The sequence below is a fragment of the Streptomyces sp. NPDC045022 genome (assembly GCF_056432605.1).
In genome coordinates, this window is sequence record NZ_JBWKIR010000002.1 from 1 (window position 1) to 55,809 (window position 55,809).

Consider the following 55,809-nt stretch of genomic DNA (forward strand, 5'->3'; position numbering starts at 1 on the left):
GGACGATGCACCACCGCCCGCTGAAAACCGGTGCGCTCCTCATCGAAACCCTCCTGCCCCGGAACGAACACCTCGCCCCCGACCCGCTGGGCAAGTTCGGCCAAGCTCGTCATGTGCAACACCCTTAGAATCAACGTTTATGGAACTGCGCCAGTTCGAGTACTTCGTCGCCGTAGCGGAGGAGGCGAGCTTCACGAAGGCCGCGGCTCGCGTTCATGTGGCCCAGCCCGGGGTGAGCGCACAGATCCGCAAGCTGGAGCGGGAGTTCGGGCATGAGCTGCTCGACCGCAACGGGCGTACGGTGCGGCTGACGGACGTGGGAGCGGCGGTGCTCCCCTACGCTCGGGCGGCGCTCGCAGCGGTGGAGGGCGCCCGGCTCGCGGTGGACGACCTCGCCGGCCTGACGCGCGGTCAGGTCACCGTCGGTACGGTGGCGTCGTTCGCGTCGCTGGGTCTGCCCGAACTGTTCGCACGGTTCCACCAGCGGCACCCGGGTGTCGACATGGCGCTGTCGGAGGGCACCTCCGACCAGTTGGCCGAGGCGATACGGGCCGGACGGATGGACGCTGCCGTGATCGGCCTGGCCGTCGAACCGCCTGTGGACCTGGAGATCCAGGTCATCGCCGACGAGCCCGTCGTGGCGGCGGTGGGGCCCGGCCACAGCCTGGCCGGGCGCCGGGAGGTGTCGGTCGAGGAGATCCGGGACCACACCTTGATCTCCCTGCCGCCGGGCACCGGGGTGCGCAGCTGTGTCGAGGCGGCCTGGGCGGCCGCGGGCGCCAAGCCGCGGATCGCCTTCGAGGCCGCCGACCCGCAACTGCTCGCCCAACTCGCCGCCTGCGGGCTGGGGCTGGCGTTTCTTCCGCAGCCGTTCGCCCGGGCCCGCCGGCTGCGCACCGTGACGGTCGACAGCCCCCATATGCGGGGGCGGCTGGCGCTCGCCTGGCGCGCCGAGGGCCCGGTCAGTCCGGCGGCGCGGGCGTTCATCGGTCACGCCCGCGCGTCTCTCGCCGACCTCGGGACCGGCTCCTCCGGCACGGTGCCCGTCTCCTGACCGGTCATCGGACCGCCGACGTGGGCGGAAGGAACTCCCGGCGCTGGAAGGGGTGTCCGGCCAGCCGGGTCCTTCTGCGGTCCCGTCCGCCGTGCAGCGCCGCCCAGTCCAGCTCCGTCCCCTCCAGCCACAGGTGGCCGAGCGCCGTCAGCAGCACCCGGGCCTCGGGGGTGTCGTCCGCCGGGTGCGGCAGGGTCTGGAACACCGGGTGGTCCTCAGCGACGGCCGGGTGCCGGCGGGCGAGGGAGGTCAGTGTCAGGCCCGGACCGACCTCCAGGAGTACGGCCCGGTCGAGGCGGCCGAGGGTGACCAGGGCGTCGGAGAACCGTACGGCACGGCGCATGTGCGCACGCCAGTAGGCGGGGGTGGCGATCTCCTCGCCCGCCCAGGTGCCGGTGCTGTCCGAGACGAGGGGGATCCGCGGGGTGCGCGGCCGCAGCGCGGAGACGTACGCCTCGAAGCTGTCCAGGGCCGGCTCCACCAGGGCGGAATGACCGGCGGTCGCGATCTTCAGGAGCTTCACCTCGGCCTCGGGCCTCGGGAAGTCCCGGACGAACCGCTCCACCAGCTCGGTCGGCCCGGACACGGCCACCTGCTCGGGTCCGTTGACGGCGCCGATGTCGAGGCCGTCGGCCAGCAGGGGCAGGACGTCCGCCTCGGCAAGCCCCACCGCGGCCATGGAGCCGGACGGCAGGCCCTGCAGCAGCCGGCCTCGCTCCAGCACCAGGGCGAGGGCGTCGCGGAAGCCGAACACTCCGGCCACACAGGCCGCCGCGTACGCGCCGAGACTGTGGCCGACGACCGCCGCAGGCCGCACCCCCCACCGGATCAGCGCCCGGGCCAGCGCGTACTCGACCGTGAAAACCGCCGGCTGGCCGACGGCGATGGTCGACAGAGCCTCCTGGGCGCGGGTGGCCTCGCCCGCGTCGGCCGGGTCGAGAACGCTGCGCAGATCGATGCCAAGTGCCTCGCGGGACAGCTCGGCGCAGGCGTCCACGTCGGCGCGGAACTCCGGGTCGGTGCGGTACAGGGCGCGGGCCATGCCTACGTGCTGGCCGCCCTGGCCCGGGAAGGTGAAGACGACGGGGCGGGGCTGGTCGGGTGCGTGTCCGCCGGGGGCCTTGCGACGGCTGTCGCCGCCCAGGGCGGCAGCGGCCTCGTCGGTCGTCCGTGCCACCGTGAACCGCCGGTGCTGCTCCGCGGTGCGCCCCGACTGCAGCGTCCAGGCCAGGTCCGGCAGCGGGGCGGTGGTGTGGGCGAGCGTCTCGCCGAGATCCGTGGTCAGCCGGTCGAGTGCGGTCGCGGACCGCGCCGACACGGGGAGCAGCTGCCAGCTCGGTTCGGGCTCCGGGCGCGCCGTCGCGGGCGGCTCCTCGATGACGACGTGGGCCCGCAGGCCGAACGGGCCGCCGACGTCCACTCCCGCCCGGCGGGGCCGTTGCGGAGTCCGCCAGTCCCCGCTGTCACCCGGCAGCGTCCCGCAGGCCACCCCCACGACGGCCGTCAGCAGGGCGGCCACGCCCGGGGTGGTGTCGGTGACGGCGGCTCCGCCCGGGGCGTCGGCGGTGACCGGGACAACCGTGCCGGCCGCGACTCCGGCCACCGCGCGGGCCCGCCGCGCCGACCGGCCGGTACCGTCGTCGCGGCCGACGGCCGTACCCCGCACCACCGCGTGGATGCGGTCGCCCGCGGCGAGGGCGACGTCCAGCGGCCTGAGCACGAGCACTCCGCAGCCGCCGGTGGGCACCGGGCCCGCGGCGCCGCCGTCCTCGGCGAGGGGACGGACCGTGACGGCTCCGGCGACGGCGATGTCGCAGTCACCGGCCAGCAGCCCCTGCGCCGCGTGGTGGACGGCGAGCGGCAGGGTGGCCCCCGCGCCCTGCACGGTCACCGACGGGCCGGTGAGACCGAGCTTGTAGGCAGGCCGGGCGGCGAGGAAGTCCGGGCCGGTCGCGATGCGGATCTGCCAGTCGTCGGCGTTCGGCAACCGCCGGATCTCGCGGCGCAGCCCCGCCGCGTACGCCGTGGTGCTCGCGCCCGCGTAGACGCCGATGACCGCGTCCGCGCGGGCGGGGTCCACGGCCGCGTCCTGGAGGGCATGGGTGACGCACTCCAGGAGGACGCGGGCCTGGGGGTCGGTGATCAGCGCCTCACCGGGCGAGAGGCCGAAGTAGGTGTGGTCGAAGGCGTACGCGTCCGCCAGGACCGGGTCCGGCTCGTCACCTCGCAGGAGTTGCCGCCGGTAGGCGTCGATATCGGGCGCGCCGGGGAGGCGTGCCGCCATGCCGATGACGGCGACCCCACCGTCCTCGGCCGGAACGGTCCCGTCCATGCCGTGCTCCTTCCTGGTCACCTCGGTCATGGCGGCCTCAGGCCACCGGAACGGCGGGACGGGTGAGGGACCGCCCACCGTGCACCGGACGCAGCGCACCGGCGACGAGTTCGTGCGGCTGCCCCAGGGGTACGGCGCTGACCTCGTCGAGCCGCGTGAGCAGTGCCTCGTCGAGGGTGAGGCTCAGGGTGGAGAGGTAGCCCTCCAGTTGGTCGACGCTGCGCGGGCCGATGAGCGGGACGAGTGCGGTCGGTGAGTGCGCGGCCCGGGTACGCAGCCAGGTCATGGACACCTGGGCGGGCGTGAGGCCGGTCTCCGTCGCGACGGCCAGCACGGTGTCGACGATCCGGGTGCGCTGCTCGCTGTCCTCGGTGCGGATGCCGCGCCCTTCCCAGTCGGTGAGCCTGCCCACGGACCCGGTGCGGTACTTGCCGGTGAGCAGCCCGCCGCCCAGCGGGGCGAAGAGCGCGACGCCCAGCCCCAGCGCCTCGGCCATGGGAAGCAGTTCCCGGTCGGCGCTGCGTTCGGCGAGGCTGTACTCGAACTGCACACCCACCAGCGGGTTCCAGCCCCGCAGCTCCGCGATGGTCACGGCCCGGGAGACCCGCCAGGCGGGGAAGTTGCACAGTCCCGCGTACAGGATCTTGCCGGACCGGACGAGGTCGTCCAGGGCGGCGAGGATCTCCTCGACGGGCGTGAGACCGTCGGGCAGGTGGGCCCAGTACAGATCGAGGTAGTCGGTGCCGAGCCGCTTGAGGCTGGCCTCGACCGAACGGACGACGTTCTTGCGGCTGTTGCCCGTGGTGGAGGGGTGCGGACGGCCGGCACCGAGGGAGAACTTGCTGGTGAGGACGTAGTTGTCGCGTTCCGCGCCAAGGAGTTCACGGAGGAACTGCTCGGCGGTGCCCAGTTGGTAGCTGTCGGAGGTGTCGATCAGCGTGCCCCCGGCCTCGCTGAACCGCTCGAAGATCTTGCGGGCCTCGTCCCGGTTCGCGCCACCGCCCCACAGGGTGCCGAAGTTGGCGGTGCCGAGGGCGAACTCGGACACCCGCAGGCCGCTGGTGCGGCCGAAGGTCGTACTGCGCATGGTGTCTCCTGTCATCGGTCCGCGGTCATCGCCCGGTGGACGATGCGCAGCAGCTCCTGCCGGGGGCTCGGGTCGCGGAAGTAGAAGTGACCGCCGGGCAGGGTGTGGTGCTCGAAGGGGCCACGGGTGTGGGCCGCCCAGCCGCGCAGGTCACCGGCCTCCTCGTCGCCGATGAAAGCGGTCAGCGGCAGGTCCAGCGGCCGTCCGGGTACGAAGTCGTACGTCTCCGCGATCTCCATGTCGGCCCTGAAGTAGCGCAGGACCAGCTCGCGCAGGTCCGCGTCCTCGTGGACCACGGAGGGCAGCGAGCCCCAGCGGCGTTCGATCTCGGTGAGCAGTTCGGCGGAGGACAGCCCGTGCACCGGCCGGGCCGCGTGGACCGGCGGAGGCTGGATGGACGAGACGAAGATCCGGTCCGGCAGCGGGCGGCCGGTGTCCCTCAGTGTGCGGGCCACCTCGTGGGCCACGAGTCCGCCGAGGCTGTGTCCGAAGAAGGCGGCGGGGCCGGCCCCGAAATCGGCCTGGTCGACCAGGGCCTCGACCAGTTCGGACATCCGGGTGAAGGGCGGCTCGTCCTGCCGGGGCACCCGGCCGGGCATCTTCACCCCCCACACCCGGACCCCGGGAAGCTGGTCGGACCAGCGCAGGAACTCCCCCGCCGAGCCTCCGGCGTGGGGGAAGCAGTAGAGGTCGGCGAAGGCGTCCGGTCTCGGGTCGCGGCAGACCAGCCATCGGCTGTCGACGGGTGCGGTGGCCGCGGCGCCGGGCGCCGAGGTGTCGGCCATGATCACTCCTTGGGCGGTTGACGGCGGATGGTCCGGCGCTCGTCGAGAAGCTCGGCGAAGTCGGCGGCGGCCGGGGCCGAGAACAGGTCCTTCACCTTGACGTCGACCGGCAGCAGTCCGCGGACCTCCGCGAGCACGCGGGCGGCGATCAGCGAGTCGCCGCCGAGCGCGAAGAAGCTTTCGTCGGGGTCGACCGTCCGTAGGCCGAGCGCCTGGGCGAAGAGCCGCAGGACGAGGTCGAGGCTGTCGCCCGCGGCATCCGTACCCGGGTCCGGGCTCGGCGCGGTCCCCGCGGAGGCCGCCCCCGGGTCCGGGCTCGGCGCGGTCTGCGGAACGCTTGCCGGCGCGGTGTGACCGTCCGGTACGCCGACGGAGGCCACGGTGACGGCGGCCCCGGCTTCCGGGGCGGGCCGTGCGACGGGTTCGACGAGATACGGAAGGCGCTCGAACGGGTAACCGGGGAGCGGCAGTCGGGCCCGGCGCACACCGTCGTGCACCGCGCTCCAGTCGACCCGCAGCCCCTCGGTCCAGAGCTGTCCGAGACCCATGAGCACCGCGTCAAGGGTGGCGCCGGGTGTGGCAGCGGGGGGCGGCACCGTGAAGAGGGCGTGGCCGGTGTCCCCGGCCAGGGCGGCGCACGGGGCCTCGGCGTCCGGCTGCCCGGTCCATTCGGCGGCGCAGCCGGCGGGGTCGGGCGTCGTCCCGGCGTCGTACCGGAGGCCGGTCCGGCCGAACAGCAGGGGGACGCGGGCCGGTTCGAGCGCGATGCCCGGCAGGGCTTGTGCCAGCGTCCGTGCGGGGTCCGTGGAGCGGGCCGCGGCCGTGACGAGCCCGACCGCGTCGGACAGCGTCACGACCCCGGCGGCCGTGGCCGCGACGAGTGCGCCGGGGCCGGTGCCGGAGACGACGGAGGGCTCCCCCGTCCAGTGCCGCCAGAGGGTCTGGAGGGCGTGTTCGCGGGCGAAGACGGCCAGATCACGCACCGCGGGATCGTCCGGCCAGCGGGATGCCCCGGCTTCGAGGGCGGCGCGCACGGCGTCGCCCAGGTCGCCGGCGGTGTCCAGGCAGGAGTCGAACGCCTCGGTGAAGACCCGCTCCGAGGGGAGGAGCCAGCCCGGTCCGGGCGGGCCGGACGCGCCGGGGCAGAACAGCGCGGCGGTGCGGGGGGCGGCTCGCTCCGGCTCCCGTTCACCGTCCCGCGCGGACAGGGCGTCCGCCGCCTCCTGGGCGCTCTCGGCGACCACGCAGGCGCGGTGGGGCAGTTCCCGGCGGCCGGTCTGCAGGGTCCAGGCGACATCGGCGAGCGGCAGACCGGGGTGGGCCCGCAGATGTGCGGCCAGGTTGCGGGCGGCGGTGTCCAGGGCCGTCGCGGTCTGTGCGGAGAGCACCAGGAGCTGGGCCGGCCGGGCAGGACCGGTGGCGAGGGGGGCGGGCGGCTCCTCCAGGACGGCATGGGTGTTGATCCCGCCGATGCCGAAGGCGCTCACGCCCGCGCGGCGGACGGCTCCCCTGGGGTGCCAGGGTTCGAGCGCGGTGGCGACCCGGAAGGGGCCGGAGGCGAAGTCGATCTGGGGGTTGGGCCGGGCGAAGTGGAGGCTGGGCGGGATGGTGGCCTGCTCGAGGGCCAGCACGGTCTTGATGAGTCCGGCGGCTCCCGCGGCGGCGTCGGTGTGACCGATGTTGCTCTTCACCGACCCGATGGCGCAGTAGGCGCGGTCGTCGCAGTCCTCGCGGAACGCCTCGGTGAGGGCCTTGATCTCGATGGGGTCGCCGAGCGGTGTGGCGGTGCCGTGGGTCTCCACGTAGGTGATGGTTCCGGCGTCGGTGCCGCCCACGAGCTGGGCCGTGCGGATGGCTGCCGCCTGTCCCTCGACGCTGGGGGCGGTGAACCCCACCCGGGCCGAACCGTCGTTGGTGACGGCGGAGCCCCGCAGCACCGCGTGGACGCGGTCGCCGTCGGCGAGCGCGTCGGCCAGGCGCTTGAGGACGACGACGCCGACGCCGTTGGCGGCGACGGTGCCGTCTCCGGCGGCGTCGAAGGGGCGGCATACCCCGTCGCGGGCCAGGATGCCGTCCTCCGTGTATCCGGCGTCCTTGGGCGGGGCGTGCACGGCCACTCCCCCGGCGAGCGCGAGGTCGCACTCGCCGGAGAGCAGGTCATGGGCGGCCAGGTGCACGGCGGCGAGCGCGGTCGCACAGGCCGCCTGCACCGCCACCGCCGGGCCGCGCAGTCCCAGCCGCTCGGCGGTGCGGGCCGTGAGGAAGTCCGGGGCGGTGCCGAGCAGGATGTCCTCCTCGGTGACGTCCGGCAGCTTCTCCCGCTGGGCGCGCAGGGTCTCGGCGTACGCGGTCTCCGTGCAGCCGCCGTAGACGCCGATGGCGCCCGGATGGCGGTCGGGGTCCTGGCCGGCGTGTTCCAGCGCCGTCAGGGCGCATTCGAGGAACACACGCTGCTGGGGGTCGATGAGCCGGGCTTCCTCGGCCGAGTAGCCGAAGTAGCCGGCGTCGAACCACTCGGGCCGCTCCAGCAGTCCCCGGGCGGGGACGAAGAGGGGGCCGCCGTGGTCGCCGGTACCGTCCGCGGACGGGCGTAAGGGGCGGGCCGGCTCGCGGGTGAGGGTGTCCCGGCCCTCGGTGAGGTTGCGCCAGTAGGCGTCGATGTCCCCGGCGCCGGGGAAGCGTCCCGCCATCCCGATGACCGCGATGTGCTCGCCGGTGCCGGGCGCGGCCTGTCCGGGGTCCCGATCGTGTTCGCGGTCCTCACGCATCGGTGCCTCCGGCGCTCTCCTGTTCGCCGCGGACGCGACGGGCGCCGAGCCGGGAGCGGCCGGCGGCCCGGGCGGCGGGTGCGCGCCGGCCCGCGCGGGATCCCGCGTCCGCCCGGCCGTCGAGGTGGCGGGCGAGGCTGCCGGTCGTCGGGTGGGTGAACAGGTCGACGAGTGGTACGTCGGTGCCGAGCCGTTCGGCGACCTGGTCGCGGACCATGTGCAGCAGGAGGGAGTGGCCGCCGAGGTCAAAGAAGTTGTCCTGGGGTCCCACTCGGGGCAGTTCGAGGATGTCGCACCAGATCTCGGCCAGGACGTCCTGGGTACGCCGTTCCGGTGCCGGGCGTTGTGCGGGCATCTCCACTCCAATTCGTCCCGTGAGGGTTCGAGGCGGGCGGCTCCTCGATCGTCCAAGGCCCCGGATCAGATGTCCAATAGCTGACTTCCCTGGAAGTCAGAACTGCTGGTTATGGATAGGGGTATGACGAAGGCGCCGAAGCCGGGAGGTACCGGACTCCGGCGCCCTGGCGGGGCCCGGTCAGCCGCGCAGCACGGTCTTGCTGCGCATCAGGAAGTCCGCCAGATACCCGTCGTGGGGCATCCCGGTGTCCGTCCAGTGCGTGGGGTGGCCGTCCAGGTGCAGATTGCTGATGGTGGGTTCGTCGCACAAGGCGTCGATGAGCGCCTCGTCCTTCGTGACCGCGCTCAGCACCAGCGTGTCCCTGAGCGGCGCGACCCCGTCCGCGCGGCTCCAGGGCGCGACCCAGACGCACGGGAAGGGCACTTCGGTGCCGGCCTCGGGAGCGTCGGGACGGTCGAGTTCGAAGACCGCGGGACGCAGTACGGCACTCCCGTCGCCCAGTTCGTCGACGACGCCGTCGCCACCGAGCCAGGCCCGGGCGCCCGTCGCCCGGCCGAGGACATGGCTCTGCAGCGCCCTGGCGGTGCGGACGGGCTGCACGGGCAGCCGGGCCTTGTCGTCTTCGGGCGGCAGGCTGGGCAGCTGGGCGAGTCGTTCGGCGAGTGCTTCGGCCAAGGGCGCCGGGTCGCCCTCCACGAAGACGCCCGTGGCGTTGACGCAGCCCGTGCCGGCGTGGTGGGCGACGGAGTCCGCGATCATGTCGAGGTGGCTGCGCCAGTCCACGTCCGCGGTCAGCAGGACCTTGCTCCGGCCGGGAGTCAGCGGCAGCACCTTCCGGGCCCCGGCGTGTTCACGGATGATCTCGTCGCTGCCGTACGCCAGATCGGCCGCCCGCAGCATGGCCTCCGCGGACTCGTGCTCGGTGGGCAGCAGCGCCACATGGTCGTCCCCGAAACCGGCCGCCCGCAAGGCGAGGACCAGCCGGTGCGGGGTGAACGGCTCACGGCGTGACGGCCGGACGGCGACCCGGAAGCCGAGCGCGAGGGCTTCGGGCCACAGGGAGTGGGTGCCGGGGTGGTTGCCGGCCGCGTGGACCGAGAGCACCTCGCCGCGCCGCGTCCACACGGCCCGGCCGGTCCGGGTCAGCGGGTCGCGCCAGTCGCCGACGGCGCCCGCCGGCCGGGCGAACTGCAGACCGCGGTGGAGGTGCGCGGTGCGCCGCGCGAGGGTGCGGGTGGCGGCCCGGACCACGGCGAGGGGGAGGCCGGCGACCCGGCTCACCGCCTGCTCGTACGCCTCCGGGGTGAGCCGGCCCAGCTCGGCGGTGGCGAACAGCTGACCGGCCCGGGCGATCGCGGCCACCCGTTCGTCGAGGGGCAGCGGGGTGGCGGCGCGCAGGGCGTTCATCGTACGGCCGACGAACACCTTGGGCGCCAGGCCCAGTTCGGCGACCGGCCGCCCGGCCACATCGGGGACGGGCTGCCGGTTGCGGGCCCGGTAGGCGCCGGACGGGCCGAGCACGTCGAGGGGAACGAGCGGAGCGGTCATCAGTAGACACCCTCGATCACGGTCTCGTCGTCGAACCGGGCCACCGGGGCTATGTCGGCGACCGAGTCCCCGGCGTGGCCGTCCGGGGCCTCGACGCGGGTGGCGAGGTCGCGCTCCAGGTTGTTGGGCAGCAGCAGGCCCTTGCTGACGTGGTGCATGACGACCTGGCCGCGCTGCCCGTAGGGGACCTGCTCACCGGTCGCCGGGTCGACCACGGAGAAGGTGATGTACGGCGAGAAGGTGTCGAACACACAGGGGTCGTCGTCCCCGAGTCCGTACCGCTGGCCGGCGATGCCCAGGATCATCGTGCTGCCGTAGTGGCCGTAGAGGGGGATGCCGGGGAAGATCTCGGTGCGGTACAGATGGCGGCTGTCGGCGTCCATCTGGGTGCCGCCCCAGCGGATGGCCCGCACCTTCTCGGCCACCAGGTCGACCAGTTCGTCCCGGCGGGCCAGCCGCTCCAGCAGCGGCGGGGTGATCGTCAGCACGCCGATGTCCTGGGTACGCAGGATGAAGGCGGCCTGGTCGATGAGGTGTTCGGCGTAGTCGTCGGCGAGGTCACCGCGGCCGGAGGCGATCAGCTTCTTCACCCAGCGGGGGTCCAGGTCGATGGTGAAGCCGAGGCTGCCGTGGGTGGTGGCGGACTCCTGGAAGATCCGGCCCACGATGTGCGGGCCGGTGGGGGTGAGTCCGAGCCACTGGGCGCCCCGGGGGAAGCCGTGGGTGTCCAGGTTGGCGTTGCTCCAGGCCACCATGCGGTCCAGCCAGTCGCGCGGGCAGAGGAGCCGCTTGGGCGCTCCGGTGGTGCCGCCGCTCTCGAACGTGCCGACGATGTCGGCGTGTTCGCCGTACCCGCGGGGGACGAGGTCCAGGACCGGCACGTCCCGCAGCTCGTTCACGATGTTCGGGAAGAGCGCGAGGTCGGCATGGGTCTTGATGTCCCGGCGGGGGTCGAAGTCGAGGCTTCGGGCACGCCGGAGCCAGTACGGCGAGCCGGTCTCCGGGCTGAAGTGCCACTCCATCGCGGCGCGGACGAACTCGTCGGGGTCCGGCGTGACGTCGATGGGCGGATCCAGGACGGGGTGGGCGGCTGACGGCACAGGTCCTCCTTGGACGGCGAGAGCAGCGGGGGTCAGCAAGGGGTGCAGAAGGTCCGCCGGAACCAGAGCAGTGGAGTGCCGGGTCGTCCGGTCTCCACTTCGGCGAGGGCCCCGAGCAGCAGGTCGTGGTCGCCCGCCCGCACCACGTCGTGGCGCAGACAGCGGTACGCGGCGTGGGCGTCGGGGAGGACTGGCAGAGCGGTCCCCGGCCACCGGGCGAACTCCTGGCCGGCGAACCGGTCCGCACCGTGCCGGGCGAAGGTGCGGGCCAGGGCGCGATGGCGGTCGTCGAGGACGTTCACCACGAACTCGCGGGCGGACACGAACGCCTCATGGCAGCTGGAGGTGTGGGACAGCCCGACCAGCAGGAGCGGCGGGTCGAGTGAGACGGAGACCACGGAGCCGGCGGTGAAACCCCAGCGGCGGCCCTCGTCGTCGGTGGTGGTGACGATGGTGAGCGCGGCCGGGAGCAGGGCCATGGCGTCGCGGAAGTCCTCCGCCCCGGCCAGTGGGGTGGTGGGGACGGGGATGTTCATCGGGTGCCCTCCTGCGCTGTGGGTGCCGTGGTCGTGGGCGCGGTGCGGGCGCCGAAGCGGCCGGGCGCGAGGAAGCCGAGCGGGAGCCGCGGGGCACGGCCTGTGACCAGGTCGGCGAGTGCCTCGCCGATGCCCGAGGCGTGCTTGAAGCCGTGGGCGTTGCAGCCGCCCCCGATGACGAAACGCGCCTCGTCGTCGAGCGCTCCTACGGCGAACTGGCCGTCGGGGGTGCGGGTGAAGAACGACACGGCGACCCGGTCGGGCAGTTCCGCGAGGCCCGGCAACCGCCCCCGCAGCGTCCTGGCGACCTCGGCCCAGTCCTCGGCCCGGACCGACCGGTCGGCGTCGTCGTCCGGATCGATGGGGCGGGCTCCCGGGCCGTACCCCTCGAGGCCGAGCTTCACCTCGTGGCCGCCCTCGCGGCCGTTGCCCCACAGCACGGGGCCCGCCTCGGTCTCGCGCATGAAGACGGGGAAACGCTCCAGGTCGAAGGCACCGTCGTCGTCGACCGGGCGGAACCAGGTCAACGGCATGCGCAAGGTCTGCAGCGGCAGCCCCTCGACCAGGGCCGGAAGCCAGGACCCCACGGTGATCACCACCCGGCGGACGCGGTAGGCGCGTTCGGTGGTCCGCACCTCGACACCCTCGCCGGCGGGCTCCACCGCGGTGACCCGGCTGTCGGTGAACACCCGCGCCCCGGCCTTCGTGGCGAGGGCGGTGGCGGCCCGGATCGCCGCCTCCGGCCGCAGCAGACCGGCCGAGGGCTCCCACACCACGAGATGGTCGGCCGGCACTCCGGTGTGCCGGGGGAACCGTTCCCTCAGCTGCGCACCACTCAGTACCCGCACCTCGATGCCGTGGTCTGCGGCCGCCCGCAGGGTCCCGCCGACGACGAGGCCCTGCTCGGGTCCCATCAGCAGGCCGCCGCCGGCGAGGAACAGCTCGTCACCCGACTCGTCCGTCAGCCGGCCCCAGAGTTCCAGTGATCTCCGGGCGAGCGGTACCAGGCCGGGGTGTTCCAGGCAGGTGATCCGGAACATCCGGGAGCCTCCGAAGGAGGACCCGAAGGCGTGGCCGGGACGGTGCCGTTCGAATCCGAGGACATCGACACCCCGGGTGGCCAGTTGCCACAGGGTCGCGGCTCCCCACGCCCCCAGGCCGACGACGGCCACGTCAGCGTCCCACCGGCTCATGCGTGCCCCTCTCGCTCGCGCTCCGCTGTGGCCGGACCGGGTGGAACGGCTGCCCCCACCAGACCATGCGGCAGGTGGGGGGCACCTGAGTGGTCGGTACTCAATTCACCGCGGAGACAGGTCGGTTGGCCGACCGGATGCCTGTGACGGGCCGGGGTGCGCGGTCTCCCGGCCGGAGCCGATTGAGTAGCGCTCACTCAGGCGCGCGCGCCCGGTGCCGTGGTCCCCTCGGTGGCAGGACACGGTGCGCCGGGCAGGAGGCGGACGTGAGACCGCGAAGGGGGAATCCATGCTCTTCAGGATGCTGGGCATACCCGAGGTGTACGACGAGACGCAGCATCGGGGCGTCCGGCTGACGAGCTCCAAGCAGGGCACGCTGCTGGGGGCCCTGCTGGCCCGGCCGGGCACGCCCGTGCCGGTGGACCGGCTCGTGCACGAGGTGTGGGGGGACCACCCCCCGGGCAAGGCGGGCAACGCCCTGCAGGCCCATGTCTCCCGGTTGCGGCAGACCCTGGCCCTGGTGCAGCCGGAGCAGGGCAACCGGTCCCGGCTCCAGACACACCGGTCGGGCTATGTACTGCGAGCGCGGGAGCGGGAGACGGACTGCGGATGGTTCCGGCTGACCGTGGCCCGCGCGCTGCGGGTGGCCGAGCGGGAGCCGCAGGCCGCGTACGGGCAGTTGCGGCAGGCGCTCGAGCTGTGGCGCGGAGACGTACTGGAGGGCAGCGTGCGCGGCCCCATCTGTGCCGCGATGGCGCGGGAGCTGGAGCGCGTACGGCTGGACGCCCTGGAGACCATGTTCGACGTGGCGTTGCGGACCGGCCGGCACGCCCAGGTGCTCGCGGAACTGCGGGAAGCGGCCCGGGCGCATCCGGAACGCGCACGTTTCCGCGCCCAGTTGGCGCTGACACCGGGGCAGAAGTCCCCGGCCGCCGGGCCGGTGCCCGTCCCGGGCCACGGCCCGGTGGCCGGGAGCACGGAGCCGCGCACGGCTCACGCCCCGGGTGCGGCCCGCCATGACCGGTACGCCCGCCCGGCGGCACAGGCCGGGCGGGCCGACGAACTGGACCGGCTGCGGGGCCTGGTGCAGTTGCTGGCCTCGGAGCAGCGTTCGCTGCGGGTCAGGGTGGAGCGGCTGTCGGCGCTGGTCGCGCACGAGGGGCCCGGCGCCCCCTAGGAAACGGCCGTCCGGACCGGTTCCGCGTGGGCGGTGCCCTCAGCGCGTCGGTCATGCCGTCTCGGGAAACGCCGGCATGACCTCGGCGGCGAAAAGTTCCATTGCCGAGACGGCTGTGTCGTAGGCGAGCCCGCCGGGGTTGAACTGAAGACTGAAGGAAAGGTCCTCCCCGAATCGCTCGCGGGTCGCGCTGATCTGCCCGCTGACGTCGTCCGGGTCACCGGCGAACACCTTGTCGGCGGCGAGAGACGCCGCGAAGTCGTAATTCTTCGCCTTTTCCAGGAACTTGTCGTAACCGGGGTAGTCGGCGCTCTTTCCGGTGGCGAGCGGAGCGACGGCGGCGGCCATGTGCTCGATGTAGTTGCGCTCGTAGAACTCGCCCTGGGCGCGCGCCTCGCCGGCGTCGGGCGAAAGGTAGCAGGTGAACTTGATCTGGATGCGCCGGGTGGCCGGGTCGTGGCCCGCGGCGTCCCAGGCACCGCGGTAGGCGTCGAGCATCGAGGCGAGTTGTTCGGCCGAGGTGACCGACGGCACGACCTGCAGATGGTGGCCGGCGGTCCCGGCCGCCGCGCAGGAGTCGGCGCTGGTGGCCGAGGCGATGAAGATCGGCGGGTGCGGCCGCTGGTAGGGCCGGGGCAGCAGGGTGACCGGCCCGAACCGGTGGAAACGTCCCTCCCACACCAGGTCCTCCGTGGTCCACAGCCGGCGGCACGCGTCGACACCTTCGGCGAACCGGGCCCGGCTCTCGTCCATGGGAACCCCGAAGGCCGCGAACTCGGTGGGCAGGAAGGCCCGTCCGAACCCGACGTCGAGCCGGCCGTGCGAGATGTGGTCGAGCATGGCGAGCTTTCCGGCCAGTTTCACCGGGTGGGTGAAGGCCGGGACGACGGCGCCGGTGGCGAGCCGGATGCGTGTGGTGCGGGCGGCGGCCGCGGTGAGCAGGGTCACCGGGTCCGGGCTGTATCCGCCGTACGGGGTGAAGTAGTGCTCGACCGTCTGCGCCTGGGTGAATCCGAGAGACTCCGCGCATTCGATGAGCCGCAGTGTCTCGTCGTAGTAATCGGTCGCGGTTTTCACCGCCGGATCAACCACCGGGAAGAAGTTGACACCGAATTCCGTCATCGCGGGCCCTCCTGAGTACCGGCGTTCGCGTGGCGCATCAAGAAGAAGTGAGTCCGGTGCCGGCCGTCAAGAAAAGCGGGCGGTGCGATGTCAGCTCGTCAGCGGCGGGTCAGGAAACGCCGTCCGCCATTGCCGGAATCATGTCGGGGCTGTTTGTCTGCGGGTCATGCGCTGTCGCGGGGGATGCGGCAGCCGACCCCGACCGAACGCCGGAGGACGTCATGCGCGGAACCTATGCCGTGCCGTACGCGAGCCGTGGCAGCATCCTCGGTGGCGCCGAACGCGAGGCGATCGGACAGCTGATCGCCTCCGAGGACCCGCTGTCCATGGGATCCTTCCGGGACCGTTTCGAGCAGCGGTTCCGGGAACACACGGGCGTACGTCACGCTCTGTCGGTCACCAGCGGCACGGTGGCGCTGGAACTCGCCATCCACCTGCTGGACCTGAAGGAGGGTGACGAGGTCGTCGTCACCCCGCAGACGTTCCAGGCCACCGCACAGCCGTTGCTGGGACTGCCGGCCACGGTGCGCTTCTGCGATGTCGACCCGGACTCGCTGAACGTCGACCCCACCGCTCTGAAGTCCTTGCTCAACGACCGTACGCGGGCGGTCCTGCTGGTCCACTACGGCGGCTGGACCGCGGAGATGGACGAGATCCTGGCACTGACCCGGGAGCGCGGCATCGTGGTGATCGAGGACTGCGCGCACGCGCTCGGCGCGGTCTACGACGGACGCCGTCCCGGATCCCTGGGCGACATCGGCTGCTTCAGTTTCCACTCGTCGAAGAACATCACCACCCTCGGTGAGGGGGGCATGATCACGCTCGACCGGGATGACTGGGCGGAGCGGATCGACCGGCTGCGCTCCAACGAGGTCGACGGCGACTTCGCCGCGGCGGCGCCGGGCGGTCTCCAGCTCGGCCGGGAGCTGCTGCCGTGGATGAAGTACGCGTCGTCCGCGTACGAGAAGGTGTGCTCGGGCGTCCGCCGGCCGGGCACGAACGCCACCCTCTCGGAGGCGGCGGCAGCCGTGGGCCTGGCCCAGATGGACCGGCTGGAGGAGCTGGTGGCCCGCCGCCGGTGGATCGCCGCCGGCCTCAACGAGGCCATCGGGAGCCACCCGCACACCCGCGTCCAGCGGCCCCGGCCCGGCGTGGAGCACGCGCAGCACCTGTACACCTTCTTCGTGGAGGGGCCGCCCGAGATGCGCGAGGCGGTGATCCGCGGCCTCGACGAGCGCGGTGTGGAGGTCCAGCTGCGCTATCTGCCGCTGCACCTGATGCCGGAGTGGCGCGAGCGCGGGCACGGCATCGGTGAGTGCCCGGTGGCGGAAGAACTCTGGTTCGGCCGGCACGTCAACCTGCCCTGCCATCCGGGGCTCTCCGACGAGCAGGTGGACCACCTGGTGTCGGCGCTCGAAGCGTCCTTGCGCACCGCAGTGAAGGGACTGTCATGCCTCTCATCGAAGTGACCATCTACGAGGACCGTCTCGACGAGACGACCCAGGGCGAGCTGGTCGCCCGCCTGACCGACGCGGCGGTGGCCGTGTTCGGCGACGGCATCCGTGAGCACACCTGGGTGGTGTTGCAGGGGGTGCCCCGGCAGCGGTGGGGCATCGCCGGAAAGACCGGCGCGTGACCGCCGCGACGCGGGGCGGTCCGGACACACCGAGCGGCGAAAGGGCCGGGCGATGAAATTCGAGGACACCTATCTCGCGGGAGTGGGCACCTACGTGCCACCCACCCTCACGACCGAGTTCGCGGTCAAGGAGGGCTGGTACACGGAGGAGGCACGAAAGGCGTCGGGTCTGGAGTCGGTGGCTGTCGAGGACGCCCTGCCGGCGGTCGACATGGCCGTACTCGCGGCGCGTACGGCCGTCGAGCGGTCCGGGCACTCGCCGGACGACTTCCGCGGTCTGCTGCACAGCAGTACCTACTACCAGGGGCCGGACGGCTGGTCACCGGCCCACTACGTGCTGCGCAACACGCTGGACCGGCCGGTCTCCGCCTTCCATGTACAGCACGGCTGCCTGGGGCTGCTGGCCGCCCTGGAGTCGGCGGCGCTCCGGCTCGCGGCGGGGGGTGAGCGGGATGCGGCGATGCTGCTGACGGCGGCGGACAACTTCAGCACGCCCGTGGTGGGCCGCTGGACGTCCTCGTCGATGTTCGTCCTGGCGGATGCCGGTTCGTCGGTGGTGGTCTCGCGGCGAGGCGGCTTCGCCCGGCTGCTCGCGATGGACTTCGTCTCCCAGCCGGGCATGGAAGCCATGCACCGGGGTGACGAACCGCTGTTCCCACCGGCGGAACCGGCCCGGCAGGCCATGGACTTCGAGGGGCGGCTGGAGAGCTGGCGCGAGCAGTGGGCCGAGGGCGGTGCTGTCCCGCTCGCCGACTTCGGCGAGCTGATCGCGGCCACGGTGGAGCGCACGCTGGGGGCGGCCGGGAGCTCGCTGGACCGGGTGGCCCGGGTGGTGCACAACGGATTCAACCAGGATCCGCTGAGCGTCTTCCTGCTGGACCCGCTGGGCCTGGACGCCTCCCGCGGCACCTGGCACCTCAACCGCACGATCGGCCACGCCAGCGTCTCCGACTTCGTGATCGGCCTCGAGCACCTGTGGAGCACCGGCCAAGTGGTCCCCGGCGACCAGGTGCTGGTGCTGGGCTTCACCACCGGCATGGAGGCCGCGTGCGCCGTCCTGGAGATCACCGCGGCGCCCGGGGAGGGTCCCGGCGCCCCGCCCGCATCCGACTCCCGAGGAGGGCACTGATGCTCGAGGGTTTCACACCGTGGCCGCAGGACGTGGCCGAGCGGTACCGCACCGAGGGCCTGTGGCGGGGCGAGAGCCTGGTGGACCTGCTGGACGCCGCCGCGCGGACGTACGGCCCCAAGACCGCCCTGGTGGGCGGCGACCGCCGGATCGGCTACGCCGAACTGGCCCTGCTCACCCGGCGGACCGCTGCCGGCCTGCGGGCCCGCGGCATCCGGTCCGGTGACCGGATCGTGGTCCAGCTCCCCAACGGGCCGGACTTCGTGGTGATCTGCTTCGCGCTGTTCCGGCTGGGCGCCAAACCCGTCTTCGCCCTGCCGTCCCACCGTCTGCAGGAGATCCGTCACCTGTGCGAGCTGTCCGGGGCCGTCGGGTACGTCTTCCCTGAGGGCCACCACGGCTTCGACCATCTCGCGCTGGCGCACCGGGTGCGCCGTGAACTGCCCGCGCTGCGGCACCTGTTCGTGCTGGGCAAGGACGCCGAGGGGGACGCCGTCCCGCTCGGCGACGTCGACGCCGATCCGGTCGAACTGCCCGCTCCCGACCCGTCCGATGTGGCGTTCTTCCTGCTGTCCGGCGGTACGACGGCGCTGCCGAAGCTGATACCGCGCACCCACGACGACTACGCGTACCAGGTGCGGGCGGCGCGCGCGGCCTGCCCGGTCGACGACGGTGACGTCTACCTGGCGGTGCTGCCCGTCGAGTTCAACTTCACCTGGGGCTGCCCGGGTGTGGTCGGCGTCCTCGGCGCGGGCGGCACCGTGGTGATGGCCGCGGAACCCGTTCCGGAACTGTGCCTGCCGCTGATCGCCCGGGAGGGCGTGACCTTCACGTCCGTCGTCCCGAGCGTCCTGCAGCTGTGGCTCGAAGCACGGGAGTGGATGGACGACGACCTGAGCAGCCTGCGCTTCCTGCAGGTGGGCAGCGCCAAGCTGTACCCCGAGACGGCCGGGCGCGTGGAGCCCGCCTTCGGTTGCCGACTCCAGCAGGTCTTCGGCATGGCCGAGGGTCTGCTCACCTTCACCCGCTCCCAGGACCCCGCCGGCACGGTGCTCACCACCCAGGGCAGCCCGGTGTCGCCGGCGGACGAGATCCGGATCGTCGACGAGCAGGACCGGGAGGTGCCCGTGGGCACGATCGGCGAACTGCTCGCCCGCGGCCCGTACACCCTGCGCGGCTACTACCGGGCGCCCGAGCACAACAGCCGGGCCTTCACCGAGGACGGCTTCTACCGCAGCGGCGACCTGGCCCGGCTCACCCCCGAGGGGAACCTCGTCATCGAGGGGCGGATCAAGGACGTGATCATCCGGGGCGGGGACAAGGTCTCCGCCGCCGAGGTCGAGGGGCATCTGCTCACGCTGGACTCCGTGGCCCGCGCGGCCGTGGTGCCGTACCCGGACGAGTTCCTCGGCGAGCGCACCTGTGCCTACGTCGTCCCGGCCGGCACGGCTCCTGCCCTGCCGGCGCTCAAGGCCGCCCTGGAGGAACGAGGGCTGGCCGCCTACAAGATGCCGGATCGCCTGGAGATCGTCGACGAGCTGCCGCTGACCGGGCTCGGAAAGATCGACAAGAAGGTGCTGGCCGCCCTCGCCCGCGGTGAGTCCGCCCCGTCCGGCGCCGGCCTGCTGCCCTCGTCCAGCACCCGTGCGGCCACCGCGGACGGCGGGTGACCCAGCCATGACACACGAAGGAAAGGCCCTCATGAACTCCGACGTGCCCCGCTCGGCGGAAGAGATCCGCGCGGTGGTCGCCTCCCTGATCGGCACGGCCGCCGCCGACATCCCCGACGACGCCAACCTGGTGCGTCTCGGGCTGTCCTCGCTCGACGTCATGCGGCTCAGCGGACGCTGGCGGCGGGGCGGCGTCCCGGTGAAGTTCGACACCCTCGTCGCCGATCCCACCGTCAGCGGCTGGGCCCGGCACATCGATTCCCTCACCGCGGACGACGCGTCCGCCTCCTGAGCCACCGGCAAGCACCTGCCCCGCCGCCGTACGGACCCGAAAGGAGCCAGACCGTGGCGCGCTCCGCCATACCCGAGATACGCCCGTATTCCCTGCCCGCGGCCGCCGACCTGCCCCGGAACAGGGCGAACTGGACGGTCGACCCCGGCCGTGCGCTGCTGCTGATCCACGACATGCAGCACTACTTCCTCGGCTTTCTGCCGGCCGGCGAGGCCCCCAGGCAGCAACTGGAGGACCAAGTCACCGCGTTGCGCCGGGACGCCGCGCGGGCGGGGGTGCCGGTGGTGTACACGGCGCAGCCCGGGGACATGACCGAGGAGCAGCGCGGGCTCCTGAAGGACTTCTGGGGACCCGGCATGACGGCCGCCCCCGAACACCGCGACGTGCCCGAGCGGTTCGGCCCCGTCGACGGGGACACCGTGCTGACGAAATGGCGGCCCAGCGCGTTCTTCCGCACCCGCCTGCTGGACCTCCTGCGCGAGAGTGGGCGCGACCAGCTGGTGCTGTGCGGGATCTACGCACACATCGGTGTTCTGCAGACCGCGATGGAGGCCCTCGCCCACGACGTACAGGCCTTCGTGATCGCCGACGCGGTGGCGGACTTCTCCGCCGCCGAGCACCGCATGGCGCTGGAGTACGCGGCGGCCCGCTGCGCCGTGGTGGTGCCGGCCGAGTCCGTACGGTCCGCGTTCGCCGCCGCGTCCGCGGGAGCCCTGCGATGACGTCCACCGCGTGGTCGGCGGCCGGACTGCTCGGCCTGCTCGCCGCCGGGACCCCGCCGCCCGCGTTCGCTCTGCTGCACCGCCCGGAGGCCGGTGACGGCTCCGCGGTGGACGTGCTCGTCGGTGAGGTCTCCGAAGCGGCCGGCCTGGCGGAGATCCCGCTGCCCGACGGGGACGGCCCGGCCCGGCACGAGCGCCTGGTGCTGCTGCCGTACCGGCAGATCGCCGAGCGCGGTTTCGCCTGTCCCGACGACGGCGAGCCGCTGCTCGTCATGGACGTCCGGGAGCAGGGTGCGCTGCCCGTGGCCGAGGTGCTCGACCGGATCGAGGACACCCCGCTGGAGGTGCGCGACGGCGCCTTCGACCTCGACGACGACTCCTACGCCCGGCGGGTGCGCCGTATCCTCGACGAGGAGATCGGCTCGGGGGCCGGAGCCAACTTCGTCCTCAAGCGCACCTTCACCGCCCGCCTGCCGAGCTGGTCGACCCGGGCGGCGCTGGCCCTCTTCCGGCGGCTGCTGAGCACCGCCTCCGGCACCTACTGGACCTTCCTGATCCGGGTGCCCGGGCGCACGTTCATCGGGGCGACTCCGGAGCGGCACATCACCCTCGACCGGGGCACGGCCGTGATGAACCCCATCAGCGGCACCTTCCGCTACGGGCCCACCGGCCCCACCCCCGGCGCCCTCCTGGACTTCCTCGGTGACAGCAAGGAGTCCAACGAGCTGTACATGGTGCTCGACGAGGAACTGAAGATGATGAGCCGCATCTGCCCCGAGGGCGGCCGGGTGATCGGGCCGGAGCTGCGCGAGATGAGCCACCTCGCGCACACGGAGTACTTCATCGAGGGCCGCAGCGACCGCGACGTCCGCGACGTCCTGCGGGAGACCCTGTTCGCCCCCACGGTCACCGGCAGCCCGCTGGAGAGCGCCTGCCGGGTCATCAGCACCCACGAACCGGAGGGCCGCGGCTACTACGCGGGCGTCGCCGCGCTCATCGGCCGGGACGGCAACGGTGGCCGCGGCCTGGACTCGGCCATCCTGATCCGCACCGCAGACATCGACGACGGCGGCCGGCTGCGGCTGGCGGTGGGCGCCACGCTGGTCCGGGACTCGGATCCGCGTGCCGAGGCGGCGGAGACGAGGGCCAAGGCCGCCGGGTTGCTGGCCGCCCTGCACGGCGGCCCGCCCACTCCGGGCACCGCGAAGGAGCCCGGGCACCGGGTCCCGAGGCTGTCCGCGGACCCGCGGGTCGGCCGGGCGCTGGAGGAACGCAACGGTCCGCTGGCGGACTTCTGGCGGCGCTCCCCCACCGGGCGTTCGCTGCGCGTGCCGCATCTGCGGGGCCGGCGGGCGTTGCTCATCGACGCCGAGGACACCTTCACCGCCATGGGCGACACGCTGCTGCGCGCCATCGGCCTGGAGGTGACCGTACGGCGGTTCGACGAGCCCTACACGGTCGACGGGCGGGACCTGGTCATCGTCGGGCCCGGCCCGGGCGACCCCCGCGACGACGCCCACCCCAAGATCGCCCATCTGCGGGCGGTGACGCGGCAGCTGCTCGACCGGGGCGTGCCGTTCCTGTCGGTGTGCCTCGGCCACCAGGTCCTCAGCCGGCTGCTCGGCCTCGGCCTGGTGCGCAAGGACATCCCCCACCAGGGCGTGCAGCGCACCATCGACCTGTTCGGGGAGCCGGAGGACGTGTACTTCTACAACTCGTTCACGGCCCTCTCCCCCACCGACTCGCTCCCCGCGCCGGGGAGCCGTTCCGGGCGGGTGCGGGTGTGCCGCGACCCGGCGAGCGGCGAGGTCCACGCGCTCAGCGGCGCGGGCTTCGCCTCCGTCCAGTTCCATCCCGCGTCGGTGATGACGCGCAACGGAACGGCCGTCCTCGAACGACTGGTCAGTTCGGTGCTGGCGCCGTGCGCCGGCTCTCCCCGAGAGCGTGAGGTCATCGCATGAGTTCCTCTCTGGTCAGCACCACGAGGAGCGACCCGGTGCTCGACACCGCGGTCGCCCCCGTCGTGGCCCAGCCCCCGGGCTGGCGGGACGCCGACGCCGTCCGTGACGTCACCGAACGCCTCGCCGGCTACCTGCCGTTGGTCCTGCCCGGCGAGTGCGACCGGCTGCGCACCCGGCTCGCGGCGGTGGCCCGCGGCGAGGCGTTCCTCCTGCAGGGCGGTGACTGCGCCGAGACCTTCGACGCGCTGACCGCCGAGTCCGTCGCCGCCAAGCTGGACACGCTGTTCACCATGGGGACGGTCCTGTCGTCCCACACCCGGCTGCCCACGGTCGTCGTCGGACGGATCGCCGGGCAGTACGCCAAGCCCCGCTCCGCGCCGACCGAGGAACGCGACGGCGTGGTCCTGCCCGCGTACCGGGGCGACGCGGTCAACGGCCTGGAGTTCTCGCCCGCGATGCGCACCCCGAACCCTTACCGGATGCTGCGCGTCTACGGTGCTTCGGCGGCCACGCTCAACGGCCTGCGCGCCCTGGCCCCGGCCTGGGAACCCTCCGGCGACGTGCGGGACGGCGCGGAGGGGCCGCGGGAGTTGTTCGTCTCCCACGAAGCCCTGCTCCTCGACTACGAACAGCCGCTGACCCGTCTCGATCCGCGCTCGGGCGGCTCCTACGCCGGTTCGGGCCATCTGCTGTGGGCAGGTGAACGGACCCGCCGCCCCGACGGCGCGCACGTCGCCTATCTCGCCGGCATCCGCAATCCGGTGGCGGTGAAGCTGGGGCCCCGGGCCACCGTGGAGGAGACCCTGGAACTGGCGCGGCGGCTCGATCCCGAGCGGGAGCCGGGGCGGCTGACCTTCGTGGTACGGATGGGGGCGGACCGGGTGCGCGAGGCGCTGCCGGAGCTGGTGGACCGCGTCACCGCCGCCGGTTGCGTGGCGGGCTGGATCTGCGACCCGATGCACGGCAACACCCGCACCGCGCCGTCCGGGCACAAGACGCGACGGGTGGCGGACGTGGTCGAGGAGATCGCCGGCTTCTTCGAGGTTCACCGGGCGCTGGGCACCCATCCCGGCGGCATCCACCTGGAGCTGACCGGCGAGGAGGTCACCGAGTGCGTGGGCGGTGCGGCGGGGGTGGGCGTCGCGGACATCCCGTCGCGGTACGAGTCCGCCTGCGATCCGCGGCTGAACCGCAGCCAGTCGCTGGAGGTGGCCCGGGTCGTCGCGGACCTCGCCGCGGGCTGACGGGCTGGCGCCCGCCGCTCCCGGGCCGTCAGCGGGGACGGCTCACCGGGGCGGTGGCGCCCGCGCGGGTGCCCGCGCCGGGACACAGCGCGAGTTCCAGCCGTCCGGCCAGCTCAGCTCGGGTGGTGATGCCCAGCTTCCCGTACGCGCGGTGCAGATGGTTCTCGACCGTGCGCACGGACACCGAGAGCCGGTCGGCGACCTCCTGGTTGGTCAGCCCGGCGGCGACCAGTGCGGACACCTCCCGTTCCCGCACGGTCAGCGAGCCGAAGGTGTCGGCGGGCGGGACGTCCTCGCGCCGGATCCACGGCGGCAGCGTCCCGCCGAAGGCGGCGAGGTGGTCGCGGCACACCGCGCGGGCGGCACGGCTCCTGCGGTGGTTGCCGATCGCCTGGTGGGCGCGGGCGCTCTGGGCGGCGGTCTCTGCGGCCAGCGGCCGGTACCCCAGCTCCGCCTGCGCCGCGGCCACGCCTTCGAGGGCGTCGGCGTCCCAGTGCGCGAGGGCCCGGATGTGCCGGGCCTGCAGGGCCGTCGTACCGCTCAGCGGGGCGGAGTCCGGCAGCAGGGCGGCGGCCTCGCGCGCGACCCCGAGCCGGGCGGCCAGGTGGAGCGCACCGACCGCCTGCGCCCACCGGCCGGCCGCGCCTGCGGCGGCGGCGACCGCGGTGGCCTGCCGTATCGCCCCCGCGCGGTCGCCCACATGGGCGGAGACAAGGGCGGCCTCCAGCGCGGCGCCGTCGCGGGCCAGCGGGTAGCGCACGCTCCGCGCCTGTACGGCCCGCACCTCGACGAGAGTGCGGACGGCCTCGGCGTGTTCGCCCGCCTCGGCGAGGGCCGCGGCCAGCTGCGCCAGGGTCCAGGCGGGCGCGGTCAGCCAGTCCGGCGGGGTCTGCAGGGCGCCCGCGCGGCGCAACTCCTCCACGGCGGCGGACCAGTCACCCCGCGCCCGATGCAGCCGGGCGCGCAGCAACGCGACCCGGACGCGTTCGCGTGGGTCGCCCTCGTCCCACCAGCGCATGCCGCCGAGCCGGGCGGCGGCCTCGGAGACGCCGACAGCGTGCAGGGCGGCGAAGGAGCCCACCCACTGGGCGGCGGCGCCGACGAACCGGTGGTTCTTCGCCGGATCCGTGGTGGCCAGGAGCCGCAGTCCGCCCTCGGGGTCACCGACTTCGATCCGGGCGTAGGCGGCGGGGACGGTGACCAGGCCGGTGAGCGGCGGGGCGCCGGGACCGGCGAAAGCCGCGGCGACGTCGGCGCACCGGTCGTCGAGCAGGCCGAGGAGCCCGGCGGCGCCGGCGAGCGGCAGCCGGGCGGGGCCGCGTGCCGTCCCGAGGGCTCGGTCGAGGACGGCCTGGGCCTCGGCCAACCGGTCGAGGCCGTAGGCCATGTTCACGGCCCGTACCGCGATCAGCTCCCCGGCCTTCAGCGGGTCCGGCCCGGGGACCTCGGCGAGTACCCGCTCGGCCTCCGCGTGCCTGCCCCGGCCCTCGAGTGCCTGACCGAGCAGCAGCCGGGCCCGGGCGGTCGCCTCGGCACCGCCGGCCTGCGGCAGGGCCAGCCGGGCCAGCTCCTCGGCCCGGTCGAAGTCTTGCGTACGCAGGGCGGCCTCCCCGGCGGTCAGCAACTGCTCGGTGCCCACCGTCCGGCCGGCGGCCAGCCGCAGCGCGACGACCCGGGGCACGTCGTCGTGGCGGCGCATCCGCGTCGCCTCGATGGCGTCGGCGAGTTGGCGCCGCAGCCGGCGCCCGGCCAGCTCCGGAAGGACACGCAGCACGACGGCGGAGTACAACGGGTACGTCAGCCGCAGCCGCAGTCTGCGGCCGGAGCGTTCGGTGACCAGGATGCCGCTGCGGTTGAGTGATTCGGCGGCGCGGCCGAGCCCGGTGCTGGTGGCGAGGTCGGCCTCCAGGGGCTCGGCGAGCGCGACGAGCTGCACCAGTTCGCGTTCGTCCGGGCGCAGCCCCGCCAGCCTCAGCTGAACCAGGGCGGCGATCCGCCCGGCGGGATCGACGGACGGCTCGCCCCGCCACTGCCAGATGCCGTCCTCCTCCCGGAGTGAGCCCTCGGTGACTGCCGCATCGGTGACTTCGCGCAGCAACAGGGCGTTGCCGCGGGTCGCCGACCACAGTCGCTCCAGGCAGTCGGCGGCGAGCTGCCCGCCGAGCCGGGCCTGCAGCACCTTGACCGCGTCGGTGCGGGCGAAGTGCGGGACTTCCAGGCGTTCGATGAGCCGTTCCACCCAGAGCATGCTGATCCCGGGCGGCAGCGCCACCCCGGCCAGCGCGGAGGCCACCACCCGCACACGTCCGCCGCGGACGAGGGCGTACAGGGAGGCGGCGGCGGCGGGGTCGGCAAGGTGGGCGTCATCGAGCCCGAGGACCCACGGCGGTGCCGCGCGGCCGCCGGTCCCGGCGACCCGGTGTTCCAGGCACTCGGCGAGCGATCCGGTGGTGCCGTTGGGCACGGCCCCGCTCACTCTGGTCGTGTCGGCGCCGGACGCGGCGGCCTGCTCGAGTGCGGCCTGGAGCAGCCGGCTCTTGCCGACCCCCCATTCACCGGTGAGCAGGGCGCCGCGGGTCGTCGTCAGCGCCTTGCGGACATGGTCGAGTTCGCGCCCCCGAGCCACCGTGGTCCACGGGCTGGTCAGGGCGTTGCGCCGCGACATCTCTGCGTGTGTTTCCTTCCCCCGGTTTGCTCCGGTCGTCAGACGAGCAGGGTCCCTCGGGCCACGGTGACCGCGCTGCCGCTCATGTCGACGGCGATCACCCGGTGGCCTTCGTGGACGGCCCTGGCGTACATGGTGGAAGGGCGGCCCATCCATGCGCCCTGGACGATCTCGATCTCGGTGCCGGGCCGGATCAGCCCGTGCCGGGCGAGGTGGATGGCGAGCGGTCCCGACGCGGAGCCGGTGGCGGCGTCCTCGACCACGCCGTAGGCAGGCGAGAACATGCGGGTGTACCACTTCCCGCCACCGCCGGCGAAGCAGTTGGCCGCCATGTCGGGAAAGGCGGACAGAGCGCGGTGGTCAGGGCGCAGTGCGGCGAGTCGCTCCACGCTCTCCAGGCCCACGAAGACGTGTCGCGGACCGTTCCGGTAGATCTCCACCGGCACCGTGGAGGCGTCGAGGCCGAGCGCGTCGAGGAGTTCGCCGGCCTTCTCGTACGGTTCCCGGACGGGAACCGGCTGGGCCATGCGGATCCGCGTGACCAGGTCGCCGTCCCGCTCGGTCGCCACGGGGATCTCGCCCATGGCCGTCTCCAGGACGAACCGGTCGGCCTGCCACTGCTCGGCCAGGACCTGGGCGGTGCCGAGGAGGGGGTGCCCGGCGAAGGGCAGTTCGTTGACCGGGGTGAAGATGCGGATCCGTGCGTCGGCGCCGCCCGACGGCGGCAGGACGAAGGTGGTCTCGGAGAGGTTCATCTCCCGGGCGATGCGCTGCATCACCGGGGCGGTCAGGTCGTCCGCGTCGAGGAAGACGGCGACCGGATTGCCTTCCAGCGGAGTGCTGGTGAAGGCGTCGGCCACGACGTATCGATGCATGGTCGGGGCATCCCATCGGTTGGCTGGAAAGGTGCGGGGGGGGAGGGGCTCGGCCGCGATGCCGGCGAGCGGCACCGCGGGTGGGCCGCGGGGTTCAGGCGTGGGCGAGGGCGCGGGCGGAGGGCCGGGGGTTCCGCTCGGCGGCAGCACCGGACGGCGCGATCCCTCCGCCGAAGGCCGGCTTCGCGAGGGCACCGAGCCGTCGCACGACGAGGTCCCGGTTCAGGGCGGTGGTGCCCATCCGGCCGGGAAGCGAGCGGGGATACGGCCGCCGGCGAGGATTCCGGGCCCCGACGGTTCCGCCTCGCGCGACGGCCGTGGGGGCGTGGAGCACCCCCGGGTCCGGTGCACGAGGCCGGGCGGTTCCTGGCACGGGCCCGGCGATTCCGGGTAGGGGCCGGGCCGTGTCCGGTAGGGGCCGAGGCGTGCCCGGTACGGGCCGGACGGAGCGGCGAGGAGGCCGGTGGCCCGCGGGTGGCCGGTCAGGTCGGCGCAGCACAACGCCGCGCCGGTGGGCAGGGGGTGCCGGTGGTGCGAGCGCCGGGCGCGGAGGAGGTGCCGGGACTGCGGGCGCTCGGCGGGCGGACCGGCGCCGACGGTGCCGGTGAGCGGCCCTGCGACCGTGTGTCCGCCGCTCGCTTCGCCCTGCGCGGGGCGTGGGCCCCGCAGTCCGTGGCGCAGTGGTCCCCACGGCACCACGCCGTGGACGAAAGGGCCGCGGCCGCCGAGGACAGGTACGGCGGGACGCAGGAAGCGGGCGCGGACGGTACGGAGGTACGCGGGGGCGGTGACCGGCCGGGGGCCGGCCACCGTCGGGGTCGCGGTCACGGCTGGAGCCGTGCGGCGGACCACGCTCCGTCCGTCAGGTCGTAGCGCAGTCTTCGGTGGAGCCGGTCCGGGCTGCTCTGCCAGAACTCGACGGTGTGCGCGGTGAGGCGGTAACCGACGTACGCCTCCGGCCGTGGCAGGGGGCCGAGCGCCGCGAGCCGTTCGGCCTCGGCGCGCAGGGCGTCGACGTCCTCGAGGACTTCGCTCTGCCGGGAGGCGACGGACATGGCATGGGTGGTGAGGGGCCGGGCGGCCCACAGCGCGTCGGACTCGGCGTCGGTGAGCTGTTCGACGGTCCCGGCGATGATGATCTGCCGGCCGGTCTCCCGCCAGTACAGGACGCCGGACGCCCAGGGGCGGGCGGCGAGTTCGCGTCCTTTCCGGCTGCCGCGGTGGCTGGTGAAGACCAGGCCGCCGTCGGTGAGGGAACTGAGTTGGACGATCCGGGTGGAGGCCCGGCCATCGGCGTCGCTGGTGGCCAGGGCCAGGGCGCCGGGTTCACGGACGTGTTCGCGGGCGTGGTCGAGCCAGGTGCCCAGCAGGGGCAGGGGGTGCGGGGGCGGTATCCGGAACTCGGCGGGCTCCATGGGGGCAGCCTCGGTGGTGGGGGGCGTGGTCATCGGTTGTCTGCCTCCAGTGCCCGGCCGAGGCCGGGGAGTGAGGGAACGGCGTGGCGGCCTTCGACGGTGGCCTCGATGTCGAACCACGTGCGATGAGTGGGGGGATAGCCGATCAGTTCGGCCGCGCTGCGTGGGTGGGGCGGCGCCGCCGCCTCGGCGGACTCCCAGAGCAGGACGGCACCCCAGCGGTTGTTCTCGTCGTCGGCGATCCAGAGTTTGAGCACCAGGCCCTGCTGTTCGGACCACGCCTCGACGGCCTCGTCGCGGAGGAAGGAGCGCAGACTGCCGACGGTCTGGGCCGACTCGGTGAGGTCCCACCAGGCGATCATGGCCCTCATGTGGGGATGCCCTCCCGCCGGACGACGGGAACGTCGATGCCCAGCGCGCGCAGCTGGTTGAAGGGGTTCATGAATTCCCGCTGCCGGCGGATCTTCCCCTTGTCCAGCAGGAACGAATGCAGGAAATGGTTCTGGTAGTGGCCCGGCTCATATCCGGGGAACAGGATCTTTCCCTGTCCGTCGCACTCCACCCAGAATACGGCGGGGTCCTGCGTCTCGAAGATCTCGATGTTGTACCAGACCCAGTCGGGGAAGCACTTGAGGGACCACACCGCGTGCTCGCCGAGCCGGTCGCGGCCGCGGATGGCGATGGGACCGGGGGTGTCGGCCGTCCACAGACCGCCCTCTCCGTCCTCGGTGAACAGCAGGTGCCGCCGGAGTCGGTCCTGGCCGGTGGTGTTCATGTACGTCTCCACCGTGGCCCGGTTGACGCGCCTGAGTTCCGCCGCGTCAGTGAACTCGTGGTGCGCTGTGGTGTCGGACACGAGATGAGCCTCCGAAGTTCGCGGGTGAATGGATCGCTCATGGCAATCATGCAAAGCACCGCTATACGGCGACGGCCGAGTTCTATATCGTCGCTATACGTCTGAGGGCGGGCCGCGCCGCCCGTGCGGCCCGCAGCTCCCGGATGCAGGCGCGGCAGAATTCGGCGCTGCTGGCGAAGGGCCCGGCGGGCAGCGCGCGGGGAAGACGGGTGAGCCGGACAGCGAGGTGCGCCTCGGCTTCGTCCCGCTCCGCCGAGGTCACCGGGTCGGCGTCCCTCAGCCGTTCGTTCCAGGCCGCCAGGACGCGTGCCGCGACCTCGGCCGGCGCCTGCTCGGGTTCGGTGCGTTCGTACTCCTCGGTGAGGACGGACAGCATCAGCCGGGAGAGTCCGAGGACGAAGGTGCCGTCCTGTTCCACACCGGTCACGGTCAGCATGTGGGCGTCGACGAGCTGTTCGAGGACGTCCTCGGTCTCGCCGTGGGACAGCTCCAGGGCGGCCGCCGCGGACCAGACGGAGATGGCGCGCGCCCGGAGCATGGCGAGCCGGCGCAGGGCGCGGCGCGGGGCTTCGGGGAGTTCGGCGTAGTGCCCGCGCAGTGACTCGCCGACGTCGAGGCCGCCGACGCGGAGCAGGTCGAGCATGTTGCGCCGGTGGTCGGCGAGCCGGTCGGCGAGGCGGCCGGGGGTCCAGTGCGGCTTGGCGGTGAGCTGCGCCGCGACGGCACGCAGCGCTCCGGGGTGCAGGTCGCAGAGGTGGACCAGGCGTTCGATGGCGTCGGGGGCACCGCCCGCCGCGGTGGTGCGGCCGGTGATGCCGGTCAGCAGGGTGACGGCCTCGCTCTGCGGGAGGGCGCCGAGAGCCAGCACCCGGACGCCGGGCAGGTCGGCGAAGCGGGGGCGGCCGGTGATCACGAGCTGGTTGCGGCCACCGGCGGAGACCAGGGCGCCGACCGGGTCACCGGCTCCGGCGTTGTCGAGGACGAGGAGCCGCCGCCCCTGCGCGAGCCGCTGCCGGATCAGCCACAGCCGGTCGTCCAGTCCCTGGCGGGCCGCGGGCGGTTCCCCGAGGCCGGTGAGCAGCTCGTCCAGGACCGCGGGCAGCGGGCGGGGCCGATCGGAGGCGTCCCGGAAACGCAGGAAGAAACACCCGTCCGGGAACGCGGTGGCGTTCTCGTGGGCGGCGTGGACGGCGAGGACGGTCTTTCCACTGCCCGCGATGCCGGTGATCACCACCGGTCCGGACGGCTCGTCGGGGTCGGCATCCGCCAACCACCGCCGCAGCAACGTCAGTTCGGTACGCCGGCCGGCGAAATCGAGGAGATCGGAGGGCAGTTCGGCCCGATCGGCGCTGTCGGCGGGCGACGTTGCGGGGGGCGGGAGGCGGCCGGTCGTCGCGGTCGGCAGGCTGCCGGAGAGAAGAGCCCGGAACGCGTTCTCCAGCGTCTCCCCAGGGTCGACCCCCAGGTGTTCGGCGAGTGCTTCGCGCCCCTCCTGGTAGACGGCGATGGCGTCGGCCTGCCGGCCGCATCGGTACAGGCCGGTCATGAGCTGGGCCCGCATCCGCTCCCGGAAGGGGAACTTCTCGACGAGCCCGAGCAGCTCTTCGACGACCTCCCGGCCACGGCCGAGTTCGAGGTCGGCGTCGGCCTTCTCCTCCAGCAGCGACAGGCGTAACTCCTCGAGCCGCGGCCCTTCCTGCTGGTCCAGGAACTCGGTGGCCCCGGTCAGAGCCCGGCCACGCCACTGCCCGAGCGCCGCGCCGAACAAGGCGGAACCCTCCTCGTACCGGCTCTCCCTGAGGGCCGTACGGGCCTGGGCGGACAGCCGCAGGAACTCCACGTAGTCGACGGTGACATCGTCGAGCCGCAGGACGTAGCCGTCGTGGGCGCGTACGAACTCGGCTCGTCCCCCGAGCGCTCGGCGCAGCCGGGAGACGTAGGTGTGGACCTGCGCCCGCACGGTGGCGGGCGGTGCCGTGCCCCACAGGGCCGCATGGATCTCCCGTTGGGACATGCCCCGCTCTCCCGCGAGCGCGAGCGCTGCCAGCAGAGTCCTGGGGCGCATGCCGCCCAGCACGCGCGCCCGGCCCTCCTCGACGGCTTCTATCGGTCCGAGTAAGTGAAGTTCCATGCTTTCCCTCGCTTGACCGTCTCCCCCGCGAGCCGGGCCCGCGCCCTGGATCAACTTCCGTACGTGCCGCAGTCCTCGGTCGGGTTCGACCGGGGCAGCCGTAACCGGCATCGCCTCACGCCGAGGAAGTCGCCCCGCGCCATGGCGGGCGACGGCGTCGGGAACACGGCTCCGCAGACCCGCGCATGAAGCGCCTCCACTCACGTTGGACGAGCAGACATGAACTTGGCACGCCAGTTGAACCGGAAGCCAACGCTAAGGCCCTGACCTCTACACGGTCAACTGCTGTTGGATGCCCGGTTGTTGAGGTCACACATCAGTGGGACGCTAAGGTATGGCTTCGACGAAGGGGGCCACGCGATGCCCGACGGCGGCAAAGAGCCCGGAAAGAGCCTGGCGGAGAAGCTCAACCATCTGTTCGTCCACCAGAAACCCGCCGGTCGCCCTCCGTACACCGTCGAGGAGGTCGCACGCGCCATCACCGCAGCCGGGATCCCGATCTCGGGAAGCTACATCTGGCTCCTGCGCAAGGGACAGCGCGACAATCCGACTCTCCGGCACCTGGAGGGGCTGGCCAGGTTCTTCGGTGTGCCTCCCGCGTACTTCTTCGACGACCGGGTCACCGAGACGGTGAACGCCGAACTGTCCCTGCTCACCGCGCTGCGCGATGCGAAGGTGCAGCGGATCGCGCTGCGCACCGCCGGGCTCTCGGAGAAGAGCCTGAAGTCGATCAGCGAGGTGATCGAGCGGGTGCGTGAACTCGAGGGACTGCCCATGGACCCGGCACACAGGGAAGGCTGAGCCCCCGGGCACGGGACAGCACGTGCCCTTGGCACCACCAGCGGCCAGGTCCGGCTCCTCCAGGTCAGCCGTCGTCGGAACGAACGGCAAGACGGCCTGCCGTGAAGACGCACCGGATACGGCGGAGGGCGCCCAACTCGGTCAGAGGATCGCCGTCGACGACGATGAGGTCGGCCCGCATCCCGGGAGCCACGGCCCCGGCATCGGTGAGTCCGAGAGCATGCGCGGCGTCAACGGTGGCCATGTCGAGGATCTCGGTGTTCCCGAATCCGAGCGCGGCGAAGAATTCGAGCATCCCGACATAGTCACCGAACCGCGCCCCTGGCACACCGGCGTCGGTGCCGGCGATGAAGCGGACACCGGCTTCCCGCATGTCACGGATGACCTCGATCATCCGCTGGGCGCGTTCGGGTCCCATCTGATCGAGGAACAGTCGCCAGTCCCCCGAGACACAGCGGCAGACGGACACGTCGTTGTCGACGATCCGGCCGGTGATCGCCGGGTCGTAGACGATGCCCTCAGCGGTGCGCCAGGAACAGTGCTCGATGGTCCGGACGCCGGCATCCACACACTGGGCGATGGTCTCGGTGCCGTGAGCGTGCGCAGCCACCTCCAGACCGTGGCGTGCCGCCTCCTCGACCACCAGGCGGAGTTGGGCAGGGGTGAACTGCGGCTCCCACATGCGGGGGCCGGCCGGGGTGAGCGCACCACCCGAGGCCATGATCTTGATCAGGTCGGCTCCGGCCGCCGCGTTACGGGCGATCTGCGCCCGGATCGAGTCGTCCGTGTCCACCTCGCCGCCCAGAAACCCGCAGTGGCCGCCGCGGGAGGTCAGCGGTGTGCCGGCGGCTACGATGCGAGGCCCGGCGATGGCTCCGGAGCCTATGGAGGCGCGCAACGCCAGGGCGAGCCCGTCGCGGTCGCCGAGATCCCGTACGGTGGTCACCCCCGAGGCCAGCATCTGGCGGGCGCGGTCCGCCATGGCGGCGGACAGCTCGCGGGGCTCGGCGTCGATCACCGCACTGACGAGGTCCGGACCGGCGTCGAAGGAGAGGTGGACGTGGCAGTCCATCATCCCGGGCAGCACCGTCGCTCCGGGGCAGCGCAACCGGGGCACCCGCGGGTCGATCGACGCGTCCAGCGCGTCGGCGGCGCCGACCGCGGTCACGTGGCCGGACTCGACCAGTACGGCGCCGTCGGCGATCAGCCGGTCCGCGGGTCCGACGATGACGCGATCCGCGGTGATCAGTACCTTGCTCACGATGTCCTTTCGTGGAGGGCCTTCGATATGGCGATGAGTTCGCGGGCATCGGCTTCCAGGTCGCCACTGGCGGGAGCCGCGACACGGACCGCGGACAGCTCGGGCTGAGAGGCCTCCGCCGCCGGCTGCCTGGCCAGTGCTTCGGCGATGTGCCGGGCGAGTTCGTCGGCCGGCGCATGGACGAGTTCGGCGTCGGACGCGACGCGTGTCAGATGGGGGCTCAGGCGCACCAGTCCGTCGCGGCACTCGATGAGCCGCCGGTAGAACCGCTGTCCGCGGGTACGGCGCCGACGCGGACGACGCCACCAGGAACCGCCTCGCGGCCGGTTCAGGACGATCTCCGGGTAAGCGGTGGTCAGCGCGGTCCACAAGGGAGTGAGCTCGTGGTACATGCGATGGTGGCGTGCCATCGACCGCAGCAGGGTCAGGAACTGCACGGAGGCCGAATAGCAGATTCCGGCGAGCGTGACCCCCATGGCCCAGTCCGACAGGGACCAGTTGACGGTGTTGAACCCCTGGTGCGATCCGGGTTCGCCGATCCGCAGCGCCACAAGGATCATCCGGTCGATCGAGGTCACGGCGAGCCCCAGGAGGCCCAGGGCCGTGATCCGCAGTCCGAACCCGAAGTGCCCAGCCGCTTTGCGGGCGTAGGCCAGGGCCCACCGTCCCGAGGCCAGATAGGCGTAGACGAAGTAGGCGTTGCCGCTGATGTAGAACAAGGCGACGGCCGGCTCGGCCATGTGCGGGGTGCCCAACGAGTGGCCACGCCACGCCGCGGGTGTGGCGGCCATGGAGGCGAACAGGGCGATCAGGGCAGCGGCGAGGAGGCCGGTGTGCAGGCGCAGATGCCGGCGGTACGCGGTGCCGGTGCCGCGCGCGGAGGAGGCGAAGAACAGGTCGAGGGCGAACAGGCCGGACATGTAGATCGCGTTGAACGCCACCTTGCCGACGCCCAGGGCCGTGGCCCCGTCGATCGCCCTGTTGACCTCGGGAACACTCAGGACCTCGCCACCCAGCAACAGCACCAGGCAGGCGACGAGAAGACGCAGCATCCGGTCGTACGGGGCGCGCGCCAGATCGACGCCCTTCCACAGCACGCCGACGCCGAGGAGCACGATCAGAGGCACCTGGAACATCACATCCACCCCCAGCGGGGGTGGAGCGCGGAACGCAGCGGGCCGAGTGCTGGATCCTCGGCGACGCGAGGGACGACATGGTTCAGCACCGACGACCATTCCAGGATGATGGTCGCGACCAGCTCGGCCTCGTGCTCGAGTTCCTCGTCGCAGGCGATGCGCCGCAACGCTCTGCCGCCGGCGTCGTGCGGGGAGTCCTGCAGCAGTGCCCGCCAGGATCCGCGGTCGGACTCGTCTCCCGTGTGCTCTGCGAGCATATGGCCGACCTCGTGCAGGATGATGTGGTCCTGGTGCGACGGACTGGTTTCCTGCTGATAGAAAACGTAATCCACGGTGTCCGTGGCGATCCACACACCGAAGGGCCCGGGGCCGGGCAGGGGGTGCGGGACCAAGCGAATGGGGCGGCCGCGATAGTCCCCCAGACGTCTGCACAATTCGTGCACATCGAGTGGAGGTTTTATATCGAGTTCTCTGAGTAATCGCCTACAGCGCTTCCTCAGCCTTCGCTCACTCAAAACCGCTTCTCCGCCCGTATCCCCGCTTACAGGTTGTCCCCCCCTGGTTGATCGTTGTCAACAAACGCCCGGAAGACAAGGGCTGACTGGTTCCCAGGGCGTCTTTGACTCAAAAGGGACCCATACCCGGGCCAACACGCCCATTCAATTCCCCGCACCTCGTCCGTGCCTCGTGGGTCGAATGACCATCCGCTGCGGAAACGGCCGAAACGTCATCTTGCGCCGACCGCCCACCACCGGAAAGGAGGCGACGTCGATGCCGACCCGGACCGCCGCCTCTCCGGCGGGCGTTGCTCAGAGGTCGTCCGGTGTGCCGAGGCCCGTCAGGGCGCCGACCGGGTCGAGGTCCGGGGTGCCGCGGGGCCACCAGTCGTCCTGGCCGGGCTCCGACTCGTAGGCGTACCACAGGCCGTCGTGGCCGAGGCGGAGCTGCACGTGACCGCGGGGGTGGGTGAGGCGGTTGCGCCAGGGGCGGAACGCCGGGAGGTCGGCGGCGAGAAGCAGTGGGCGGGCCCGGTCGAAGCGGCCGGCGGGCGGGTCCCACGGCTCCTCCAGAACGGCCAGCCCCTCCTGGCTCCCTTGCCGCCAGGCGGCGACGGCCCGCGCGAGGTCGGCCGGGGTGCGGCCGGTGGCCGTGGCGAGCGTGGAGTACAGCGTGCGGGTGGTCGCGGTCAGACCGGAACCGGGGCGGGCCGCGGCGAGGCGCACCGCGTCCTGCCACAGGGTCAGTTCGCCGACCGGGTCGCGCCCGGTGCCGAGCAGCGCGTGTGCGCGGGCGGCGGCGTCGGTCGCCAGCTGGTCCAGTGCGAAGGGGTCGGGGCCGCCGGGCGCCGCCGGATACACCGGGGGCTGCTCGGGGTGCGGTGGCACCGGCAACGGCGGGGGCAGTGGTGGGAGCTGACGGGGGGCGAGGGCTTCGGTGGCGCGTACGCCGGGCAGGGACGCCGGCTGCCGGTCCCGCGCGGCGCGGGCCGCGCTGCGGCGGGAGAGCGCGTCGAGCAGGTCCTTCTCACCCCGGCCGCGCAGCAGGAGCAGCACGAACGGGTCGGCGTCGAGCAGGCGTGCCGTCTGGTAGCAGAGGGCGGCCGCGTGCTTGCAGGGGTGGCCGGAGTCGGGGCAGCTGCAACGGGGGGCGAGGTCGCCCGGGCCGGGCAGCAGGGGGACGCCGCAGTCGGCGAGGGACTGGGGCAGCTCCTTGTCGAGCAGCGCGGCGATGTGCCCCGGCCGGTCGGCGGCCGCGTCCAGGAACCGCGCCCAGTCCTCGTCCGCCAGCGTGCGCACCCGCACCTGCACGCGGTACGGGCGCGGCCGGCTCCCGCGCACGTACGCCAGCACGAGTCCCGGTGTCACGGTGATGGCGTCGACATGCCCCTGGTCGGCGTAACCGCGGCCCCGGACCAGCCGCTTCGGATCCAGCGCGCCCTCTTCCAGCGCGTCGACCCATGCGTTGCCCCACCAGGTCCCGGCGAACGACACGCCCCGACCACCTGCCTCACGGGGCAGGAACGCCGGAAAGGTACGGCGCAGTTCGGTGTCGCGGTGCGGAGCACCCATGCTGGCCGGCACGTGCGGGGCCGCGGGGGCGGGGGCAGCGGACGCGGGGGGTGCCGGGGCAGCGGGCGCGGGGGGTGCGGCCATCGAGGCCGAGGCAGCGGGCGCGGGGGCCCATGGCGTGGGTGCGGAGGTCCAGGGCGCGGGCGACGGGTCGGGGGCCGAGGGGTCGGGGGCAGCGGGCGTGGGCGCGGGGGCAGCGGGCGTGGGCATGGGGGCCGAGGTCCAGGGGGCGGACTGCGGGGTTGAGGGGGCGGACTCCGGGGTTGAGGGGGCGGACTCCGGGGGCGATGGGTCGGGGGCCGAGGGCGCGGACGCTGGGGCCGCGGGCGTGGGCATGGGGGCCGAGGTCCAGGGGGCGGATGCCGGGGTTGAGGGGGGAAGGGCGGGCTCCGTGGGGGTGGGCACGCGCTCCGTGGGGGTGCGCACGGGGGCCGAAACCCCGGCGGCAGGCGCCGGGTTGGAGGGCAGGGGCCCCGGTGCCGAGGGGCTGGGGGCCGAGGCCGACCGCGCAGAGGCTGAGGGGGTGGGTGCCGACACCGAAGGGACGAGGGGCGAAGGCGCGGACGCCTGGGCGGGGGACGAAGAGTCGGGCGGCGACGGAGAAGACGCGGGAGCCGAGGGCGAAGGCGCGGCGGCCGAGGGCGCGGAACCTGGGCCCGAGGAGGCGGGCACCCACGCTGAAGACGCGGGAGCCGGAGTCGAAGACGCGGAGTCTACGTCCGAGGAGGCGGGCTCCGAGGACACAGGGGCCTGATTGGAAGAGGCGGGCGCCGAGCCTGAGGGCGCGGGGGCCGTACTCGAGGAGGCGGGCGTCGAGGGTGAAGACGCGGGAGCCGGAGTCGGGGAGGCCTGCGCGGGCGTTGAGGTGGAGGGGGCGGAGGTCGAGGGGGTTGGCTCCGGGAGTGTCGTCGTGCCGGGCCCGGGCTCCTGCGTCTCGTCGGGCGTTTCGGTCCACGTGGGCATGCGGAAGGCGTTCGCCAAGTAGTGCCGAATGTCCTGGGCGGCCTTGGCCCGGACGGCTTGGGTCTCCGGCCCGGGTGCGGACGAGGTGCGCGGCACGGAGGGACCGGGACGCTCAGGTACGCGCCGCTCACGCCGGGGCTCCGCCGTTTCGGCACGCAGCGCCTCCCGCCGGGCCGCGCGAAGCGCCTCCCGGGCGGCGTCACCGGGCCGGCGACCCCCCGCGGCCTCGGTGGAACCGGCCTCCGACGCGGAACGAGAGGCGTACTCCGGGGCTTCGTCCGGCGCCGGCGCGGTGGAACCGGCCCCCGGCGCCGAACGAGAGGCGTACTCCGGGGCTTCGGCCTGTGCAGGCGCGGTGGAACCGGCCTCCGACGCCGAACGAGAGGCGTACTCCGAGGCTTCGGCCTGTGCAGGCGCGGTGGAACCGGCCTCCGACGCCGAACGAGAGGCGTGCTCCGGAGCTGCGGCCGGTGGCGACGCGGGACGTGAGGCGTGCTCCGGGGCGTCGGCCGGTGGTACCGCGACGGTGGCCGGCGGTGCTTCGACGTCACCCCGGCGGGTGGAGGCGGCCGCCCTGAGGGCCGCTCGTGCCACGTCGCCGGGCCTCGGCTCGGTGCTGTCGGAGAGTTCTGTGCCGTCCCCGGCAGGGCCGTGCGGCGCCTGGGCCCTGTCGGGAGACGTGCCCTCTGCCGCAGCCGCGTCCCGCGCCGTCCGGGCCGCGTCCTCCCGCTCGGCCCGTGCCCGCTCCCGTGCCGCCCGCAGGGCTCGGCGGGCGGCGTCCGCGCCCGTCATGACGTCCTCCGCAGCGAGACGAGGTCGGACAGTTCACGGTCCGTCAGTTCGGTGAGCGCCGCCTCGCCGGAGCCCAGGATGGCGTCGGCCAGCGCGCGCTTGGCGGTCAGCATCTCGGCGATGCGGTCCTCGACCGTGCCCTCGGTGACCAGGCGGTGGACCTGGACGGGCTGGGTCTGGCCGATGCGGTAGGCGCGGTCCGTGGCCTGTTCCTCGACGGCCGGGTTCCACCAGCGGTCGAAGTGGACGACGTGGCCTGCGCGGGTGAGGTTCAGGCCCGTGCCGGCCGCCTTCAGCGACAGCACGAGGACCGGGGTCTCGCCGTTCTGGAAGCGGTCGACCATGCGCTCGCGCTCCGGAACCGGTGTACCGCCGTGCAGGAGCTCCACGGGGATCGCGCGGGCGGACAGGTGGGCGGTGATGAGGCGGGCCATGCCGACGTACTGGGTGAACACGAGCGCCGAGCCGTCCTCGGCGAGCAGGGTGTCCAACAGCTCGTCGAGAAGGGCGAGCTTGCCGGAGCGGGCGGCGGCCGCCCGGTCGGCGGGCGCGTCCTCCTTCAGGTACAGCGCCGGGTGGTCGCAGATCTGCTTGAGCGCGCCGAGGAGCTTCAGGACCAGGCCACGGCGGGCGATGCCGTCCGCGGTCTCGATGGCCAGCAGCGACTCGCGCACCACCGCCTCGTACAGCGCGGCCTGTTCCCGGGTGAGCGGTACCGGGTGGTCCGTCTCGGTCTTGGGCGGCAGCTCGGGGACGATACCGGGGTCGGACTTCTTGCGGCGCAGCAGGAAGGGCCGGACCAGCCGGGCCAGACGCTCCACCGCTTCCTCGTCCTCGCCGTTCTCCACCGCGCGGGCGTGCCGGGCGCGGAAGGACTTGAGAGGGCCGAGGAGCCCGGGGGTGGTCCAGTCGAGCAGGGCCCACAGTTCGGAGAGGTTGTTCTCCACCGGAGTGCCGGTGAGCGCCACGCGCGCGGGTGCCGGGATGGTGCGCAGCGCCTTGGCGGTGGCCGAGTAGGGGTTCTTCACGTGCTGGGCCTCGTCGGCGACGACCATGCCCCAGGGCTGCTCGGCGAGGCGGGCCGCGGCCGAGCGCATGGTGCCGTACGTGGTGAGCACGAAGCCGCTCTCGAGGCCGTCCAGGGTCCGGTCGGGACCGTGGAAGCGGCGGACGGGGACGCCGGGCGCGAACCGGGTGATCTCCCGCTGCCAGTTGCCGAGGAGGGAGGCCGGGCAGACGACGAGGGTCGGCTCGCTGCGGTCCCGCTTCAGGTGCAGGGCGATGAGCGTGACGGTCTTGCCGAGGCCCATGTCGTCGGCGAGGCAGCCGCCGAGGCCGAGGGAGGTCATCAGGTCGAGCCAGGCGAGGCCGCGCAGCTGGTAGTCGCGGAGGGTGGCGTCGAGACCGGTGGGCGGGTCGGCGGGGCGGAGGCCCGCCGTGAGGCGGTCGCGGAGGGCGGCCAGGGCGCCCACGGGGACGGCGTCGACGGTCTCGCCGTCGACCTCGGCGGTGCCGCTGAGAGCCACGGACAGGGCGTCGACCGGATCCAGCAGGCCGAGCTCGCGCTTGCGGGCCTTGCGGACGAGGGCGGGGTCGACGAGCACCCAGCGGTCCCGGAGCCGTACGACGGGCCGGTGGGCCTCGGCGAGCGCGTCCATCTCGGCCTCGCTGAGCGGTTCGCCGCCGAGCGCCAGCTGCCAGCGGAACTGGAGCAGGTCCTCGCTCTCGAAGAAACCGGTGCCGTCGGTCGCCGAGCCGGGGGCCGGGCGGACCACCGCGGCGGCCGTCAGGTCGCGGGCGAGGTCCCGGGGCCAGTGCACGGCCACCCCGGCGGCGGCGAGCCGGCCGGCCGCGACGCCGAGCAGCTCGGCCACCTCCGCCTCGGACAGGGCGAGGACATCGGGTACGTCCTGTTCGGTGAGCCGGTCCAGGGGCGGCCACACGCGGGCCGCGCGCCGGACGGCGAGGGCCGCGTCGACGCGCGCGCGGGGCCCGAACGCCGTGTCGGCCTCCCCCGCCCACAGGGCCGCCGCGTCGGCCACCAGGGTGGGGTCGGCGAGGCTGTGCACCTGCACGACCGCCGCCCCCGCGGCACGCGCGCCCTCGCTCGCTCCGGCGTCGAAGACGTCGTACGCGGACAGGTCCAGGCGGAGCGAGATGCGCACGCCCGCGTCCATCCCGGCGGCGACCTCGGCCGCCCACTCGTGGGCCTGGGGCAGGGCCTGGGCCTCGCGGGCGGCGAAGGGCCGGCCGGAGACGCAGGGGGCGGCGGGGGTGCGGGGCAGGGTGTCGGCGACCGCGTCCAGGAAGGAGCGGATCAGCGCTTCCGGCTCGGGCAGCCGGAGCGGGCCGGGGTCCGGGAGGGGCACGGCGTGGCCCTCCGGTGGCAGGGCGGCGGCGATGGCGCGCAGGTGGGCGATGTCGCCGGGTTCCAGCGGGCCGGCCCGCCAGGCGTCGTGGCCGCTCGTGGTCAGGCCCGGCAGCAGGCGGCCGCGGGCGACCAGGCGCAGGGCGTGCAGGGCGGCGGCGCCCCAGCAGGCCGTGGCCGGGTGGGCGGCCGGGTCGCGCCGGGCGCGGACCAGCAACGGCAGGGCCTCGGCGAGCGGCAGGGTGAGCGCGGGGACCTGCCGGCGGCGCACACCGGGACCGTGGCGTCGTACGACCGTCAGCTCGGCGAGGTCGCCTCCGGTGTCGCCGTCGGCGGGCAGGGGGCCGCCGTCGGGCTCCCAGAAGGCGATGCGGCCCGCACGCGGGAGGGGCGCGGGCAGGTAGACGGACGCGAGGCGGACCGGGACCGGGTTCCCGGTCCGCCCGGAAGCCCCCGTGCGCTCGGCCACCGCTGCCGTGCCGCCGCTCATACGTCCTGCCACCTCCCGCCCGTGCGTCGGATCAGATGTCTTCGACTCTACGGGCGGGGTCTGACAATCGGCTCCGGGGACCGGCCGGGGCCTGCGATCGCGGCACCGGTCAGGGAACCGTGCGGGAGACGACGTACACCATCGGGTAGTTCGGGTCGGACATGTTCACGACCACGTCCTGGGTGGGCGCCGGGTTCTTCTGGTCGTGGGTGAGGCCCGACCAGGGCCCGGGGCCGGTGAAGTGCCAGCCGGAGACCTTCTGGTCGCGGGCGCTGATGGTGATGTCGTCCTTCTTCAGCTGGTCCCGGCGCACGCCCGTGGCTCCCAGGAAGCTGTCGAGGCCGGCCGCGTTGGTGCGGAACTGCACGTAGAGGCGGCTGGTCTTCCAGTTGTTCGTCTCGTAGTAGGCGATGCGGTCGGCGGGATGCGGGACGGTCACCTGGTAGAGGCGGCGCTGCACCTTCGACGGCCAGCCGGGGGTGAGGCCGGTCGCGGAGTACTTCGCTTCCTTGTCCTTGCCGCTGTTGCGGCTCTGGTTCGCGGAGATCACCAGGTAGCCGGCCGGTACGCCGATGAGCAGGCCGATGATCAGCAGGGTGAGCGCCCGGCGTCTGGCCTTGTGGCGCGGGTCCTCGGCGGGCCGGCGCGGTTCGTCCGGCGGGGCGGCCTGGCGGGGCAGCGACGCGGTCACGCGGTGTCCTGGTCGCGGCGGGTCTGGGCGTACCGCTCGTAGCGCTCGTGGCGCTCCACCCGGCGCCGCTTGGCGCGGCGGAAGCGGCGGGCGACGAGCCGGGCCAGGTCGGCGGCGCCCACCATGCCGGCCTCGGGGCCGAGCTGGGCGCGGGTGATGCGGGCCTCGGGGCGGTAGCCGCGGCCGGTGAGGTGGCGCTTGAAGGCGTCCCGGGCGGGGCCGATGAGCAGGTCGTCGGCGGCGCTGACGCCTCCGCCGATCACGAAGCAGGACGGGTCGAGGGCGGCGGCGAGGTTGGCGATGCCGACGCCGAGCCACTGGCCGATGTCCTGGAGCAGCTCGACGCACATCGCGTCGCCCTCGCGGGCCAGCTCGGTGATCATCGGGCCGGTGATGTCACCGATGTTGCCCTTGACGTGCTCGATGATCCCGTAGGCGACCGGGGAGTCGGCGGCAGCCAGCTCCCTGGCCTCGCGGACCAGTGCGTTGCCGGAGCTGTACTGCTCCCAGCAGCCGCGGTTGCCGCACGGGCAGCGGTGGCCGCCGGGCACGACCTGCATGTGGCCGAACTCGCCGGCGACGCCGTACTTGCCGCGCTTGACCTGGCCGTCCTCCAGGATGGCGCCGCCGATGCCGGTACCGAGGGTGATCATGACGAGGTGGTCCTCGCCCCGGCCGGCGCCGAAACGCCACTCCGCCCAGGCGGCGGTGTTGGCGTCGTTGTCCACGAGGACCGGCACGGACAGACGGCCGGCGAGACGGTCCCTGAGGGGTTCGTTGCGCCAGGACAGGTGGGGGGCGAACAGGACGCGGTTGCGGTCGGCGTCGACCCAGCCGGCCGCGCCGATGCCGACCGCGTGCACGTCGTGCCGGTCGGACAGGTCCAGGACCAGTTCGACGATGGTGTCCTCGACGACCTTGGGGCTCTTGGACTTGTCCGGGGTCTCCGCGCGGAGGTGCTCCAGGATGTTGCCGTCGGCGTCCACGACACCCGCCATGACCTTGGTGCCGCCGATGTCGATGCCCACCGTCGGCACCCGGGGTGCCGTCAGATGGGAGCGGCGTTCCCTGGTCCCGACCGTACGGAGGACCGGGGCGCGGCGGGAGCCGATGGGGGCGGTGAGGTCGCGGTAGGTGCTCATCGTTGGTCGATTGTGCCGCACCCTCACGCCGGGTGCCGCGTGGGGCGGCGACGGGAAGCGCGCGATCAACGCCGGGTGCGCGCGCGTCGCCGATCGCGTCCGCGAACGGACGCGGCGCCGCGGCCCTCAGTCGCGCCGCAGTTCGTGGCGCAGGGCGTCCAGGTCGGATCCTCCGGCCATCTGTCGCGTCAGCTCGTCCAGGGTGATCGCGTCCCGTGTGTGATTGCCCACCATCGCGCCCCGGCGCAGGAGTATGAATCTGTCCCCCACCAGGTACGCGTGATGCGGGTTGTGGGTGATCAGAACAACACCGAGGCCCTCGTCGCGTGCCGCCGCCACATACTTCAGCACCACACCGGACTGCTTCACGCCCAGCGCCGCCGTCGGCTCGTCCAGAACCAGGACCTTCGCGCCGAAGTGGACCGCCCGGGCGATCGCCACGCACTGGCGTTCGCCGCCGGAGAGGGTGCCGATGGGCTGGTCGACGTCCCGGAGGTCGATGCCCATGCGGAGCAGGGCCTCGCGGGTGGTGCGGCGCATGAGGTCGATGTCGAGGCGCTTGAAGGGGCCCGCGCCCTTGCGGGGCTCGGAGCCGAGGAAGAAGTTGCGCCAGACCGGCATCAGGGGGACGACCGCGAGGTCCTGGTAGACCGTGGCGACGCCGCGGTCCAGGGCTTCTCGCGGGGAGGACAGCGAGGTCTCCTCGCCCTCGACGCACAGGGTGCCGCCGTCGTGCCGGTGCAGGCCCGCGATGATCTTGATCAGGGTCGACTTGCCGGCCCCGTTGTCGCCGAGGACGCAGGTGATCTCGCCCGCGTGGACCTCCAGGGACACGCCCTCCAGGGCCCGGACGTTGCCGTAGTGCTTGCTGACACCGGACAGCTCCACCAGGGCCGTACGCGTCTCGGTCTGCGTCATGTCGTCGCCTCCGCGCGCTTGCGGACCCAGGCGTTGAGCAGGGTCGCGAGGAGCAGCATCGCTCCGAGGAAGAACTTGAACCAGTCGGGGTTCCACTCGGCGAAGACGATGCCCTTGCTGGTCATGCCGAACAGCAGGGCGCCGACGGCCGAGCCGATCGCGCTGCCGTAGCCGCCGGTGATGAGGCAGCCGCCGATGACGGCCGCGATGATGTAGATCAGCTCGTTGCCGACGCCCTCGCCGGACTGGACGGCGTCGAAGGAGAAGAGCAGGTGCTGGCCGGAGATCCAGGCGCCGAGGGCGACGCCCATGTAGAGGCCGATCTTGGTCTTGGCGACCGGGACGCCGACCGCGCGGGCCGCGTCCTGGTTGCCGCCGACGGCGAAGATCCAGTTGCCGGCGCGGGTGCGCAGCAGGACCCAGGAGGCGAGGGCGACCAGGCCCAGCCACCACAGGATGGTGACCTTGAAGTCGACGCCGCCGACGGTGAGCGTCGCGGCGAAGACGTCGTGGGCGCTCTTGAAGCCCTCCATGTCGGCGATGGTCTTGGTGGAGACGGTGCCGTCGATCAGCTTGGTGAAGCCGAGGTTCATGCCGGTCAGCATCAGGAAGGTGCCCAGCGTGATGATGAAGCTGGGCAGCCCGGTGCGGGTGAGCATGAAGCCGTTGAAGGCGCCGACGGCCAGGGTGACCATCAGGGACACGCCCACACCGACCCAGGTGTTCGCCGTCATCTGATAGCTGAACATCGAGGAGATCAGGGCGGACGACGTCACCAGGACACCGGCCGACAGATCGAACTCGCCGCCGATCATCAGCAGGGCCACGGGTACGGCCATGATGCCGATGGTCGAGGACGCGTACAGGATGGTGCTGAGGCTGGCGGCGCGCAGGAAGCCGTCGGCGGCGACGGCGAAGACGGCGAAGACCGCGAGGGCGCCGACGGCCGAGCCCAGTTCCGGGCGCGCGAGCAGCTTGCGCAGCGGCGAGGTCCGCAGAATCCTTTCGTCGTCCGGCTTGTGGGGCGTCCCGTCGGCCGTCCGCTCCGTGGTGGCGCTCATCGGGTGCCCCGATCGGTGTACTCCGCGAGCGCGGACGCCTGGTCCCTGGTGATGATCTGCGGTCCGGTGAGCACCGGCTTGCCGCCGCCGAGGACGTCGCCGTTGTACTTGTACAGCCACAGCAGGTCGACCGCCTGGTAGCCCTGGAGGTACGGCTGCTGGTCCACGGCGAAGCCGAGGGTGCCGTCCTTCAGTTCCGCGGCCACCTTGGCGTTGAGGTCGAAGGTGTCGACCTCGGCCTCGCTGCCCGCGTCGGTCTTCGCCTTCACGGCGGTGTCGGCGTAGGGGGCGCCGAGGGTGACGACGGCGTCGAGGGACCGGTCGGCCTGGAGCTTGGCCTCGATCGCGGACTGCACGTCGGGCATGTTGGTGCCGTTGACGTAGAGCTTCCGCAGCGTGCCGTGGAAGGTCTTGGCGACGCCGTCGCAGCGCTGCTCGTGGCCGACGTTGCCCTGCTCGTGCAGGACGCACAGAGCCTTCTTCTTCCCGCGCTTGTTCAGCTCGTCGCCCACGGCCTCACCGGCGATGGTCTCGTCCTGGCCGATGTGGGTGAGGGCGCCGAAGGCCTTGGACTCCTCGGAGCCGGAGTTGACCGTGATCACCGGGATGCCGGCCTTCTCCGCGCGGGCCAGGGCGGCCTTCATGGCGTCCGGCTTGGCGAGGGTGACGATGATGGCGTCGACCTTCTTGTCCACGGCCGCGTCCACCAGCTGTGCCTGCTGCTGGGCCTCGTCGTCGTGCGAGTAGAGGAATGTGATGTTGTCCTTGAGGGCGGCCTGCTTGGCACCGCTCTGCACGATGTCCCAGAAGGTGTCGCCGTCTCCCGAGTGGGTGATCATCGCGAAGGTCCAGCGGGGCGTGTTCACCGCCGCCCTGCCCTGGGCCGCGGCGGCCTTGCGGGCGTCCTCGGCCCGTTTGCCGCCGGTGCTGCTGCACCCCGCCAGGGACACGGAGAGTGCCCCCGCCAGCGCTATGCCTACCCAGGTCCGAAACCGTGCCACGAGGCCGTGCCCTTCTTGCTGTGCTCTCGGTCTGCTCCGACGTGCGTGAGGGGCGGGCGACCTCACCGTCGGCGCGCCCCGGCGGTGATCTCACCAGCCCCAAACACTTCAGTATCGAACACGGGGAACACCCATGACACGACCGGGGACCGCGCACCGGTCCCCTTGTCCGGACATTGCGACGAATGCCGGCTGTGCTGTCAGGGCCGTACGAGCAGCTGGAACTCGAAGGAGTAAAGCGTGGGACGGTAGGTGTGGTCGCCGAACTCGACCGCGCGGCCGGTGTCGTCGAAGGTGGTGCGCTGCATGGTGAGCAGCGGGGCACCCTCCGCCTCGGCGAGCCGCTCGGCCTCGGCGGACGTGGCACCGCGGGCGCCGATGGACTGGCGGGCGCTGTGCAGGGTGATCCCGGCGGAGCGCATCAGCCGGTACAGACCGGTGGCCTCCAGCTGACCGGTCTCCAGGTCGAGCAGGCCGGGCGGCAGGTGGTTGACCAGATAGGCCATCGGCTCGCCGTGCGCGAGGCGCAGGCGCTCGATGCGGTGGACGTCGCTCCCCTCGGTGACCGCGAGCGCCGCGGCGACCTCGGCGGAGGCGGGAACGACGGTGTTGACCAGGACCTTGGTCGCGGGGCGCTGGCCGGCCGCCTCCAGGTCGTCGTAGAGGCTGCTCAGTTCCAGGGGGCGCTTGACCTGGCTGTGCACGACCTGGGTGCCGACACCCCGGCGGCGGACGAGAAGCCCTTTGTCGACGAGTGACTGGATGGCCTGGCGGACGGTCGGCCGGGACAGACCGAGCCGCGCGGCCAGCTCGATCTCGTTTCCCAGCAGACTGCCCGGAGTGAGGCTGCCGTGCCCGATGGCGGCCTCCAGCTGCTGGGAGAGCTGGAAGTACAACGGCACCGGGGAGCTACGGTCCACACGGAGGTCGAGCGACACGGTCGGGTCCACATCAGGTTTCGGCACGGGCCCGAGCGTATCTCCGTGACGGGTTGACGGGAAGTTGTGTAGTCCGATTGTCCGGACATACGGATTGACAGCCCCCGGGGTCGGCCCTCACTTTGATTCCATGCGCATCGGGGTCATCGGTACGGGCCGTATCGGCACCATTCACGCGAGGACGCTCAGCCGTCACCGCGAGGTCGGATCCCTGATCCTCACGGACGCGGACCCGGCGCGGGCGCAGGAGCTGGCGCACCGGCTGGGCGAGACGGCGGCGCCGGGGGTGGACGAGGTCTTCCGGTGGGGCGTGGACGCGGTGGTGATCACCGCGGCGACGGCGGCCCACGCCGAACTGATCGGCCGGGCGGCACGCTCGGGTCTGCCGGTCTTCTGCGAGAAGCCGATCGCCCTCGACCTGCCCGGCACGCTGCAGGCTCTCGCCGAGGTGGAGGCGGCCGGGACCGTGCTGCAGATGGGCTTCCAGCGGCGGTTCGACGCGGGCTATGCCGGCGCCCGGGAGGCGGTGCGCGCCGGACGGCTCGGGCGGCTGCACACCGTACGGGCCCTGACCTGCGACCAGTCCCCTCCCCCGGCGGAGTGGCTGCCGCTGTCCGGCGGGCTGTTCCGGGACACGCTGATCCACGACTTCGACGTGCTGCGCTGGGTGACGGGCCGCGAGGTGGCCGACGTGTACGCCACCGGCTCCGCCGGCGGTCCCGCGATGTTCCGCGAGGCCGGTGACATCGACACCGGCGCGGCGCTGCTCACGCTGGACGACGGCACCCTGGCCTCGGCGACGGCGACCCGGCTGAACGGCGCGGGCTACGACGTGCGCATGGAGCTGGCCGGCGAGCGGGACACGGTGGTGGTGGGCCTGGACGACCGCACCCCGCTCGCCTCCACCGAGCCGACCGGGCCACCGCCCGCGGACAAGCCGTGGACGGGGTTCCTGGAGCGGTTCGGGCCCGCCTACGAGGCCGAGCTGGCCGCTTTCGTGGAGGTGGTGCGCGGCGAGCGGCCCAACCCGTGCGACGGCCGGGAGGCGTTGCAGGCGCTGCGGGTCGCCGAGGCCTGCGAGGTGTCCCGGCGCGAGCACCGGCCGGTGCGGCTGGCCGAGATCCCGGACCGGGCGGGGCCGTCCCGGGACTGACTCCGCGGGCCGCTCACCAGCGCACCGGAAGGCTGCGCATCCCCCTCATCAGCAGGCCCGGCAGCCACTCGCCCGGCGAGCCGTCGAGCGCGAGGCCGGGGGCGCGCCGCAGGAGGGTGCCGACAGCGATACGGCCCTCCAGGCGGGCCAGGGGTGCGCCCACGCAGTAGTGGATGCCGTGGCCGAAGGCCAGGTGGCCGCGGGTGTCACGGCGGATGTCGAAGCGGTGCGGGTCGCGGTAGCGCTCGCCGTCGCGCTGGGCGGCGGTGAGGCCGACCACCACGTGCTCGCCCTGCTCGATGGGCGTGCCGGCGATCTCCAGGGGCTCGGCGGCGTACCGGAACGTGGCGCTCTGCACCGGGCCCTCGTAGCGCAGCATCTCCTCGACCGCGCCGTCCAGGAGGCTCATGTCGGCCCGCAGGGCGGCGAGTTGGCCGGGGTGGGTGAGGAGGGCGAGGACGCCGTTGCCGATGAGGTTGACCGTGGTCTCGTGGCCGGCGATGAGCAGCAGGTAGGCCATGCCGCGCAGTTCCTGCGGGGAGAGCCGGTCGCCGCCCTCGTCGGTGGTGCGGATCAGGTCGCTCAGCAGGTCGTCGGTCGGCCCGGTGGACCGCTTGTCCTCGATCAGCTCGGTCAGGTACTCGGCGAGGCGGACGATCGCGTCGTACTCGGTGGTCCCGTTGGTCGGGGCGACCACCTCGGTGGACATCTTCCGGAACTCCGCGCGGTCCATGTCCGGGACGCCGAGGAGTTCGCAGATGACGGTGATGGGCAGCGGGAAGGCGAGGGAGCCGATGAGGTCGCCGTGGCCGCGCGGCAGCATCTCGTCCAGCAGGTCGTCGGTGATCCGCTGGATCCGCGGGCGCAGCTCCTCCACCCGGCGCATCGTGAACGCGCGGGTGACGAGGCCGCGCAGGCGGGTGTGCTGAGGCGGGTCGGTGGCCAGCAGGTGCTTGCCGATCATCTCCTCGTCCAGGAAGGTCGCGCCGATCTTGGCGCCGTCCTTGGCCAGCCGGGGGTCGGCCAGGGCCCTGCGTGCCTCTTCGTACCCCACGATCAGCCAGGTCTCGTAGCCCTCGTCCGCTCCCGGCAGCCGGACCCGGTGCACGGGGCCCTGCTCGCGCAGGCGGGCGTACACCGCATGGGGATCACGGTGCAATGTGTCCGCGAACTCCCGCAGATCGACGACCCGTTGCCTGTCCATCGCTCCCCTTCCGGACTCCCCCCGAGGCTTCCGGGCTCATCCCGGTACAGGGACAACGCCTGGGGCGGCCGCTTGGTGCCCGTCCTCCAACAGCCCCGCGTCGTAAGCCGGTTCGCACCACTGTGGACTTTCGACGGCGCGACCGGTTGAGGGTGCGTGCCGGGTGTGTCGCCGTGCCGCTGACGGTGGTGCGCCGGTGAACGGCCTGTGCAGGTCCCATGGAGCCGTCGGCCGCCCAGGTTAACGCCCCGAAAAATCATCGGACTTGACGGCGAAAACTTCATGTTGTCGTTGACATGCCATGCTCTACGCGCGTCACCATGAGGGCATGCGAATCCCCCACAGCGCCGCTCGGATCGGCGCCGCAGCCACTCTCCTGTCCGCCCTCCTCGTGGGCGGCACCGTCTCCGCCACCACGGCGAACGCCGCGGTCGGCAGCGTCTGCCACAGCGCCCTGCCCGCCCAGGCGTACGACACGCTCGACCTGATCGACCAGGGCGGTCCCTTCCCCTACTCGCAGGACGGCACCGTCTTCTCGAACCGCGAAGGCGTCCTGCCCAGCAGGACGTCCGGCTACTACCACGAGTACACCGTGATCACGCCGGGCTCCCCCACGCGCGGAGCGCGCCGCATCGTCACCGGTGAGAAGTACGAGGAGGACTACTACACGTCCGATCACTACGCCACGTTCAGGCTCGTCGACTTCGGCTGCTGAGGCCGAAGCGGAGGTCTCCGGTGCGGCGCTCAGGCCTCCCCCTCGGGGAGGTCGTACGACCCGTAGTCGGGGCTGCCCGCGACGTCGTACGTCTGGATGGAGACGCCCGACCCGGTGACGCGCCCGGCCCGGTGCGTGAACCGGGTGGGGGCCGCGCCGTCCACGAAGAGGCGGCGGCCGGCGCCGAGGACGACCGGGAAGGTCAGCAGGTGCAGGGTGTCGACGAGCCGCAGGTCCATCAGGGAGCGCACCAGGGCGCCGCTGCCGTGGATCTGGAGTTCGCCGTCCGTGCGCTCCTTGAGGGCCGTGACCTCCTTGGCGAGATCACCGCTGACGACCGTGGTGCCGGACCACCCGGGCGCCCGGAGGGTGGAGGAGACGACGTACTTCGGGAGGGTGTTCAGCTTCGAGGCGATCGGGTTGGCGGGGTCGGTCACCTTCGGCCAGTACGAGGCGAAGATGTCGTAGGTCCGGCGGCCGAGGAGGAACGCGCCGACGCCGCCGAAGACCTCGTCGACGAACCGGCCGAAGTCGTCGTCGCCGTACGGGAAGCTCCAGCCGCCCTGGTCGAAGCCCCCGCTGGGGTCCTCCTGGGGGCCGCCGGGCGCCTGGTGGACGCCGTCGAGGGTGACGAAGACGGTGGAGACGAGCTTGCCCATGACGGGTGCCTTCTTCCGGGTGCGGGGTCTGCTGTCATCAGCTCAGACCCCGCACGCACCCGCAACTCATCGGTTCAGCCGGTGTGGGTGGAGAACAGTCCGCCGGTCGGGCCCTGCTTGTCGCCGCCCTGGGCCTTCTTCAGGGCGTTGGCGAGGCTCTCGATGGTGAGGGACTGCAGGATCACCCGGCCGTTGCCCTCCAGGGTGGCCAGGGACAGGCCCTCGCCGCCGAACACGGCGTTCATGATCCCCTGCCGGTTGAGGCCGCCCACGCGCTGGACGCCGTACTGGATGCCCTCCTCGAAGGCGACCACGCAGCCGGTGTCGACCTCGATGCGGCCGCCGAAGTCCGCCGGGTTCAGGTCGATGAAGTTGCCCGCGCCCGCGATGATCACCGTGCCGTGTCCGGTGAACTTCTCCAGGACGAAGCCCTCGCCGCCGCTCATGCCGGTGCGGCCGCCGGCGAAGGCGATGCCGAAGTCGACGGTGGACTCGGCGGCCACGAAGGCGTCCTTCTCCGCGAACCAGGCGCGCGTGCCGTCCAGCTCCAGGGCGCGCATCTCACCGGGGAGCACGCCCGCGAAGCCGACCGTGCCCTGGCCGCCCTGGGCGGTGAAGTACTGGAACGCCAGCGACTCGCCCGCGAGCACGCGCTGACCGACCTGCATGGCGGTGCCCATGGCCTGGCGCAGCATGCCGCCCATGCCACCGCCCGAGCCGTTCTGCTGCCGCCCGCCGTTGCCCGACGGACCGGACAGCCGCGTCTCCATGGTCACGTCCGTGGTCTTGAACAGGAACTTCCCGGCCTCGCAGTACACGGTCTGGCCGGGGTGCAGGTTGACGACCGCCATCTGCATGGCATTGCCGACGATCTCTTGCTGAAGGGTCACGTGGGGAAGAACGCGAGAGGTGGACGCAAAGGTTCCGGGCGGGGGAAACGAGTCCGGGTGAGTGACACGTGGGGTGCCCCGGTGCTGTCCGGCCGGGGCGCCCCACGCGCGCGTGGGGGCGGGTCAGCCGCCCAGTTCCTGGTGGCGGGCGGCGAGCCGGGTCGCGCCCTCCTCGGTCAGGGAGCCGAACAGGCGCAGGCGGGAGATGCCGCCGTCGGGGAAGATGTCGACACGCGCGTGCGTGCCGACGGCCGGCTGCGGCAGTACGAAGCGGTGGTTGGTGTCGGGCTGCAGGCGGGTGCGCGGGAGGATCTCGGTCCAGTCGCCGTCCTCCCCGTCCCTGACGGAGACCGAGGCCCAGCCGGCGCTGTTGCCCTTCAGGTAGGCGGTGTCGATCTCGATCGCGCGGATCTGGGACTGGGACACCAGCCGGTAGCGGATCCAGTCGTTGCCCTGGTCGCGGCGGCGGCGGGTCTCCCAGCCGTCGTCCATCTTGCGGGAGCGGCCCGGCTGGATGGTGTTGGTGGCCGGGGAGTAGAAGAGGTTGGAGGCGTCCTCGACCTGGCCGCCGTTCTCCAGGGCGACCACGTCGAAGGTGCCGAGCACCTCCAGCCACTTCGGGTCCGGGACGACCTCGCCGTACACGCGCAGGCGGGCGATGCCGCCGTCGGGGTGCTGGTTGACACGCAGGTGCGTGAAGCGCTGCTCGACGGTGACCCCGAAGCCGTTCGCCGCGTGGCCGCCGACCGCGGTGCGCGGGACGAGGGTCGTCCACTTGACGTCGTCGCCCAGCAGTTCCTCGGGGGACGGCGAGCCGGGTACGGAGGCGCCTTCGACCGAGACGGCCTGCGGGTAGTTGCCGCGGAAGTGGGCGGTGTCGACGACGATCCCGCGGATCACACCGGGCGCGCCGAGCCGGACCAGCGCCCAGTCGTGGTCCTCGGCCGTGGGCCAGGGGTGCTCGGCGCAGACACCACGCCGGCGGCGGGTCTCCCAGCCGTCCATGATCTTGCCCTTGTGCCCGAAGTGCTCGGGGTCGAACTCGGCCGGCTCGGGGACCAGCAGGTTCTCGCGCTGGGCGAAGAACTCGTCGTTGGCGGCGATGACACCGGCGCCCAGCTGCCGGTCGGCGAGGTTGGCGTACTGGGTGAAGGGGAAGTCGGCGGTGCGGTAGTCCGCGTACGGGTCGCCGCCTCCGTAGGGGTTCGCGTCGCCGGTGAAGCTGGCCCAACTCGAGTGTTGCTGCGCCGTCACGGTGATCAGGGATTCCTTTCGGGAGTCGGCTGGTGCGGATGCGGGATGGGGGTTCTCCCCTGCTCGATCGAAGCCGAGAGCTCTCGATCGAAGCCGAGAGCTTGGGGAGGCTCACTAGGCCCTAGGGGCGGCCGAGCAGCGTGCCCTTCGGCTCGGTGAACTCGCCGTCGGCGACGATGCGCTCGCCGCGCAGCCAGGTGGACTTCACGACGCCGTACAGGGTCTTTCCGGCGTACGCGGTGACCCGGTTGCGGTGCTGGAGGCCGGCCGGGTCGACGGTGAAGGTCTCGTCGGGGGCGAGGACGGCGAAGTCGGCGTCGCGGCCGGCCTCGATGGCCCCCTTGTGTCCCAGGCCGACCAGGGCGGCGGTCCGCGTGGACATCCAGCGGACGACGTCCTCCAGACCGTGGCCGCGCTTTCGGGCCTCGCTCCACACGGCCGACAGGCTCAGCTGGAGGCCGGAGATGCCGCCCCACGCGGTGGCGAAGTCGTCGGTCTTGAGGTCGGCGGTGGAGGGCGAGTGGTCGGTGACCACGCAGTCGATGGTGCCGTCGGCGAGGGCCGCCCAGAGCAGGTCCTGGTTGGCGGCCTCACGGATGGGCGGGCAGCACTTGAACTCGCTGGCGCCGTCCGGGACCTCCTCGGCCGTGAGGGTGAGGTAGTGCGGGCAGGTCTCCACGGTGATGCGGACGCCCTCGGCGCGGGCGGCGCGGATCAGCGGCAGCGCGTCGCTGGAGGACAGGTGCAGGACGTGCACGCGCGCGTGCAGCCGGCGGGCCTGCGCGATGAGGCCCGCGATCGCCGTGTCCTCGGCGTCGCGCGGGCGGGAGGCGAGGAAGTCGGCGTACTTGGGGCCGCCGTGCTGCGGGGCGGCGGCCAGGTGGTGCGGGTCCTCCGCGTGCACGATCAGCAGTCCGTCGAACCCGGCGATCTCCGCCAGGGACTGCGCCAGCTGGTCCTGTTCCAGGTGCGGGAACTCGTCCACGCCGGACGGGGACAGGAAGGCCTTGAAGCCGAAGACGCCGGCGTCGTGCAGCGGGCGCAGGTCCTTGATGTTGCCGGGCAGGGCGCCGCCCCAGAAGCCGACGTCGATGTGCGCCTTGTCGGCGGCGACCTGCTGCTTCACCCGCAGGTTCTCGACCGTCGTGGTCGGCGGCAGGGAGTTGAGCGGCATGTCGATCAGGGTGGTGATGCCGCCGGCCGCCGCCGCGCGCGTGGCGGTCCAGAAGCCCTCCCACTCGGTGCGGCCCGGGTCGTTGACGTGCACGTGGGTGTCGACCAGGCCGGGCAGCAGGACGTGGTCGCCGATGTCCTCCAGCCGCGCCGTCGCCGGGACCTCGGCGCCGTACGGCAGAACGGCCGTGATCTTGCCGGCGGACACGGTGACCGTGGCGGCCCGCGTCCCTTCCGGAGTGATGACGCGCGTCGAGCGCAGCACCAGTTCAGCGTCGGACACCCGAACCCCTCTCTGTACCGCCGTTTCACGTCCCGTCCAGGAAACGGGATGAACACCCACGTAACGGATTTCAACGTTCTGTTGAAGGAGTCTTCACTCCCACCTGTCCGCCGTCAAGAGGCACACTTCCGAGGGGAACGCCGACGCCCTCACTCTGGACGTTTCCACAAGGCGGAATTACAATTCCAGCAGGCAGAACGTAGCTACGTACAGGCGGGGAGTCAACCGGTCGCCGGGTAGGCTTCTGCCCTCCTGCCAGCCCCGAAAGGAACGTGCCGTGCCGACGTCCAGCGCCAGCACCACCGACTCCGCCAAGTCCTCCAACGGAGGCGGGGTCCAGTCCCTGGAGCGCGCCTTCGACCTGCTCGAGCGCATGGCGGACGCGGGCGGGGAGGTCGGTCTGAGCGAGCTGTCCGCGACGAGCGGGCTGCCGCTGCCCACGATCCACCGGCTGATGCGCACGCTGGTCGCCTGCGGGTACGTCCGGCAGCAGCCGAACCGGCGGTACGCGCTCGGGCCGCGGCTGATCCGGCTCGGCGAGTCCGCCGCCCGGCTGCTCGGCACCTGGGCGCGGCCGTACCTGGCCCGGCTGGTGGAGGAGACCGGCGAGACGGCGAACATGGCGCTGCTGGACGGCGACGAGATCGTGTACGTGGCGCAGGTGCCGTCCAAGCACTCGATGCGGATGTTCACCGAGGTGGGGCGCCGGGTGCTGCCGCACTCCACGGGGGTGGGCAAGGCGCTGCTGGCCGGCGTGCCCGACGGGGAGGTGCGCGCGCTGCTCTCCCGTACCGGGATGCCGGCGGCGACGGAGAAGACCATCACCACGCCGGAGGGCTTCCTGGCGGCGCTGGAGGACGTACGGCGGATGGGTTACGCCGTCGACGACAACGAGCAGGAGATCGGGGTGCGCTGCCTCGCGGTGTCCGTTCCGGACTCCCCCACCGCTGCGGCGATCTCCATCTCCGGGCCGGCCGGGCGGGTCACCGAGGCGGCGACGGACAAGATCGTGCCGGTGCTGCAGCAGGTGGCCGTCGAGCTGTCCCAGGCGCTGGCGAGTTCGGGCGCCTGACCACTCCTACCACCCTGACCACTCGCACAACGGGAGGCCGGCGGGGCGGCCGCCCCGGTCAGGGGAGTTCCCGGAACCACTTGACGAGGAACGCCGGGACCAGCACCACGCGTGCCGCG

49 protein-coding genes (1 of these 49 only partly in view) are annotated in these 55,809 nt (G+C 72.8%); 14 read left to right on the forward strand and 35 right to left on the reverse strand.

Going from position 1 to position 55,809, the window contains the following annotated elements; translation table 11 throughout:
• Nucleotides 1-139: 139 nt before the first annotated feature.
• Nucleotides 140-1,054 (forward strand): LysR family transcriptional regulator, encoded by a 915-nt coding sequence (locus AC07C1_RS03365; protein ID WP_478936601.1) that lies wholly within the window; start codon nucleotides 140-142, stop codon nucleotides 1,052-1,054.
• Nucleotides 1,055-1,058: 4 nt separating this feature from the next.
• On the opposite strand, the gene AC07C1_RS03370 is transcribed toward AC07C1_RS03365, so the two are convergent.
• From AC07C1_RS03370 to solA, 9 genes are all read right to left on the reverse strand, one after another.
• Entirely contained in the window at nucleotides 1,059-3,386 is a 2,328-nt protein-coding gene (locus AC07C1_RS03370) for an acyltransferase domain-containing protein (RefSeq protein ID WP_478936602.1), read from the reverse strand.
• A 37-nt stretch (nucleotides 3,387-3,423) separates the two neighbouring features.
• Nucleotides 3,424-4,473 carry an aldo/keto reductase gene (locus AC07C1_RS03375; protein ID WP_478936603.1) on the reverse strand — a complete coding sequence of 350 codons (1,050 nt, stop codon included), beginning with the start codon at nucleotides 4,471-4,473 and terminating at the stop codon, nucleotides 3,424-3,426.
• Nucleotides 4,474-4,484: 11 nt separating this feature from the next.
• A complete protein-coding gene (locus AC07C1_RS03380; RefSeq protein WP_478936604.1) occupies nucleotides 4,485-5,258 on the reverse strand; it encodes a thioesterase II family protein in 774 nt (257 codons plus the stop codon).
• Nucleotides 5,259-5,260: 2 nt separating this feature from the next.
• The gene (locus AC07C1_RS03385) at nucleotides 5,261-8,026 is read right to left on the reverse strand and encodes a beta-ketoacyl synthase N-terminal-like domain-containing protein (protein WP_478936606.1); all 2,766 of its coding nucleotides are present in this window, start codon (nucleotides 8,024-8,026) and stop codon (nucleotides 5,261-5,263) included.
• A complete protein-coding gene (locus AC07C1_RS03390; RefSeq protein WP_478936607.1) occupies nucleotides 8,019-8,381 on the reverse strand; it encodes a phosphopantetheine-binding protein in 363 nt (120 codons plus the stop codon). Before AC07C1_RS03390 ends, AC07C1_RS03385 begins: the two co-directional genes overlap by 8 nt.
• Before the next feature lie 180 nt (nucleotides 8,382-8,561).
• Nucleotides 8,562-9,932, reverse strand: a complete 1,371-nt coding sequence (locus tag AC07C1_RS03395) for an aldehyde dehydrogenase family protein (RefSeq protein ID WP_478936608.1) — start codon at nucleotides 9,930-9,932, stop codon at nucleotides 8,562-8,564.
• Complete coding sequence (locus tag AC07C1_RS03400; RefSeq protein WP_478936609.1) at nucleotides 9,932-11,032, reverse strand: phenylacetate--CoA ligase family protein; 1,101 nt, start codon at nucleotides 11,030-11,032, stop codon at nucleotides 9,932-9,934. Before AC07C1_RS03400 ends, AC07C1_RS03395 begins: the two co-directional genes overlap by 1 nt.
• 32 nt (nucleotides 11,033-11,064) lie before the next feature.
• Nucleotides 11,065-11,568, reverse strand: a complete 504-nt coding sequence (locus AC07C1_RS03405) for a flavin reductase family protein (RefSeq protein ID WP_478936610.1) — start codon at nucleotides 11,566-11,568, stop codon at nucleotides 11,065-11,067.
• Complete coding sequence (solA, locus tag AC07C1_RS03410; protein ID WP_478936611.1) at nucleotides 11,565-12,761, reverse strand: N-methyl-L-tryptophan oxidase; 1,197 nt, start codon at nucleotides 12,759-12,761, stop codon at nucleotides 11,565-11,567. Before solA ends, AC07C1_RS03405 begins: the two co-directional genes overlap by 4 nt.
• A 289-nt stretch (nucleotides 12,762-13,050) precedes the next feature.
• Between solA and AC07C1_RS03415 the strand changes: the two genes are divergently transcribed.
• The gene (locus AC07C1_RS03415; RefSeq protein WP_478936612.1) at nucleotides 13,051-13,938 is read left to right on the forward strand and encodes an AfsR/SARP family transcriptional regulator; all 888 of its coding nucleotides are present in this window, start codon (nucleotides 13,051-13,053) and stop codon (nucleotides 13,936-13,938) included.
• A 51-nt stretch (nucleotides 13,939-13,989) separates the two neighbouring features.
• Here the strand turns inward: AC07C1_RS03415 and AC07C1_RS03420 are convergent, their stop codons facing one another.
• The gene (locus AC07C1_RS03420; protein ID WP_478936613.1) at nucleotides 13,990-15,060 is read right to left on the reverse strand and encodes an LLM class flavin-dependent oxidoreductase; all 1,071 of its coding nucleotides are present in this window, start codon (nucleotides 15,058-15,060) and stop codon (nucleotides 13,990-13,992) included.
• A 221-nt stretch (nucleotides 15,061-15,281) separates the two neighbouring features.
• On the opposite strand from AC07C1_RS03420, the gene AC07C1_RS03425 reads away from it, so the two are divergent.
• From AC07C1_RS03425 to AC07C1_RS03460, 8 genes are read left to right on the forward strand one after another with little or no spacing between them, the layout of a single operon-like run.
• Nucleotides 15,282-16,529, forward strand: coding sequence for a DegT/DnrJ/EryC1/StrS family aminotransferase (locus AC07C1_RS03425; RefSeq protein WP_478936614.1), 1,248 nt, complete (start codon nucleotides 15,282-15,284; stop codon nucleotides 16,527-16,529).
• A complete protein-coding gene (locus AC07C1_RS03430) occupies nucleotides 16,511-16,696 on the forward strand; it encodes a tautomerase family protein (protein WP_478936615.1) in 186 nt (61 codons plus the stop codon). The genes AC07C1_RS03425 and AC07C1_RS03430 overlap by 19 nt, the downstream gene beginning before the upstream one ends.
• Nucleotides 16,697-16,748: 52 nt before the next feature.
• A complete protein-coding gene (locus AC07C1_RS03435) occupies nucleotides 16,749-17,825 on the forward strand; it encodes a ketoacyl-ACP synthase III family protein (RefSeq protein WP_478936617.1) in 1,077 nt (358 codons plus the stop codon).
• Nucleotides 17,825-19,495 (forward strand): (2,3-dihydroxybenzoyl)adenylate synthase, encoded by a 1,671-nt coding sequence (locus AC07C1_RS03440; RefSeq protein WP_478936618.1) that lies wholly within the window; start codon nucleotides 17,825-17,827, stop codon nucleotides 19,493-19,495. Before AC07C1_RS03435 ends, AC07C1_RS03440 begins: the two co-directional genes overlap by 1 nt.
• A gap of 31 nt (nucleotides 19,496-19,526) precedes the next feature.
• Complete coding sequence (locus AC07C1_RS03445; protein ID WP_478936619.1) at nucleotides 19,527-19,787, forward strand: phosphopantetheine-binding protein; 261 nt, start codon at nucleotides 19,527-19,529, stop codon at nucleotides 19,785-19,787.
• Between the two features lie 53 nt (nucleotides 19,788-19,840).
• A complete protein-coding gene (locus AC07C1_RS03450) occupies nucleotides 19,841-20,509 on the forward strand; it encodes an isochorismatase family protein (protein WP_478936621.1) in 669 nt (222 codons plus the stop codon).
• Entirely contained in the window at nucleotides 20,506-22,470 is a 1,965-nt protein-coding gene (locus AC07C1_RS03455) for an anthranilate synthase family protein (RefSeq protein WP_478936622.1), read from the forward strand. Before AC07C1_RS03450 ends, AC07C1_RS03455 begins: the two co-directional genes overlap by 4 nt.
• Entirely contained in the window at nucleotides 22,467-23,714 is a 1,248-nt protein-coding gene (locus AC07C1_RS03460; protein ID WP_478936623.1) for a 3-deoxy-7-phosphoheptulonate synthase, read from the forward strand. The genes AC07C1_RS03455 and AC07C1_RS03460 overlap by 4 nt, the downstream gene beginning before the upstream one ends.
• 28 nt (nucleotides 23,715-23,742) lie before the next feature.
• Here AC07C1_RS03460 and AC07C1_RS03465 read toward each other — a convergent pair whose 3' ends face one another.
• The 8 genes from AC07C1_RS03465 to AC07C1_RS03500 all read right to left on the reverse strand — a co-directional run bounded on the left by AC07C1_RS03465 (nucleotide 23,743) and on the right by AC07C1_RS03500 (nucleotide 31,656).
• Nucleotides 23,743-26,379, reverse strand: a complete 2,637-nt coding sequence (locus AC07C1_RS03465) for a LuxR C-terminal-related transcriptional regulator (protein WP_478936624.1) — start codon at nucleotides 26,377-26,379, stop codon at nucleotides 23,743-23,745.
• 38 nt (nucleotides 26,380-26,417) lie between these two features.
• Nucleotides 26,418-27,254 (reverse strand): PhzF family phenazine biosynthesis protein, encoded by an 837-nt coding sequence (locus AC07C1_RS03470; protein ID WP_478936625.1) that lies wholly within the window; start codon nucleotides 27,252-27,254, stop codon nucleotides 26,418-26,420.
• Nucleotides 27,255-27,348: 94 nt separating this feature from the next.
• A complete protein-coding gene (locus AC07C1_RS03475) occupies nucleotides 27,349-27,495 on the reverse strand; it encodes a hypothetical protein (RefSeq protein WP_478936626.1) in 147 nt (48 codons plus the stop codon).
• A complete protein-coding gene (locus AC07C1_RS03480; RefSeq protein ID WP_478936627.1) occupies nucleotides 27,477-28,082 on the reverse strand; it encodes a hypothetical protein in 606 nt (201 codons plus the stop codon). Before AC07C1_RS03480 ends, AC07C1_RS03475 begins: the two co-directional genes overlap by 19 nt.
• Nucleotides 28,079-28,702: a phenazine biosynthesis FMN-dependent oxidase PhzG gene (gene phzG, locus AC07C1_RS03485; protein ID WP_478936629.1), complete on the reverse strand. Its 624-nt coding sequence runs from the start codon at nucleotides 28,700-28,702 to the stop codon at nucleotides 28,079-28,081. The genes AC07C1_RS03480 and phzG overlap by 4 nt, the downstream gene beginning before the upstream one ends.
• On the reverse strand, nucleotides 28,699-29,040 hold the full coding sequence (locus AC07C1_RS03490) for a hypothetical protein (protein WP_478936630.1): 342 nt from the start codon (nucleotides 29,038-29,040) through the stop codon (nucleotides 28,699-28,701). Before AC07C1_RS03490 ends, phzG begins: the two co-directional genes overlap by 4 nt.
• Complete coding sequence (locus AC07C1_RS03495) at nucleotides 29,037-29,525, reverse strand: PhzA/PhzB family protein (RefSeq protein ID WP_478936632.1); 489 nt, start codon at nucleotides 29,523-29,525, stop codon at nucleotides 29,037-29,039. Before AC07C1_RS03495 ends, AC07C1_RS03490 begins: the two co-directional genes overlap by 4 nt.
• Before the next feature lie 82 nt (nucleotides 29,526-29,607).
• A complete protein-coding gene (locus tag AC07C1_RS03500; protein WP_478936633.1) occupies nucleotides 29,608-31,656 on the reverse strand; it encodes an AfsR/SARP family transcriptional regulator in 2,049 nt (682 codons plus the stop codon).
• A gap of 360 nt (nucleotides 31,657-32,016) precedes the next feature.
• On the opposite strand from AC07C1_RS03500, the gene AC07C1_RS03505 reads away from it, so the two are divergent.
• Nucleotides 32,017-32,457 carry a helix-turn-helix domain-containing protein gene (locus AC07C1_RS03505; protein ID WP_478936635.1) on the forward strand — a complete coding sequence of 147 codons (441 nt, stop codon included), beginning with the start codon at nucleotides 32,017-32,019 and terminating at the stop codon, nucleotides 32,455-32,457.
• A gap of 64 nt (nucleotides 32,458-32,521) precedes the next feature.
• Here AC07C1_RS03505 and AC07C1_RS03510 read toward each other — a convergent pair whose 3' ends face one another.
• From AC07C1_RS03510 to AC07C1_RS03560, 11 genes are all read right to left on the reverse strand, one after another.
• Nucleotides 32,522-33,718, reverse strand: coding sequence for an amidohydrolase family protein (locus tag AC07C1_RS03510; protein WP_478936636.1), 1,197 nt, complete (start codon nucleotides 33,716-33,718; stop codon nucleotides 32,522-32,524).
• Nucleotides 33,715-34,854: an MAB_1171c family putative transporter gene (locus AC07C1_RS03515; protein WP_478936637.1), complete on the reverse strand. Its 1,140-nt coding sequence runs from the start codon at nucleotides 34,852-34,854 to the stop codon at nucleotides 33,715-33,717. The genes AC07C1_RS03510 and AC07C1_RS03515 overlap by 4 nt, the downstream gene beginning before the upstream one ends.
• Complete coding sequence (locus AC07C1_RS03520) at nucleotides 34,854-35,111, reverse strand: hypothetical protein (protein WP_478936638.1); 258 nt, start codon at nucleotides 35,109-35,111, stop codon at nucleotides 34,854-34,856. The genes AC07C1_RS03515 and AC07C1_RS03520 overlap by 1 nt, the downstream gene beginning before the upstream one ends.
• Before the next feature lie 552 nt (nucleotides 35,112-35,663).
• Nucleotides 35,664-37,667, reverse strand: coding sequence for an SWIM zinc finger family protein (locus AC07C1_RS03525; protein WP_478936639.1), 2,004 nt, complete (start codon nucleotides 37,665-37,667; stop codon nucleotides 35,664-35,666).
• 1,007 nt (nucleotides 37,668-38,674) lie between these two features.
• On the reverse strand, nucleotides 38,675-41,536 hold the full coding sequence (locus tag AC07C1_RS03530) for a DEAD/DEAH box helicase (protein ID WP_478936640.1): 2,862 nt from the start codon (nucleotides 41,534-41,536) through the stop codon (nucleotides 38,675-38,677).
• Nucleotides 41,537-41,645: 109 nt separating this feature from the next.
• Nucleotides 41,646-42,227 carry a sugar kinase gene (locus AC07C1_RS03535; protein WP_478936641.1) on the reverse strand — a complete coding sequence of 194 codons (582 nt, stop codon included), beginning with the start codon at nucleotides 42,225-42,227 and terminating at the stop codon, nucleotides 41,646-41,648.
• Nucleotides 42,224-43,369 carry an ROK family glucokinase gene (locus AC07C1_RS03540; RefSeq protein WP_478936642.1) on the reverse strand — a complete coding sequence of 382 codons (1,146 nt, stop codon included), beginning with the start codon at nucleotides 43,367-43,369 and terminating at the stop codon, nucleotides 42,224-42,226. Before AC07C1_RS03540 ends, AC07C1_RS03535 begins: the two co-directional genes overlap by 4 nt.
• 126 nt (nucleotides 43,370-43,495) lie before the next feature.
• On the reverse strand, nucleotides 43,496-44,287 hold the full coding sequence (locus tag AC07C1_RS03545; protein WP_478936644.1) for an ATP-binding cassette domain-containing protein: 792 nt from the start codon (nucleotides 44,285-44,287) through the stop codon (nucleotides 43,496-43,498).
• On the reverse strand, nucleotides 44,284-45,348 hold the full coding sequence (locus AC07C1_RS03550; protein ID WP_478936646.1) for an ABC transporter permease: 1,065 nt from the start codon (nucleotides 45,346-45,348) through the stop codon (nucleotides 44,284-44,286). The genes AC07C1_RS03545 and AC07C1_RS03550 overlap by 4 nt, the downstream gene beginning before the upstream one ends.
• Nucleotides 45,345-46,349, reverse strand: coding sequence for a sugar ABC transporter substrate-binding protein (locus AC07C1_RS03555; protein WP_478936647.1), 1,005 nt, complete (start codon nucleotides 46,347-46,349; stop codon nucleotides 45,345-45,347). The genes AC07C1_RS03550 and AC07C1_RS03555 overlap by 4 nt, the downstream gene beginning before the upstream one ends.
• 200 nt (nucleotides 46,350-46,549) lie before the next feature.
• On the reverse strand, nucleotides 46,550-47,287 hold the full coding sequence (locus AC07C1_RS03560) for a GntR family transcriptional regulator (protein WP_478937216.1): 738 nt from the start codon (nucleotides 47,285-47,287) through the stop codon (nucleotides 46,550-46,552).
• A 130-nt stretch (nucleotides 47,288-47,417) separates the two neighbouring features.
• Between AC07C1_RS03560 and AC07C1_RS03565 the strand changes: the two genes are divergently transcribed.
• Nucleotides 47,418-48,440 carry a Gfo/Idh/MocA family protein gene (locus tag AC07C1_RS03565; protein ID WP_478936649.1) on the forward strand — a complete coding sequence of 341 codons (1,023 nt, stop codon included), beginning with the start codon at nucleotides 47,418-47,420 and terminating at the stop codon, nucleotides 48,438-48,440.
• A gap of 13 nt (nucleotides 48,441-48,453) precedes the next feature.
• On the opposite strand, the gene AC07C1_RS03570 is transcribed toward AC07C1_RS03565, so the two are convergent.
• The gene (locus AC07C1_RS03570) at nucleotides 48,454-49,644 is read right to left on the reverse strand and encodes a cytochrome P450 family protein (protein WP_478936650.1); all 1,191 of its coding nucleotides are present in this window, start codon (nucleotides 49,642-49,644) and stop codon (nucleotides 48,454-48,456) included.
• A 328-nt stretch (nucleotides 49,645-49,972) separates the two neighbouring features.
• Between AC07C1_RS03570 and AC07C1_RS03575 the strand changes: the two genes are divergently transcribed.
• On the forward strand, nucleotides 49,973-50,359 hold the full coding sequence (locus tag AC07C1_RS03575) for a guanyl-specific ribonuclease (RefSeq protein ID WP_478936652.1): 387 nt from the start codon (nucleotides 49,973-49,975) through the stop codon (nucleotides 50,357-50,359).
• Between the two features lie 29 nt (nucleotides 50,360-50,388).
• Here AC07C1_RS03575 and AC07C1_RS03580 read toward each other — a convergent pair whose 3' ends face one another.
• From AC07C1_RS03580 to allB, 4 genes are all read right to left on the reverse strand, one after another.
• Entirely contained in the window at nucleotides 50,389-51,018 is a 630-nt protein-coding gene (locus AC07C1_RS03580) for a dihydrofolate reductase family protein (protein ID WP_478936654.1), read from the reverse strand.
• Nucleotides 51,019-51,092: 74 nt separating this feature from the next.
• The gene (locus AC07C1_RS03585) at nucleotides 51,093-51,908 is read right to left on the reverse strand and encodes an AIM24 family protein (RefSeq protein ID WP_478936655.1); all 816 of its coding nucleotides are present in this window, start codon (nucleotides 51,906-51,908) and stop codon (nucleotides 51,093-51,095) included.
• A gap of 123 nt (nucleotides 51,909-52,031) precedes the next feature.
• Nucleotides 52,032-53,162, reverse strand: coding sequence for an allantoicase (alc, locus tag AC07C1_RS03590; RefSeq protein WP_478936658.1), 1,131 nt, complete (start codon nucleotides 53,160-53,162; stop codon nucleotides 52,032-52,034).
• 121 nt (nucleotides 53,163-53,283) lie between these two features.
• Nucleotides 53,284-54,618 carry an allantoinase AllB gene (gene allB, locus AC07C1_RS03595; protein WP_478936660.1) on the reverse strand — a complete coding sequence of 445 codons (1,335 nt, stop codon included), beginning with the start codon at nucleotides 54,616-54,618 and terminating at the stop codon, nucleotides 53,284-53,286.
• 277 nt (nucleotides 54,619-54,895) lie between these two features.
• Here allB and AC07C1_RS03600 point away from each other — a divergent pair, with 277 nt between their 5' ends.
• Nucleotides 54,896-55,690, forward strand: a complete 795-nt coding sequence (locus tag AC07C1_RS03600) for an IclR family transcriptional regulator (protein WP_478936662.1) — start codon at nucleotides 54,896-54,898, stop codon at nucleotides 55,688-55,690.
• Between the two features lie 58 nt (nucleotides 55,691-55,748).
• On the opposite strand, the gene AC07C1_RS03605 is transcribed toward AC07C1_RS03600, so the two are convergent.
• Nucleotides 55,749-55,809, reverse strand: partial view of a hypothetical protein gene (locus AC07C1_RS03605; protein WP_478936664.1) — the 3' portion only. It continues 95 nt past the right edge of the window; 61 of the gene's 156 nt are visible here — the last part of the coding sequence; its start codon lies off the right edge, out of view; the stop codon is at nucleotides 55,749-55,751.

What these genes read in the sequence shown, in the direction of transcription:
- AC07C1_RS03365 (WP_478936601.1), top strand. Translation starts at nt 140, where the DNA reads ATGGAACTGCGCCAGTTCGAGTACTTCGTCGCCGTAGCGGAGGAGGCG.
- AC07C1_RS03370 (WP_478936602.1), bottom strand. Translation starts at nt 3,386, where the DNA reads ATGGACGGGACCGTTCCGGCCGAGGACGGTGGGGTCGCCGTCATCGGC.
- AC07C1_RS03375 (WP_478936603.1), bottom strand. Translation starts at nt 4,473, where the DNA reads ATGCGCAGTACGACCTTCGGCCGCACCAGCGGCCTGCGGGTGTCCGAG.
- AC07C1_RS03380 (WP_478936604.1), bottom strand. Translation starts at nt 5,258, where the DNA reads ATGGCCGACACCTCGGCGCCCGGCGCCGCGGCCACCGCACCCGTCGAC.
- AC07C1_RS03385 (WP_478936606.1), bottom strand. Translation starts at nt 8,026, where the DNA reads ATGCGTGAGGACCGCGAACACGATCGGGACCCCGGACAGGCCGCGCCC.
- AC07C1_RS03390 (WP_478936607.1), bottom strand. Translation starts at nt 8,381, where the DNA reads ATGCCCGCACAACGCCCGGCACCGGAACGGCGTACCCAGGACGTCCTG.
- AC07C1_RS03395 (WP_478936608.1), bottom strand. Translation starts at nt 9,932, where the DNA reads ATGACCGCTCCGCTCGTTCCCCTCGACGTGCTCGGCCCGTCCGGCGCC.
- AC07C1_RS03405 (WP_478936610.1), bottom strand. Translation starts at nt 11,568, where the DNA reads ATGAACATCCCCGTCCCCACCACCCCACTGGCCGGGGCGGAGGACTTC.
- solA (WP_478936611.1), bottom strand. Translation starts at nt 12,761, where the DNA reads ATGAGCCGGTGGGACGCTGACGTGGCCGTCGTCGGCCTGGGGGCGTGG.
- AC07C1_RS03415 (WP_478936612.1), top strand. Translation starts at nt 13,051, where the DNA reads ATGCTCTTCAGGATGCTGGGCATACCCGAGGTGTACGACGAGACGCAG.
- AC07C1_RS03420 (WP_478936613.1), bottom strand. Translation starts at nt 15,060, where the DNA reads ATGACGGAATTCGGTGTCAACTTCTTCCCGGTGGTTGATCCGGCGGTG.
- AC07C1_RS03425 (WP_478936614.1), top strand. Translation starts at nt 15,282, where the DNA reads ATGCGCGGAACCTATGCCGTGCCGTACGCGAGCCGTGGCAGCATCCTC.
- AC07C1_RS03430 (WP_478936615.1), top strand. Translation starts at nt 16,511, where the DNA reads ATGCCTCTCATCGAAGTGACCATCTACGAGGACCGTCTCGACGAGACG.
- AC07C1_RS03435 (WP_478936617.1), top strand. Translation starts at nt 16,749, where the DNA reads ATGAAATTCGAGGACACCTATCTCGCGGGAGTGGGCACCTACGTGCCA.
- AC07C1_RS03440 (WP_478936618.1), top strand. Translation starts at nt 17,825, where the DNA reads ATGCTCGAGGGTTTCACACCGTGGCCGCAGGACGTGGCCGAGCGGTAC.
- AC07C1_RS03445 (WP_478936619.1), top strand. Translation starts at nt 19,527, where the DNA reads ATGAACTCCGACGTGCCCCGCTCGGCGGAAGAGATCCGCGCGGTGGTC.
- AC07C1_RS03455 (WP_478936622.1), top strand. Translation starts at nt 20,506, where the DNA reads ATGACGTCCACCGCGTGGTCGGCGGCCGGACTGCTCGGCCTGCTCGCC.
- AC07C1_RS03460 (WP_478936623.1), top strand. Translation starts at nt 22,467, where the DNA reads ATGAGTTCCTCTCTGGTCAGCACCACGAGGAGCGACCCGGTGCTCGAC.
- AC07C1_RS03465 (WP_478936624.1), bottom strand. Translation starts at nt 26,379, where the DNA reads ATGTCGCGGCGCAACGCCCTGACCAGCCCGTGGACCACGGTGGCTCGG.
- AC07C1_RS03470 (WP_478936625.1), bottom strand. Translation starts at nt 27,254, where the DNA reads ATGCATCGATACGTCGTGGCCGACGCCTTCACCAGCACTCCGCTGGAA.
- AC07C1_RS03475 (WP_478936626.1), bottom strand. Translation starts at nt 27,495, where the DNA reads ATGGGCACCACCGCCCTGAACCGGGACCTCGTCGTGCGACGGCTCGGT.
- phzG (WP_478936629.1), bottom strand. Translation starts at nt 28,702, where the DNA reads ATGACCACGCCCCCCACCACCGAGGCTGCCCCCATGGAGCCCGCCGAG.
- AC07C1_RS03490 (WP_478936630.1), bottom strand. Translation starts at nt 29,040, where the DNA reads ATGAGGGCCATGATCGCCTGGTGGGACCTCACCGAGTCGGCCCAGACC.
- AC07C1_RS03500 (WP_478936633.1), bottom strand. Translation starts at nt 31,656, where the DNA reads ATGGAACTTCACTTACTCGGACCGATAGAAGCCGTCGAGGAGGGCCGG.
- AC07C1_RS03505 (WP_478936635.1), top strand. Translation starts at nt 32,017, where the DNA reads ATGCCCGACGGCGGCAAAGAGCCCGGAAAGAGCCTGGCGGAGAAGCTC.
- AC07C1_RS03515 (WP_478936637.1), bottom strand. Translation starts at nt 34,854, where the DNA reads ATGTTCCAGGTGCCTCTGATCGTGCTCCTCGGCGTCGGCGTGCTGTGG.
- AC07C1_RS03520 (WP_478936638.1), bottom strand. Translation starts at nt 35,111, where the DNA reads ATGCTCGCAGAGCACACGGGAGACGAGTCCGACCGCGGATCCTGGCGG.
- AC07C1_RS03530 (WP_478936640.1), bottom strand. Translation starts at nt 41,536, where the DNA reads ATGAGCGGCGGCACGGCAGCGGTGGCCGAGCGCACGGGGGCTTCCGGG.
- AC07C1_RS03540 (WP_478936642.1), bottom strand. Translation starts at nt 43,369, where the DNA reads ATGAGCACCTACCGCGACCTCACCGCCCCCATCGGCTCCCGCCGCGCC.
- AC07C1_RS03545 (WP_478936644.1), bottom strand. Translation starts at nt 44,287, where the DNA reads ATGACGCAGACCGAGACGCGTACGGCCCTGGTGGAGCTGTCCGGTGTC.
- AC07C1_RS03550 (WP_478936646.1), bottom strand. Translation starts at nt 45,348, where the DNA reads ATGAGCGCCACCACGGAGCGGACGGCCGACGGGACGCCCCACAAGCCG.
- AC07C1_RS03565 (WP_478936649.1), top strand. Translation starts at nt 47,418, where the DNA reads ATGCGCATCGGGGTCATCGGTACGGGCCGTATCGGCACCATTCACGCG.
- AC07C1_RS03570 (WP_478936650.1), bottom strand. Translation starts at nt 49,644, where the DNA reads ATGGACAGGCAACGGGTCGTCGATCTGCGGGAGTTCGCGGACACATTG.
- AC07C1_RS03575 (WP_478936652.1), top strand. Translation starts at nt 49,973, where the DNA reads ATGCGAATCCCCCACAGCGCCGCTCGGATCGGCGCCGCAGCCACTCTC.
- AC07C1_RS03580 (WP_478936654.1), bottom strand. Translation starts at nt 51,018, where the DNA reads ATGGGCAAGCTCGTCTCCACCGTCTTCGTCACCCTCGACGGCGTCCAC.